The 55,826-nt window shown below is 65.0% G+C and carries 55 protein-coding genes and 1 pseudogene (2 of these 56 only partly in view); 22 read left to right on the top strand and 34 right to left on the bottom strand.

Going from position 1 to position 55,826, the window contains the following annotated elements; genetic code table 11:
• The 3 genes from cas3 to BDD21_RS25360 all read right to left on the bottom strand — a co-directional run.
• A protein-coding gene (gene cas3, locus BDD21_RS25370; RefSeq protein WP_120799532.1) for a CRISPR-associated helicase Cas3' crosses the window boundary here: on the bottom strand, positions 1-183 show its 5' end (the start). It extends 2,571 nt beyond the left edge of the window; the window shows 183 of its 2,754 coding nt (coding positions 1-183); the start codon lies at positions 181-183; its stop codon lies beyond the left edge, outside the window.
• Positions 184-521: 338 nt separating this feature from the next.
• Positions 522-845, bottom strand: coding sequence for a UPF0175 family protein (locus BDD21_RS25365; RefSeq protein ID WP_120799531.1), 324 nt, complete (start codon positions 843-845; stop codon positions 522-524).
• Positions 846-964: 119 nt separating this feature from the next.
• A complete protein-coding gene (locus BDD21_RS25360; protein WP_245969827.1) occupies positions 965-1,306 on the bottom strand; it encodes a DUF4351 domain-containing protein in 342 nt (113 codons plus the stop codon).
• A 27-nt stretch (positions 1,307-1,333) separates the two neighbouring features.
• On the opposite strand from BDD21_RS25360, the gene BDD21_RS25355 reads away from it, so the two are divergent.
• Together BDD21_RS25355 and BDD21_RS25350 are read left to right on the top strand one after the other, a co-directional pair.
• Positions 1,334-1,900, top strand: a complete 567-nt coding sequence (locus tag BDD21_RS25355) for a GNAT family N-acetyltransferase (RefSeq protein WP_120799530.1) — start codon at positions 1,334-1,336, stop codon at positions 1,898-1,900.
• On the top strand, positions 1,897-4,116 hold the full coding sequence (locus tag BDD21_RS25350; protein WP_120799529.1) for a ClcB-like voltage-gated chloride channel protein: 2,220 nt from the start codon (positions 1,897-1,899) through the stop codon (positions 4,114-4,116). The genes BDD21_RS25355 and BDD21_RS25350 overlap by 4 nt, the downstream gene beginning before the upstream one ends.
• A gap of 1,122 nt (positions 4,117-5,238) precedes the next feature.
• Here the strand turns inward: BDD21_RS25350 and BDD21_RS25345 are convergent.
• The 3 genes from BDD21_RS25345 to BDD21_RS25335 form a co-directional block, all read right to left on the bottom strand.
• On the bottom strand, positions 5,239-5,616 hold the full coding sequence (locus tag BDD21_RS25345; RefSeq protein WP_120799528.1) for a hypothetical protein: 378 nt from the start codon (positions 5,614-5,616) through the stop codon (positions 5,239-5,241).
• A gap of 161 nt (positions 5,617-5,777) precedes the next feature.
• Complete coding sequence (locus BDD21_RS25340; protein WP_120799527.1) at positions 5,778-9,167, bottom strand: hypothetical protein; 3,390 nt, start codon at positions 9,165-9,167, stop codon at positions 5,778-5,780.
• Between the two features lie 11 nt (positions 9,168-9,178).
• On the bottom strand, positions 9,179-9,616 hold the full coding sequence (locus BDD21_RS25335) for a DUF29 domain-containing protein (protein ID WP_120799526.1): 438 nt from the start codon (positions 9,614-9,616) through the stop codon (positions 9,179-9,181).
• 259 nt (positions 9,617-9,875) lie between these two features.
• Between BDD21_RS25335 and parA the strand changes: the two genes are divergently transcribed.
• Both parA and BDD21_RS27625 read left to right on the top strand, forming a co-directional pair.
• Positions 9,876-10,535 carry a ParA family partition ATPase gene (parA, locus tag BDD21_RS25330; protein WP_120799525.1) on the top strand — a complete coding sequence of 220 codons (660 nt, stop codon included), beginning with the start codon at positions 9,876-9,878 and terminating at the stop codon, positions 10,533-10,535.
• Positions 10,501-10,800 carry a hypothetical protein gene (locus BDD21_RS27625; protein ID WP_147431225.1) on the top strand — a complete coding sequence of 100 codons (300 nt, stop codon included), beginning with the start codon at positions 10,501-10,503 and terminating at the stop codon, positions 10,798-10,800. The genes parA and BDD21_RS27625 overlap by 35 nt, the downstream gene beginning before the upstream one ends.
• 315 nt (positions 10,801-11,115) lie before the next feature.
• On the opposite strand, the gene BDD21_RS25325 is transcribed toward BDD21_RS27625, so the two are convergent.
• From BDD21_RS25325 to BDD21_RS25280, 9 genes are all read right to left on the bottom strand, one after another.
• A complete protein-coding gene (locus tag BDD21_RS25325; protein WP_120799524.1) occupies positions 11,116-12,561 on the bottom strand; it encodes a nickel-dependent hydrogenase large subunit in 1,446 nt (481 codons plus the stop codon).
• 404 nt (positions 12,562-12,965) lie between these two features.
• Positions 12,966-13,961, bottom strand: a complete 996-nt coding sequence (locus BDD21_RS25315; RefSeq protein ID WP_120799523.1) for an NADH-quinone oxidoreductase subunit B family protein — start codon at positions 13,959-13,961, stop codon at positions 12,966-12,968.
• Between the two features lie 347 nt (positions 13,962-14,308).
• The gene (locus tag BDD21_RS25310) at positions 14,309-15,694 is read right to left on the bottom strand and encodes a sensor histidine kinase (protein ID WP_120799522.1); all 1,386 of its coding nucleotides are present in this window, start codon (positions 15,692-15,694) and stop codon (positions 14,309-14,311) included.
• A gap of 210 nt (positions 15,695-15,904) precedes the next feature.
• Positions 15,905-16,639 carry a precorrin-2 C(20)-methyltransferase gene (cobI, locus tag BDD21_RS25305; RefSeq protein ID WP_120799521.1) on the bottom strand — a complete coding sequence of 245 codons (735 nt, stop codon included), beginning with the start codon at positions 16,637-16,639 and terminating at the stop codon, positions 15,905-15,907.
• A complete protein-coding gene (gene cbiE, locus BDD21_RS25300; RefSeq protein ID WP_120800123.1) occupies positions 16,624-17,952 on the bottom strand; it encodes a precorrin-6y C5,15-methyltransferase (decarboxylating) subunit CbiE in 1,329 nt (442 codons plus the stop codon). Before cbiE ends, cobI begins: the two co-directional genes overlap by 16 nt.
• Positions 17,953-17,997: 45 nt before the next feature.
• A complete protein-coding gene (locus BDD21_RS25295; protein WP_120799520.1) occupies positions 17,998-19,191 on the bottom strand; it encodes a cobalt-precorrin-5B (C(1))-methyltransferase in 1,194 nt (397 codons plus the stop codon).
• Between the two features lie 264 nt (positions 19,192-19,455).
• Positions 19,456-20,139, bottom strand: a complete 684-nt coding sequence (locus tag BDD21_RS25290) for a precorrin-8X methylmutase (RefSeq protein WP_245969825.1) — start codon at positions 20,137-20,139, stop codon at positions 19,456-19,458.
• The gene (locus tag BDD21_RS25285) at positions 20,123-20,995 is read right to left on the bottom strand and encodes a sirohydrochlorin chelatase (protein ID WP_120799519.1); all 873 of its coding nucleotides are present in this window, start codon (positions 20,993-20,995) and stop codon (positions 20,123-20,125) included. The genes BDD21_RS25290 and BDD21_RS25285 overlap by 17 nt, the downstream gene beginning before the upstream one ends.
• Positions 20,996-21,154: 159 nt before the next feature.
• On the bottom strand, positions 21,155-21,544 hold the full coding sequence (locus BDD21_RS25280; protein ID WP_120799518.1) for a hypothetical protein: 390 nt from the start codon (positions 21,542-21,544) through the stop codon (positions 21,155-21,157).
• On the opposite strand from BDD21_RS25280, the gene BDD21_RS25275 reads away from it, so the two are divergent.
• A complete protein-coding gene (locus BDD21_RS25275; RefSeq protein ID WP_120799517.1) occupies positions 21,543-22,025 on the top strand; it encodes a hypothetical protein in 483 nt (160 codons plus the stop codon). The two genes, BDD21_RS25280 and BDD21_RS25275, sit on opposite strands and share 2 nt — an antisense overlap.
• An 18-nt stretch (positions 22,026-22,043) precedes the next feature.
• The gene (locus BDD21_RS25270; protein WP_120799516.1) at positions 22,044-22,967 is read left to right on the top strand and encodes a hypothetical protein; all 924 of its coding nucleotides are present in this window, start codon (positions 22,044-22,046) and stop codon (positions 22,965-22,967) included.
• A 254-nt stretch (positions 22,968-23,221) separates the two neighbouring features.
• Here BDD21_RS25270 and nifS read toward each other — a convergent pair whose 3' ends face one another.
• Positions 23,222-24,448 carry a cysteine desulfurase NifS gene (gene nifS, locus BDD21_RS25265; RefSeq protein WP_120799515.1) on the bottom strand — a complete coding sequence of 409 codons (1,227 nt, stop codon included), beginning with the start codon at positions 24,446-24,448 and terminating at the stop codon, positions 23,222-23,224.
• Positions 24,449-24,671: 223 nt separating this feature from the next.
• A complete protein-coding gene (gene nifU, locus BDD21_RS25260) occupies positions 24,672-25,556 on the bottom strand; it encodes a Fe-S cluster assembly protein NifU (RefSeq protein ID WP_120799514.1) in 885 nt (294 codons plus the stop codon).
• Between the two features lie 248 nt (positions 25,557-25,804).
• Here nifU and BDD21_RS25255 point away from each other — a divergent pair, with 248 nt between their 5' ends.
• The 3 genes from BDD21_RS25255 (at position 25,805) to BDD21_RS25245 (ending at position 28,409) form a co-directional block, all read left to right on the top strand.
• Positions 25,805-26,095, top strand: coding sequence for a nitrogen fixation protein NifZ (locus BDD21_RS25255; protein ID WP_120799513.1), 291 nt, complete (start codon positions 25,805-25,807; stop codon positions 26,093-26,095).
• 98 nt (positions 26,096-26,193) lie between these two features.
• The gene (gene eno / locus BDD21_RS25250; RefSeq protein WP_120799512.1) at positions 26,194-27,459 is read left to right on the top strand and encodes a phosphopyruvate hydratase; all 1,266 of its coding nucleotides are present in this window, start codon (positions 26,194-26,196) and stop codon (positions 27,457-27,459) included.
• Positions 27,460-27,776: 317 nt separating this feature from the next.
• Positions 27,777-28,409 carry a solute carrier family 23 protein gene (locus tag BDD21_RS25245; protein ID WP_120799511.1) on the top strand — a complete coding sequence of 211 codons (633 nt, stop codon included), beginning with the start codon at positions 27,777-27,779 and terminating at the stop codon, positions 28,407-28,409.
• 57 nt (positions 28,410-28,466) lie between these two features.
• On the opposite strand, the gene BDD21_RS25240 is transcribed toward BDD21_RS25245, so the two are convergent.
• From BDD21_RS25240 to BDD21_RS25225, 4 genes are all read right to left on the bottom strand, one after another.
• Positions 28,467-29,441, bottom strand: a complete 975-nt coding sequence (locus BDD21_RS25240) for a universal stress protein (protein WP_120799510.1) — start codon at positions 29,439-29,441, stop codon at positions 28,467-28,469.
• A gap of 227 nt (positions 29,442-29,668) precedes the next feature.
• On the bottom strand, positions 29,669-31,393 hold the full coding sequence (locus BDD21_RS25235) for a potassium/proton antiporter (RefSeq protein WP_120799509.1): 1,725 nt from the start codon (positions 31,391-31,393) through the stop codon (positions 29,669-29,671).
• An 840-nt stretch (positions 31,394-32,233) separates the two neighbouring features.
• Complete coding sequence (locus BDD21_RS25230; RefSeq protein WP_120799508.1) at positions 32,234-32,770, bottom strand: GNAT family N-acetyltransferase; 537 nt, start codon at positions 32,768-32,770, stop codon at positions 32,234-32,236.
• Entirely contained in the window at positions 32,767-33,051 is a 285-nt protein-coding gene (locus BDD21_RS25225) for a type II toxin-antitoxin system TacA family antitoxin (protein WP_120799507.1), read from the bottom strand. The genes BDD21_RS25230 and BDD21_RS25225 overlap by 4 nt, the downstream gene beginning before the upstream one ends.
• Positions 33,052-33,796: 745 nt before the next feature.
• Here BDD21_RS25225 and BDD21_RS25220 point away from each other — a divergent pair.
• On the top strand, positions 33,797-34,165 hold the full coding sequence (locus BDD21_RS25220) for a hypothetical protein (RefSeq protein WP_007191680.1): 369 nt from the start codon (positions 33,797-33,799) through the stop codon (positions 34,163-34,165).
• Positions 34,166-34,194: 29 nt separating this feature from the next.
• Entirely contained in the window at positions 34,195-34,689 is a 495-nt protein-coding gene (locus tag BDD21_RS25215) for an RES family NAD+ phosphorylase (RefSeq protein ID WP_245969823.1), read from the top strand.
• A gap of 358 nt (positions 34,690-35,047) precedes the next feature.
• On the opposite strand, the gene BDD21_RS25205 is transcribed toward BDD21_RS25215, so the two are convergent.
• Complete coding sequence (locus BDD21_RS25205) at positions 35,048-36,142, bottom strand: class I SAM-dependent methyltransferase (protein WP_170164903.1); 1,095 nt, start codon at positions 36,140-36,142, stop codon at positions 35,048-35,050.
• A gap of 209 nt (positions 36,143-36,351) precedes the next feature.
• On the opposite strand from BDD21_RS25205, the gene BDD21_RS25200 reads away from it, so the two are divergent.
• Entirely contained in the window at positions 36,352-36,912 is a 561-nt protein-coding gene (locus BDD21_RS25200) for a hypothetical protein (RefSeq protein WP_120799505.1), read from the top strand.
• Positions 36,913-36,945: 33 nt separating this feature from the next.
• On the opposite strand, the gene glpQ is transcribed toward BDD21_RS25200, so the two are convergent.
• On the bottom strand, positions 36,946-38,007 hold the full coding sequence (gene glpQ / locus BDD21_RS25195) for a glycerophosphodiester phosphodiesterase (protein WP_120799504.1): 1,062 nt from the start codon (positions 38,005-38,007) through the stop codon (positions 36,946-36,948).
• 200 nt (positions 38,008-38,207) lie between these two features.
• Between glpQ and BDD21_RS25190 the strand changes: the two genes are divergently transcribed.
• Both BDD21_RS25190 and BDD21_RS25185 read left to right on the top strand, forming a co-directional pair.
• Complete coding sequence (locus BDD21_RS25190) at positions 38,208-38,909, top strand: MarC family protein (protein ID WP_120799503.1); 702 nt, start codon at positions 38,208-38,210, stop codon at positions 38,907-38,909.
• A 233-nt stretch (positions 38,910-39,142) separates the two neighbouring features.
• Positions 39,143-39,685, top strand: coding sequence for a cation efflux transmembrane domain-containing protein (locus BDD21_RS25185; protein ID WP_245969822.1), 543 nt, complete (start codon positions 39,143-39,145; stop codon positions 39,683-39,685).
• A gap of 26 nt (positions 39,686-39,711) precedes the next feature.
• On the opposite strand, the gene BDD21_RS25180 is transcribed toward BDD21_RS25185, so the two are convergent.
• Positions 39,712-40,236, bottom strand: coding sequence for a GNAT family N-acetyltransferase (locus BDD21_RS25180; RefSeq protein WP_120799501.1), 525 nt, complete (start codon positions 40,234-40,236; stop codon positions 39,712-39,714).
• A complete protein-coding gene (locus BDD21_RS25175) occupies positions 40,233-40,535 on the bottom strand; it encodes a hypothetical protein (protein WP_245969821.1) in 303 nt (100 codons plus the stop codon). Before BDD21_RS25175 ends, BDD21_RS25180 begins: the two co-directional genes overlap by 4 nt.
• A 198-nt stretch (positions 40,536-40,733) precedes the next feature.
• Here BDD21_RS25175 and BDD21_RS25170 point away from each other — a divergent pair.
• Together BDD21_RS25170 and BDD21_RS25165 are read left to right on the top strand one after the other, a co-directional pair.
• Positions 40,734-41,942: pseudogene (locus tag BDD21_RS25170) on the top strand (ISNCY family transposase); the annotation flags it as partial.
• Positions 41,943-42,233: 291 nt separating this feature from the next.
• On the top strand, positions 42,234-43,382 hold the full coding sequence (locus tag BDD21_RS25165; RefSeq protein ID WP_120799499.1) for a hypothetical protein: 1,149 nt from the start codon (positions 42,234-42,236) through the stop codon (positions 43,380-43,382).
• Positions 43,383-43,437: 55 nt separating this feature from the next.
• Here the strand turns inward: BDD21_RS25165 and modC are convergent, their stop codons facing one another.
• The 7 genes from modC to BDD21_RS25130 form a co-directional block, all read right to left on the bottom strand.
• Positions 43,438-44,559, bottom strand: coding sequence for a molybdenum ABC transporter ATP-binding protein (gene modC, locus BDD21_RS25160; RefSeq protein ID WP_245969818.1), 1,122 nt, complete (start codon positions 44,557-44,559; stop codon positions 43,438-43,440).
• On the bottom strand, positions 44,550-45,239 hold the full coding sequence (gene modB / locus BDD21_RS25155; RefSeq protein WP_120799498.1) for a molybdate ABC transporter permease subunit: 690 nt from the start codon (positions 45,237-45,239) through the stop codon (positions 44,550-44,552). Before modB ends, modC begins: the two co-directional genes overlap by 10 nt.
• A 6-nt stretch (positions 45,240-45,245) precedes the next feature.
• Positions 45,246-46,046, bottom strand: a complete 801-nt coding sequence (modA, locus tag BDD21_RS25150; protein WP_120799497.1) for a molybdate ABC transporter substrate-binding protein — start codon at positions 46,044-46,046, stop codon at positions 45,246-45,248.
• A gap of 28 nt (positions 46,047-46,074) precedes the next feature.
• Positions 46,075-46,827 (bottom strand): molybdate ABC transporter substrate-binding protein, encoded by a 753-nt coding sequence (modA, locus tag BDD21_RS25145; RefSeq protein WP_120799496.1) that lies wholly within the window; start codon positions 46,825-46,827, stop codon positions 46,075-46,077.
• Between the two features lie 108 nt (positions 46,828-46,935).
• Positions 46,936-47,748, bottom strand: a complete 813-nt coding sequence (locus tag BDD21_RS25140; RefSeq protein WP_120799495.1) for a TOBE domain-containing protein — start codon at positions 47,746-47,748, stop codon at positions 46,936-46,938.
• A gap of 149 nt (positions 47,749-47,897) precedes the next feature.
• On the bottom strand, positions 47,898-48,302 hold the full coding sequence (locus BDD21_RS25135) for a hypothetical protein (protein ID WP_120799494.1): 405 nt from the start codon (positions 48,300-48,302) through the stop codon (positions 47,898-47,900).
• Between the two features lie 263 nt (positions 48,303-48,565).
• A complete protein-coding gene (locus BDD21_RS25130) occupies positions 48,566-48,982 on the bottom strand; it encodes a hypothetical protein (RefSeq protein ID WP_120799493.1) in 417 nt (138 codons plus the stop codon).
• A 432-nt stretch (positions 48,983-49,414) separates the two neighbouring features.
• Between BDD21_RS25130 and BDD21_RS25125 the strand changes: the two genes are divergently transcribed.
• From BDD21_RS25125 to serS, 5 genes are all read left to right on the top strand, one after another.
• The gene (locus tag BDD21_RS25125) at positions 49,415-50,965 is read left to right on the top strand and encodes a glycosyltransferase family 39 protein (RefSeq protein ID WP_147431223.1); all 1,551 of its coding nucleotides are present in this window, start codon (positions 49,415-49,417) and stop codon (positions 50,963-50,965) included.
• Between the two features lie 193 nt (positions 50,966-51,158).
• A complete protein-coding gene (locus BDD21_RS25120; RefSeq protein WP_120799491.1) occupies positions 51,159-51,737 on the top strand; it encodes a class I SAM-dependent methyltransferase in 579 nt (192 codons plus the stop codon).
• A gap of 7 nt (positions 51,738-51,744) precedes the next feature.
• Positions 51,745-52,119, top strand: coding sequence for a fluoride efflux transporter CrcB (gene crcB / locus BDD21_RS25115; protein WP_120799490.1), 375 nt, complete (start codon positions 51,745-51,747; stop codon positions 52,117-52,119).
• Entirely contained in the window at positions 52,116-52,436 is a 321-nt protein-coding gene (locus BDD21_RS25110) for a DUF190 domain-containing protein (RefSeq protein ID WP_120799489.1), read from the top strand. Before crcB ends, BDD21_RS25110 begins: the two co-directional genes overlap by 4 nt.
• On the top strand, positions 52,430-53,704 hold the full coding sequence (serS, locus tag BDD21_RS25105) for a serine--tRNA ligase (protein WP_120799488.1): 1,275 nt from the start codon (positions 52,430-52,432) through the stop codon (positions 53,702-53,704). Before BDD21_RS25110 ends, serS begins: the two co-directional genes overlap by 7 nt.
• 128 nt (positions 53,705-53,832) lie before the next feature.
• On the opposite strand, the gene BDD21_RS25100 is transcribed toward serS, so the two are convergent.
• Together BDD21_RS25100 and aqpZ are read right to left on the bottom strand one after the other, a co-directional pair.
• Entirely contained in the window at positions 53,833-54,192 is a 360-nt protein-coding gene (locus BDD21_RS25100) for a hypothetical protein (RefSeq protein ID WP_120799487.1), read from the bottom strand.
• 181 nt (positions 54,193-54,373) lie between these two features.
• A complete protein-coding gene (gene aqpZ / locus BDD21_RS25095; protein WP_120799486.1) occupies positions 54,374-55,111 on the bottom strand; it encodes an aquaporin Z in 738 nt (245 codons plus the stop codon).
• A gap of 222 nt (positions 55,112-55,333) precedes the next feature.
• Between aqpZ and BDD21_RS25090 the strand changes: the two genes are divergently transcribed.
• Positions 55,334-55,826 carry the 5' portion of an alpha/beta hydrolase gene (locus BDD21_RS25090; RefSeq protein ID WP_120799485.1) on the top strand. It continues 839 nt past the right edge of the window, so only the first 493 of its 1,332 coding nucleotides appear in the window; the start codon lies at positions 55,334-55,336; its stop codon lies off the right edge, out of view.

Here is a 55,826-nt window from a genome sequence, read left to right as displayed (position 1 = left end):
GCCGGGATCGAGGCCGGACAGGGCGGCCATTTTTTCCAGCCAGGCCGGCTGATGTCGCAGAAGCGCCTCTCCGCAGGCGGCCACGTCCAGGCAGTGGTAGAGCAGGGGATGCCACTTCGGGTCCCCGTCGAAATTCCGGTCCGCTTTCCCCCAATACCGAAAATAGGTGTCTGAGGATTCCATCGGCAGCACTCCCTACTGTTACGCCGGGTCAGATTACCCCTGCACAGGCTCATTTCGTGAGCCTGCCGCGTCAATTTTCCTTGTGTCCGGAACGGTAAGAGGTCTCGGGCAGGGGCGACGTACGACCCCATGTGGGTCGATGTTGTCGAAAGGCCCCGTGCGGTCGGTCTATGGTACCTGACGAAGCCGAGATGGCACATGCAGTTCCGGCTCGGATCTTATCGAAGGCGCCTGACTCAACCGGTGCATCGCGATGACGAGGGATCCGGCGTGCGTCGCCCGGTGGGTCGCCGATGCTGGGCAGGTCGATCAATGGATCGGTATCCGCGACGATCGCTTCAGCCGAATGTTTCAAGCTCTTCCTCCAATTCACCGCGACGTGGACGAGCGACGGGGATCTTCAGGCGGTTCAGGATCTCCATAAACTCGGCGGCATCCATCCCGGCGACCTTCGCCGCTTGCCCGAAGGAGATCGCTTCCTCGTCGAACAGTCGCGTCGCGAGGGTTGTCGCCAGTCCACCGAGGAGGAGGGACTCATCGAAAGGGATCGCAAGAAAGATCAGTTCTCCATCCTTGGTCACCACGGACAGTCGTCCGGACTTGGCTTCGCGGACGAGATCACCGGTATGCTTCCAGAGATCTCGGATCGAAAATGTCTGCATGGCTTATACGGACCCACTATCCGGAGACGATCCGGGTTGCACTCGGACGAACGCGTTCGCGTTGCGATTGCCGCGGCTTTACGACGATCGGGATCGGTGCCGGCACGGCGAGCCGCCGTTCAACAGGCACCATCGAGAACCTCGGCCAGCGTCCGGGCGGTCAGCACCCGCTCCGACCAGCGCAGCAGGGTATCGGCGTCGGCGCTCTCGATGCGTTGCTGCACGGCGTCGGGTAATTCACCGAAACGCAACCGTAGGAGGGACAGGAGCATGCGGGCTTCACCGCGCTGCACGCCTTGCTCGATTCCTTGCTCGATGCCCTTCTCGATACCTTGTTCGATGCCTTGTTCGATGAAGCGCTGGGCAAATCCGCTCATGTCGGCCGCCTCTTGGGGATAGCGTTGGGTGTATAGAGTGCGTTCATTCTCATCCAGAGCGGCGTAGATGTCGATAAAGTCCAAATATTTCACCCGTCCCGGGAGGCATCGATGCTCGAAGCGTTGCTGGAGCCGTTGCGTGGCGAGGGGGTTTGCCTGAGGCCGTTCGTCTCCGCCGACGCCGCGGCATTCGCCGGCGCGGCGCGCGAGTCCGCGAGTTCGGTCGGGCGCTGGATGTCCTGGTGCCACGAGGATTTCAGTGTCGGAGAGGCACGCGCCTGGTTCGCGATCTGCTCAGCGGAGCTTGACGCCTGCTCGGCGGTGGAGTTGGGGATCTTCGCGGCGGAGGGCTGCGAGGTGCTCGGGGGCATCGGTCTGAATCATTTTATCGCCGAGCACAAGCTCTGCAATCTGGGGTATTGGGTGCGCGCGTCGCGGCAGCGGGAAGGGATTGCGACACGCGCCGTGCGCACGATGGCGAGGTTCGGCTTTGCGGATTTGGGGCTGATGCGGATCGAGATCGTCGTTGCCGAGGGGAATGGCCCGAGTGCCGGCGTTGCGCGCAAGGCGGGTGCGCTGTACGAGGGCTTGGCGCGCAACCGGTTGGTTGTCGGCGGTGTCTCGGTTCCGGCCTGGATATTTTCAATGGTGCCGGATTCTGTCGGTCTCTCGCAATGACCGACAGGGTCCGCCGCGCGTCGGTCCTGGTTCTGACGCTCTGGTTGGCCGTCTCGGCATTGCCGGTGCGGTCGGCTCAGGATGTCGTTCCGATCCGTTCGGGCGATAGCCTCTGGGGGGTCGCGGATCGGATCGCGCCCGAGGCGGGGTTCAGTCGGGATCAGGTGATGCTCGCTCTGCTGGAGGCGAACCCGGACGCCTTCTCGCCCGCCTGCAACGTGAACGGGGTTTTGCGTGTCGGTGCGGTGCTGCGGGTGCCGTCCGCCGAACACATGGGTGCCCTGGATGCGGCGACGGCTCGTCGGCGCATCGAGCGTCAGGCGCGTGAGTGGGCGGAGCATCGTCGCAGCGGGCGGGCGTTGGTGTGTCCGGCGGCGGTCGAGCAGCCTGCGTCGGAGTCGCCTGCAACCGCGCCCGTGGATGGTCCGCGACATGGGGAGGTGGCGACGCAGGGGGATACGATCCCAACGCCGGATCGGTCGCCTTCGCGTTTGGCCTCACCGACGGAATCCGAGCGCTCTGCGGCCTTCCCGGACCGAGCACAGGCACCGGAACAACCGCGGGCGACAGACACGATAAGCCAGATCCCGCCGATCGAATCCGGCCAACGCCGCGACGAGATCTGTCCCTGCCCGTCGGATCCGGCCGGAGCCGAGTCGCCGGATGAGGCTGGATCGGCGCCATCGCCGCATGTCGATTCCAGCCGCGTCGTGAGCGGGGAGGCGCCGCCGCACTTGCCGGAGGGGCCGCGGGCGCCGTTCTGGCTACTGATTCCGCTGGTGCTGGGGTTGCTGGCGATATCGCTGATCCGACGGAGGCCGCACGCTGCCGCGCCGCCGTTCGCCCCATCCGGCGAGGCGGCCGTGACGGGAACCGACCCGCCCGGCGACGCAGCGGCTTCGCAGACCCGCCGTCTGCCCTTCCTGCTTGCCTTAAAGGACGGCGATCTCGTCATTCTGGTGCTGGCGGCGCTGGCCGGACTCCTGGGTGCGTTGGTCACGGTGGTGTTTCGCGAGGGGATCCATGGTCTGGAATGGCTGCTCGTCGGTCACAGCGGTAGCCTCGTCGTCATGGCGCTGGGCTTGCCGCCTTGGCAGCGTCTGCTGCTGCCGGCGGTCGGCGGTTTGGTGGCCGGCTTGATCCTGGAGCAGATCGGCGGGCGGTTGCGCGGGCGGACGACGACCGATTATATGGAGGCGGTCGCGGTCGGCGACGGGTGGATCAGTGTCCGCCAGAGCCTGGTGAAGTCGGCCTCCTCGCTCGTGACGGTGGCCTCCGGAGGCTCCATTGGGCGGGAGGGTGCGATGGTGCAGCTCTCCGCGATGGTCGCCTCGACCATCGGCCGGGTTGCCCGCTTTCCGCGCGACCGTCTGCGTTTGCTGGTGGCGGCCGGGGCGGCGGCGGGTCTGGCTGCGGCCTACAACGCACCGATCGCGGCGACCTTGTTCGTCGCGGAGATCGTGCTGGGATCCATCGCAATCCAGCACATCGGCCCGCTGATCGTCGCCGCGGTGATTGCGAGCGTCACCGTCCACGACATCATGGGGTACGCGCCCATCTACGAGATCCCGGCGTTCAGTCTGGTGAGCGATTGGGAGCTCGGCCTCTATGTGCTGCTGGGTCTCGTCGCGGGCCATATGGCGCCGATCTTTCTGGGTTTATTGGGGCATTCCCATCGGGCCTTCGCCCGGCTGCCGATGCCGCTGTCCGCTCGGATGGCGCTCGGCGGGCTCATCGTCGGGGCCATCTCGATGTACGAGCCCGCGGTCTGGGGCAACGGCTACAGCGTCGTCAACACAGTGCTCCACGAGCCCTGGGTCTGGCAGGCGCTGCTGACCGTGATGGTGCTGAAGATGATTGCCACCGCGGCGACGCATGGCTCGGGAGCGGTCGGCGGGGCCTTCACGCCGACACTTTTCGTCGGTGCGCTGCTCGGGGTGCTCTTCGGCACCGCGGTCCACGCGGTCCTGCCGGTCGGCACCGGACCGCCGAGCGCCTACGCGGTGGTCGGCATGGGGGCCATGCTCGCGGCCACGACGCATGCCCCTTTGATGTCGATCCTGATGGTCTTCGAGATGACGATGGACTACGAGATCGTTCTGCCGCTGATGCTCGCCGTGGTGACGGCTCATTACACGGTGCGGCGTTATGTGGATGTGGCACCGATGTATGCTGAGTCGCTGCTGCCGCGCGAGGCGGATGCGGGTGGTCGATAAGGTGTCCGGTGCTGAGGCGATTTCCGGGAATCAACATCCCGATTGAGCAGAGGATCGGCCGGTAGTGACGCCGACGGTCGTGGCGAAGCGGCGACAGCCCCCGGGATAGACGACTTGCAGTCGTCCTCTTCAGCCGGCCCGACGGCCCGCGAGGTTGCTGTCAGCGCGACGCACACGAGAACCGCGCTGAACGCGCTTTGGCATCGGTTTCCGTTTTGCTCATACGTTCGCGATCGTCCTCTCCTTTCAGGTGTTGCCCGACGCGGCGGTCGTGCGCGCGAGGCCCGTGGAAGAGGACGACTGCAAGTCGTCTATCCCGGGGGCACGCCGCTTCGCGACGTTGCTTCCTGCCGATCGGATGTGCAAGGAAGGATCGGTTGGTCCGGAATCCGATGACGACAACGACAACGACAACGACAACGAGGAGACCCTTCGACGACGTACCTTGGGCTCCGGCTCTGTCGGTAGATCGGCCTCGCTCGTAAACCCGCCCGCGTCGCTGATTGCAGCGGTAGGGACAAGCGCTGTAGGGTGGACAAGCGTAGCGCAGTCCACCAGCGTCGGCGCGGGGGTCGGTGGACTTCGCTCTCGCTCGTCCACCCTACCGGCCGAGCTAATGAGCAACGCCGGTAGATCTTCTCCCGGAAATCACCCTATATCCGTAGTCAGTGCTGACGATAGAAAGCTCAACGTCCGCCGGCGGTTTGCTCAAGACTGAGGGCGTTGCACATCCGATCGGCCGGAAGCAACGTTCGTCACGTCGAACGCGACCTTGCGGGCCGTCGATCCGGCTGAAGAGGACAACTGCAAGTCGTCTATCCCGGGGGTGTCGCCGCTTCGCGACGACCGTGCGCGTGACTTCCGACCCATCGTCTGCGCAGTCGGGGTATCGGATTACGCTGCGCTCATCCGACCTACGCACTGGCGGGCACCTCGGCGCGGAGCGCCAATCGATGCGTGACACCGCAGGAGCGGTGTCACGCATATTTTCGTATCACGCGTATTTTCTTAACAAATTGAATTAAATCACCTAAACCGCGTCGACTCCAAGGTTCGTTGATGGGCGCGAGGCCGCTCCGAGCCGCAAACCCGACCTGTAGAAGCCGGACGCGGTTTAGCAGGCTACCACCAAGGCCCCCAACCGCCCCAAGAGTCCCAATCCATCGAGGCCATCTCGTTCTCCTCGGCGATCTCCTGCTGGACCCCGAGTTTTTGATAGCGGTCATAGGCCGCCTGGGTCCCGACATAGAGGCACTGGCAGTCGGTCGCGTCGGCCCAGACGAAGCGCAGCGCGCCGTCCGGACCCGTGGTGCGGGTGAGTTTGCCTTGGGGCAGAGCGGTGATCTTCGCCATCTGAGCCGGCGTCTTGGCAAACTGCATCTGGAAGCCGGCGGCGGCCAGGGTCCGCTCCGTACTCTTGGCCTCCGATTGCTGGATCGCGGCGCAGCCGCCCAGGGTGAGCAGTGCGGAGAGCGCCAGAGCGCCGCCTGTCGCCATCATGCTGGTTCTTCCGAAACCGCTTCTGTATGCGTTCATTCTCGGACCTATGCTCCTTGTCGATGAAACGGTGGAGGTGAACAACGGTCACCTTCGGGCCGCCGATGGTGCTGTCGGAACTGGCTTTGGCAGCGAACCGACGCTAGCCCCGAGGTCACTCTTTGTCAATCTCCGGAGAGCCCCGGCGAGTTGATGAGGTGCAGTTTTGGCTTGCTGTCGGTGAGGCTGATCGAGACGCTGAACGGCTGAATCACCGCGGAGAGCTCGCCGTTGAGAAGGGAGTCCTGCATCTTCAGGTCGGCGAAGAGGACGAGCGGGCCGGCGCTGAGGCGCGCGTTCCAGAGATGGATGCTCTCATCGCGCAGCCGGATTCTGGCCGTGCCCGCGACGTCGGGGACGGTGAGCAGGCGTCCGAGCCAATCGCGCTCGCGCGCTTGGGCGACGAAGAGTCTGGCCAGCAAGCCGGTGTCGCGCATGCCCAGTGCCAGCCGGGATTCGAGTCCGAGCGGCTCGGTCCAGACCAAGCGGGCCTCGTCGAGCCGTAGCTCTGCCCACCAATCGGCGGTTTCGCTGCCGTCGGACTCGGTCAGTGTCATCCCGTCGAGCCGGATGCGCGAGCCGGAGGCATCGAAGGTCATGGACGCGATGTCGCCTTCGCGGAGCCGGGCCTCCAGCACGAGGTTGCCGCCGAGTTCTTGCGTGTCCATGCGGATGCGCGTGTCGTGGCTCGTCAGGTCGATCTCGCCGTCGGCTTTCTGACCGTCGAGATTGAAGAGCATGCTCAGATCCGCGCTGCCGGAGAGCAGTGCGAGGCCGGCGTCTTTCGGGAGGTAACGGTTGTAGACCGATAGATCTGCCAGCTTCGCTTCGGGCAGGCTGATTCGCGTGGTCATGTTGAGGGCCGGGTTGGCGCCGGTCGCCCGCTTCAGGCTGGGTGTACGGGTCTGCAGGCCGAGGTTCCGTCCCTCGATATAGCTCTCCGAGCCATCTTGGCGTCCGAGCGAGAAGCGCGGGAGAGTCAGCTCCAGCGCGGCGCCCGGATCGCGCGCGCGCCCGTCGGTCTCGAGGCTCAGCCGGCCGTCGCCCTGTGCGCGATAATCCAGGAAGTCGACGTGGAGCGGTGTGGCGTCGATCCGCACCCGGCTGCCGGGCGCGAGTGTCTCGTGGCCAAGGATAAGGTCGGCATCGATCCGCCCTTCGCCGCGGACCCGCACGCCGTGCTCGCGCGGCAGAAAGTTGTCCAGAAAGCCGAGTTGGGTGACGCGCCCGTCGAGCGCGATTCGGCCTTGCATGGCACGGTTGGGCTTGTTCGCTGCATCCAGCCAGTCGGTGAAGCGGGCTTCCTTGAGGTTCAGAATGGTGCGCAGTCGCTCGTTGCGGGCATCCCCGGCGGCGTGCAGCTCGACGCTCGTGCCGGAGAGGTCGAGCGCGCTGCCGTCCAGGCGCAGGTTCCGCAGCGCGAGGTCGAGACGCAATCCGCCCTCGACCGCGGTCTCGAAGAGCTCGCCGCCGATGCCCTCGCCCTTGAGCTGCAGCCTGCCGCTGGCCTGCTGTGCGTCGAGTCGGACCAGGCCCTCGCTCAGGGCGCTGCCGTTGCGAAATCGAAAGGGTGCCTGTTCCGGAAGGTAACGGTTGAGCACGCCGACATCCGGCAGTCGGGCACCGTCCCAGCGCAAGGTCACGCGCGCGGCGTCGGTCGAGAAGTCGTCCAAGGCTTGGCCGGACGGCGCGGGTGTTTCGATGTCCAGTGCGATGCCGGCCGAATCGAGTAGCGGCCGGGAATCGTCCCGGTGCCGGAGACTGGCCTCGGTGAAGCGGGCCTCCAGCGTCAGTGTCTCGCCCGCGTCGCCGTCTTGCCAGCGGGCATCGAGTGCGCCGGTGCCGCCGATCTCGAGGTCCAGGAGGCGCGCGCTGAGCGTACCGGCATCGACCGTCAGACGGCTGCCGCTAGCGGGCTTGCTGTCGACGATGTTCAACTCGGTGAGCAGGGTGCCGCGGCCGTCGAGTCGGATGCCGCGGCCACCCAGGGTGTGACCCAGGAAGGCGTCGAAGAAGCCGAGGTGGCTGATCTCGCCGGAGAGTAGGAGGTGTCCGTCGATGGGGAGCGGGTCGGGGCGTTGGTTCATGGCCCGCAACTCCGCGATGGGACGGGTGAGCCTGAACCTGGCATCGTCGAGGCTAAATCGGGTGATCAAGGGGGCGGACTGCTGAGGTTGCGCGTCGGCGACGGCCTCCAGGTGCAGCAGGGTGCCCGAAAGGTCAAGTGTCTGATCGGTCGGGTTCAGGCCGTTGATGCGCAGATCGAGGTTGAGCTTGCCCTCGACGTCGGTCTCCAGCAGGGTGAGTCGGACGTCGTCGCCATGCAGATCGAGCGCGCCGTGCAGCCGGTCGTCCTCCCAGGTGAGGACGGCATCGAGTCCGGCCAGGCCGCCGCGCACGGCCACCGGGCTGCCGGGCGGGAGATAGCGCGAGAAGACGGCAATGTCCGGGACGACGGCCGATGTCCACCTGAGCGTGGTCTGTTCGGGTCGGTCCGGGGGTTGGAGGAGGTTGGCCCCGGCGATGCGCGACTCCAGGCGAAACGCTCGGCTGTCGAGGAATCGCGTGTCCTCGCCTTGGTCGCGCATTTCCACGTCGGTGAGGTCGATGCCGAGGACCGTTTCGGTTCGGCCCTCTCCGTTGGAAACCACCTGAAGCTCGACGCGCCCGGCGCCGGAGAGTCGGTAGAGGCTGGTGTCGCCGATCGGCCGCGGTGCGCCATCGGCACCCGCGCCGGGATTCAGCGTCACGCCGAGCGAGGGCGAGTCGAGACGAAGTCGACTGCCGGGCTCGAGGTGGCCCCGGTCGATCGACAGCGCAGCCGTGAGGTCGCCGTATCCGGACAGGCTCAACCATGGGATCTCTTGCAGATCATCGTTGAAGAGGTCCCAGGCATCCGCGTTTGCCGAGAGGGTCAGATCGCCCGAAATGAACCGCAGGATCTGCGTGCCCGGGTTTTCGGCGAGGGTGAGAGGTGCAAGTTGCAGGTGCGCGGCAATCGCCAGATCGCGCGACAAAACAGCGTCTTCGCGCAGCACGCTGGCCTTGTCCAGGTCGAAACGCAGGCTGTCGACCTGGATGTGATCGCCGCGCAACGCGGCACCTTCGATTGCGAGGTCGCCGTCGCCCTCCAGCCGGTAATCCCCGAAGCGCAGCGAGCGAATGCCCTCCGCGTCGAGCCTCGGGATGCGCAGCTCTCGGTGCAGGAGCGCGGGCAGGTCCAGTTGTACGGACGCCTGATGCAGGGCGAGGGCGAGGGGCCAATCCGGGTCGTCGCGCTCGATGCGCAATGCCTGCAGCCGAAGCTGTCCGCTCGGGCGAAGGCGCGCAGAGTCCCAAGCGATGCTCAGGCCGCTGTGCTCGGAAAGACGCTCCTGAAACCAACGGCTGTTCAGCAGAGGATGGACCGACAGTGTAAGTGCTGCGCTCAGCCCGAGGAGGAACGCCGCGACGAGCAGCGCCCGGCGTCGTCTCGGTCGGGGCGAGCCGACGCGGTGGTCCTTTGATATCGACAAGCGATCAGGGCTCAGGGCTCAGGGAAGAAGGTCTCGTCGAGCATCTGCAAAAGCGTGAACGGGCAATCGGCAGGGAAGCGATCGGGCGGTAGGCCGGTTTCCCGAGCGGCCAGCGCGATGGCCTTCGGATAGGCCCTCTCGGCGGCGTCCGCGAGCATGCCCCGCAACGAGGGGCTGTCTTCGAGCTGCCCGGCGATCTGGAGGCGTTGCTCGGCGATCGATCCGACCCATCCTGAGCTTCGTGCCTCGGGTTGATGCTGCCATTTCAGCAGGTTGGCCATGAGGATGATGAGTCGGTTCGCGAGCTCGCGCTTATCTCGCTGACCCATGCTTTCGAGTTCGTCGATCAGGATGTCGCGATCGATCTCCTGGAAGCGACCCTCGCGCACGAGGTCGGTAGTGTGCTCCAGCCATTGATAGAAGTCCTTCTCGTAGAGTGGCGTCGACATGGGTGGGTCATCGGCAGAACGGGACAGGATCCAAGTGTAAACCAGTCTAAACCGCGCCCGGTGCGATATGCGTAATTTGTTCGAATGGCTTGGCCGCGCCAGCTTCGACGACTGTCGGAGCTGGCGCGGTTTAAGCGCTTGACGCCGCTCGATCACACCGCCTAGCCTTGCTCCAGCTCCACTGCCCGCCGATGGCCGAGGTCGAGACCGTGCCGCTTGTCCACTTTAAACCGCAATACCTCCGAGACGAGGCCGACCGATGAGTATCGTCGCCGTCGTCGGCAACAAGGGAGGTACCGGCAAGACGACCTTGTCCTTGAATCTCGCGGCGGGTTTGGCGCGGCGGGGATCGGTCGTCATCGTCGATGCCGATCCGCAGCAGTCCGCCTATCAATGGCGCCTGATCGGGGACGAGAACGCCGCGCTGCCCGCCGTGGTGGCCGCGGCCTTCGGGCTCGAGAAGACGGTCCAGGCCCTTCGCGATGTCCACGACCATGTCGTCATCGATTGTCCCCCGTCCATCAAGGCACCGCAGACCGAGCACGCTCTGCGCCTGGCCGACCATGCGCTGATCCCGCTCCAGCCCTCGCCGATGGACCTCTGGGCGACGAGCCATCTCGCCCGCATCATCGAGGGGATTCGCCCCGAGAATCGGCGTCTGCGCGTCTTGATCGTGATGAGCCAGATGGAACCGCGCACGACGCTCTCGCGCCTGATGCCCGACGCCGTCGCGGAGCTGGATCTTCCCGTCGCCCGGACCTCGTTGCAGCGCCGCTCCATCCATCGTCTCTGTGTGCTCGAGGGGCGCAGCGTCTTCCAAGCGGGTCGTCGCGGCGCCGCCGCGGCGGCCGAGATCAACGACCTGATCGCGGAGATCTTCGACCATGACAACGCCTCCCAAGAAAACGCCTCCCGGTAGCACGTCCAACAGCACGCGCACGGAACGCCGACTGGTTGCCTCCATCCGCAAGGCCAAAACCGGAGCGGATCAGCCGGGCGATGCCGAGCCGGCCGGCGAGCAAGCGTCGGCGGGTGCGACGGCATCGGCCCCGGCGGTGCGTGCGAAGCCGAGCGGTGCGGGCGCCGCCGCGCGGACCGTTGCGCGGAAACGTCCGGCTTCCGGGGCTGACGCCGGCTCGTCGGTGGAGGGTTATCAGATTCGGCGGAGGGTTTGGCCGGATTGAAGGGAGCGTCTTGCTCGGGCGTCGGCGCGGGGAGGATGGGTTTCGCTGCGCTCTACCCATCCTACGTCCTTGGTGGCTCTGACCCCGTAGATTACGACCGACGTGGCTGGCCGTCGGGACAGGGGAAGAAGACGACTGCAAGTCGTCGATCCCGGGGTGTCGCCGCTTTGCGGCGAGGGCCGGCGGTCGACGAGCAGCTTTCGACTAAAAAACATCCTGAACCGCGTCTCTCCGACGTGACCGGGTGGGTGCGAGGCTTCGCGCAACGCGGGCCGATATACGAACCGCCGAACGCGGTTCAGTGCCGGACGCGGTTCAGTGGACCGTGCAGACCATGCAGGGGTCGAAGGAGCGCACGATGTGCTGCACGGCAACCGGTGTGGTCTCTCCCGGTCGGACCTCGGCCCCGACAAGCGCCTGCTCCAACGCGCCCGGAATGCCCGCGGCATCGCGCGGCGAGAAGTTCCAGGTCGTCGGGGCGATAATCTGATAGTTGAGGATGCGGCCTCGACGGATCGCGAGCCAGTGGCCCAGGCTTCCGCGGGCCGCTTCGACGAGCCCCGTGCCGCTTGCCTCGTCCGGGATCGCGGCCTGCTCGCAGAAGGGCTCGCCCGGCGTGATTGCCTTGACCCAGTCCTCCATTGCGATCAAGACACGCGCCAGCTCGAGCAGCCGCGCGATCACCCGGTTGCGCACATTTCCGCCGGACTGGGCCACCAGATCGCGGATCAGCGGATGTCCGTCGATGAGCTGACGGGCCAGTGCGCCGACCTCGATCACCTCGCCTGCGAGTCGAGGGGCCTTGCACCAGCTATAGGCGTCTGCCTTCTCGGCATCCGGGATGGTGACGCCGTCGGCGGGATGCAGAGGGGCTCCTCCGGTCATCCAACTGTGGCTCAAATCTTCGGTGATCGACGAGAGGTCCAACGGTTGCGGGCCCTTGTCGGCCCAGAGACCCGATCGGAAAAGGCGGGTGGCCTCGCTCGGGTAAGCCCCGTAGCTCATGAAGCGGTCGGTCGCGCGCCCCAGGTGAGCCAAGCCCAGGTCATCCGCGATCTGCAGAAAGCGGCGCAGATCACCTCGGCCCGGGTCGCGTGCTGCCCAGCCGTCGAGTGCGCTGGCGCTGTCCAGCGCGACCAGGGTCTCCAAGGGATCGCCGAAGGTCTCGCGCTCGAGGAAACGCCTGAAGGCACCGAGGATGGCGAGCAGTCGGATGCGCTCCTGCGCCTGCACCGGCTTGGCGGTCCCACCCGGTTGCAAACTCAGGCTGTGTGGCCACTTGCCGGCGAGCAGGCCCATGAGGTGCATGAAGTGCGCGCGTGCCGGCAGGACCGCGCCCGCGGCCGTGCCGCTGAGTGCCCGAAAGCGTGTCTCGGTGTCTACATACCAGGATCGGTCGGCATAGACGGGACGAGCGAAGTCCGGCATGAAGAACAGATAGAAGTGGGTCAGATGATCGGCCAGGTTCTCGCAGGCGAGGACCAGGTTGGTGGCCAGCGCGCCGTTCGGGGGCATGGCCACCCCGGCCGCGTCAGCCAACGCATAGGCGGCCGCCATGGACTGAGAGACCGAGCAGATCCCGCAAATCCGCGGCGCGATCACCAGGGTATCGCGCGGGTCCTTGCCCTGGAGGATCTGCTCGAATCCGCGATAGAGGGGCGAGTTGACGCGGGCCTCGCGCACGCGCCCGTCGGCCACGTCGAGCTGAATCTCCAGGTCGCCCTCGACGCGGTTGAAGGGACCCAAGGTGAGTTTGGTCATTCGGGGGCGTGCCGCCGGGGTCCAGCCGCGGGCCGCCGGCCTCCAGCCTCCAGCTTCCGGCCTCCAGCCTCCAGCTTCCGGCCTCCAGCGTCCGGCCGCTGGCCGGTTGGCCTGAGATGGCTTTGGGAGCGGCAAGGCCGCATAGCGAAAGCGTCTGTTTCGAACATCATGCTGGTTTCTCTCGCGGATGCCTGCCGAGGTGGATCCAAGTTGCGGAGGGTTCTTGTGTCGGTAAAGTCGGCGGCTGGCGGCTGGCGGCTGGCGGCTGGCGGCTGGCGGCTGGCGGCTGGCGGCTGATAGCTGATAGCTCCCTGCGATGCCGGCGCGGGTTGGGCACGCTGCGCTTTGCCCAACCGACCGCAGGCGGCAGGCGGCAGGCGGCGGGCGGGCGGAGGCTCCTCAAATCACCGCACCTTCGTCGGCCGAATCGTCGGCGGCACCGCAACATGATCCGACACCGCGTTCTTGCGCAGTCGCTCCGGTGTCGCGGCCTTGGCCAGTGAAGAGAGCGCGACGAACCATGCCTTGGGCATGTCGGTCGGCAGGCCGATGGGGATGCCGGCGAGGCTGGGTGTTTCCTGGAAGGCATGGCCCGGCTCCTCGAACTCGGGCGAGGTGCAGTTGATACAGGCATAGCCGCCGCGGGTGCAGGAGCCGGAGCCGTTCCAGAGCCGGGTGTTGCAGTCGGCATGGGCTTGGGTGCCGAGACAGCCCAGATGCTCCATGAGACAACCCAGATCCGACGGCGCGCGGGCGCTTGCTTTGTACTCGTAGAACTCGTTGCGCGGACAGCCGTGGTGGACCAGTTGGTCGGCGTACATCCGGGGACGGGCGTAGGCATCCAGGTCTTGGGGTGTCAGTCCTTCCAAGGCAATCGCCATGAGTGTCTCGGTCACCCAGTTCGGATGGGTCGGACATCCGGCGACATTGATCACCGGCAAGCCGGCCCCGGAGCGAAAGTCGGTGCCGAGCAGACCGCCGCGGTAGGTCCCCTCGAACTGGAGTCCGCAGGCGTCCGTGGGATTCGCGCCGCCGGCGGTCACACCCCCGAAGGCGGCACAGGTGCCGATCGCGAGGCAGTAGTGTGCGCGAGCCGCCAGACGACGCACCCAGTCGATCATCGGGGTCCGGGTGCCGGCGAAGCGATGGAAGGCGCCCGTGCCGTTCGGCCCGCGCAGAAGCGCGCCTTCGATGCAGAGCAGGTCCAGCGGCAGGTCGCCCGTTTCGACGCGGGCGAGCAGGTCGAGCACCTCGCCGCCGCTCGCCTCGCTCAGCGAGGGATGCCAGAGGATCCGGATCCCGGCGCCGCCGAGTGTCTCGAAGACATGCGGCGCCTCGGCGCCGAGCAGGGAAAGTGTGCATCCGCCGCAGCCGCCGGATTGGAGCCACAGCAGGTTCATGGTGAACCGCGTCCGGTGTCGCGCATGAAGCCGTAGTGGATTGCGTTGCGTCGCGGACTCGGGATGCCTTGGCGGGGACGCGGTTCAGTGATTCTAGGGGGCATCTTGGTTGGGAAAATGTCAGAAATACGTTGAATACCGAATCCAATCGTTGTCGTTGTCGTTGTCGTTGTCGTGATCGTAATCGACAACGACAACGACAACGACAACGAGAGCGATAACCGCAGCAAAGGTATTCGCCGGTCGAGTTTCACGGGTTGCTGAACCCTTCATTGGGAACTTTTCCGGATCTAAACCGCGTCTCCCCGAGATCGAGGAGATCTCCAAGGCCACACGTAAAATGAAAATTATGCATGTCGCTCCGGACGCGGTTTAGGTTCAAGGCTCAACGGCAGCTCCAGGCGGAATTCGGCGCCGCCATCCGGGTGATTCTCGGCGGTCAGGGTGCCTTGGTGATCGGCGACGATGCCATAGCTGATGGAGAGTCCCAGGCCGGTGCCTTGGCCAACGGGTTTGGTCGTGAAGAATGGGTCGAAGATGCGACCGAGGTCCTGCGCGCCGATGCCGGGACCGTTGTCCCGGACGCTCAGCCAGGCGGTCGTCGCGTCCTGTCCGGCGCTGATCGAGAGTCGTGGTGGCTGGGCGTTGTCGCGCATCGCGTCGAGTGCGTTCTGAACCAGGTTCATGAGCACCTGATGGATCTGTCCCGGATGCCCCTGCACGGTCAGCGTGTCCGGAAGGGCGAGGGTCGTCTCGATCTCCCGGCGTTCGCCCTTGGTCACCCAATGCACCGCCGTGCGGATCAGGTGGACCAGATCGAACCGGGTGGACTCGCCCTGCTGTCCGGAGGAGAAGCAGCGCAGATCCTGCACCAGGTCGCGGACGCGCTCGGCGCCTTCGAGCGTGCCCTTGATCAGCGGGTCGAGATCCGCAAGCAGCCGCTCGATGCGCAGCTCCGCCTTGAGCGCCTGCAGCTCGGCCGAGGGTCCGGAGGCGTCGTCGACCGCCGCGCAATAGCGCAGTAGCCGCTCGCGATAGCGCGAGAGGGCATGCACGTTGCCGTAGACGAAGCTGATGGGGTTGTTCAGCTCATGCGCGACGCCGGCGACGAGCCGGCCGAGCGAGGCCATCTTCTCGGCGTTCACCAGACGGCCTTGGGCGCGCTTGAGGTCGTCGTGCGCCTGGGCGAGATCGCGATAGGCGCGACGCAGCTCGCCGACCGGACGGCCGATCAGGACCATGCCGACCAGCCGCCCGCGGTGGTCGTAGCGCGAGGTGCAGTTCACCGCGAGCGGGATTTCCTCGTCCACGCCCTTGATCGCGAGCTCGCAGTCGTGGATGGCTTCGGCGCGGATCTGTTGCGCGAAGGTGCTGGCCATGGGCAGGCAGTGCTCGGCGAGCAGCGCCAGGAAGGGCCGTCCGCGCAGATCCGCCTCGCTCCAGCCCGTCAAGGTTTCCAGCGCGCGGTTGACCTGCTGGATGCGACCCTGGACATCGCAGACGATCAGGACATCCGTCATGGAGGCCAGCACGCTCGCGATGAAGTGCTGGGCATCCTCCAGTGCGCTGTTCTTCTCTTCGAGCTCGCTTTGATGCCGGACCAGATCCGCGTAGGTCTCGTCCATCTTGCGGATGACGTGGATCCAGGTCGCCTCTGCCGTCGGCTCGGGGCAGTCGCCGTCTTGGAGGACGCCGACGGGGCGAGGGTCGGCTTGGGTGGAGACAGGCGTCATGTCGGGCTGTCCGCTGCGAAGTCGAGGACAAGCATAGGCGATTTCACGCGGCGGATTCCCTGACATGGTTCGGGGTTGAATGCGTCGGGTTGGGGTCAGGGCGTTGGGGCGTGGACCCTAGGGTGGACGAGCGAGAGCGAAGTCCACCGAGCACGGCGCCGGGGCTGGTGGACTGCGCTTCGCTTGTCCAACCAGCCCCGGCGCTTGCCATCAGCTCGGGCCGACACCCAGCCCGCGTCGCCGATCCTGGCGGATCAAGATCAGCGAGAGATAGTGCACGCGCGTGCCGCGAAGGGATGCGATGTCGTGCAGGATCCGCTCCTCGGGCGTGCCGACACGCTCGACGAAGACCGCCCGGTCGAGCAGGTTGCGTTCGGTCAGGGTCTCGATCAATGGGTCCAGCACGGGACGGACCTTGAGCAGGACCAGGGCATCGAAGCGCGCCAGCAGGGCGTCGAGCTGCTTCATCGCTTCGGGTGCCGAGAAGACCGCGAGCGGCTCCTCGCCGTCGACCAGGACCGCGCCCGCGGCGGCGGCCGCGGCATGGTAGGAGGGCACGCCCGGGATGACGCGGACTGCGATCGCCGGATCGAGCGCCTGCACGCCGCGGGCGAGATGGCCGAAGGTCGAGAAGGTCGAGGCGTCACCTTCGACCAAGAAGACCACGTCCTCGCCGTCGTGCAGCCGTGCGAGGACCTGTTCCGCCGCGGCGGACCAATTCAGGGCCAAGGTCTCGGGATCGCGCGTCATGGGAAAGTGCAGCGCGAGCCCGCCGGGCGGCGGTTCCAGGCCGCCGCGCGCGACGATGGACAAGGCATAGCTGGCTCCGTCGCCGGTGACGGGCCAAGCCCAACAGCGCGCGCGCTCCAACGCGGACCAGGCCGCTCGGGTGATGAGGCCGGGATCCCCCGGACCCAGAGAGGCGGCGATCAAGGTTCCGGGCATGGGTCTGTCTCCGAAGGGGTCTGGTCGGCCGGCGGTAGGCTCGGCGCGCGCGTCTGCACCAGCCAGACGGGATTTTCGGCCTGCAGGCGATGCAGGCTCAGGATTGGGCGGCTGCGCGCGGCCTGGATCTGGTTGAGGTCCCAGTGCGCGCCCAGCCGGTCGAGTGTGGCGAGGGCCAGGGTCAAATTCTCCACCGCGACCAGGGCGAGGACCAGACGGCCGTCGGGGCGCAGACGTCGGAGGACCGTCTCCAGCATCTGGGCGAGTCGACCGCTGCTCCCGCCGATGAAGACGGCATCCGGATCGGGCCAATCGGCGCAGTCATCGGGCGCCATGCCGGCGCGCACGCTGTAGTTGGCGACGCCGAGCGCGCGCCGGTTGGCCTCGATCAGCGCGAGGTCGTCCGCGTTCTTCTCGATCGCGTAGACATGGCCGCGGTCGCAGAGTCGGGCGGCTTCGAGACCGACGCTGCCGGATCCGGCGCCGAGATCCCAGACTTGGTCCGTCGGGCGTAGCTCCAGCAGGGCCAGCGCCACCGCACGGACCTCGCGCTTGGTGATGAGCCCGCGCTCCGGGCGACGCTGGCTGTAGGCGTCGTCCGGCAGTCCGAAGCGGGGCAGGGCGCTCGTCGCTCGGCGGCGTCGGAGCAGGACCAGGTTGGGGTCGGCGAAGTCCATGACGGCGATCGCGCTCGCCGGCTCCCCGCCGATCAAGCGCTCCTCGGGCATCAGCAGACGCTCGGCGACATGCAGATCGAAGTCCTCGCCGAGCCCTTCGGCGAGCAGCAGCCGGGCGATGCGTGCGGGGCCATTGGCCGGGTTGGTCAAGACGGCGAGCAGGGTCTCTCGGCGCAACGCCTGCGCCAGCGGGTAGAGGCCATGATCCGGCGTTGCGCCGGGTGTCCAGTCGCCGCTGTCGCGATGGTGCACCGAGAGCCAGCGTGCGTCCTCCCAGGGGATGCGGAAGCGTGCGCAGGCGAGCTGCAGGGTCGAGCGATTCGGCAGGATGTGGAGCTTGGCCGGGTCGAGCCGGCGCGCGAGCAGACCGCCGATCCCGAAACAGAGCGGATCCCCGGTGGCGAGCACGACGACGGGATCGCCGACGGCGATCGACGCCTCGATCCAGCCGGGGACGTCGGCGATGCGCCCGGTCAGCTCCAAAGGCTCCGCGTCCGGTGCCATCAGGTCCGCGCAGCCGTCGAGCATGCGCCGTGCGCCGATGACGCGTTTCGCTGCGCCGATGCGCGCGACGGCCTCGGCGGTGAGCCCGGCCGGACCGTCGTCCAAGACCCCGATGACCGAGCAGTCAGACACGTGGATGACACCGATTGAGTAATAGAGCAAGCATTCGACCGATCTTCAAAAAACACCGCGGTTGGGTGTACCGAACGAGAGCGAGGCACAACGTTTGGGAACGGTCTGTTCCGCCAGCAGCTCGCCCTCCGGTCCCCAGGCCAGAACCTCGACGAGGGTTCCCTCGGCGAGTCCTTTCGCGACCACTGCGGCCACCGCACGCGTCAGGGCATCATGGAAGGCGTCCGTGAGCCCCGCGTCGGCGACCAGCTCCGCGGCCCAGCGGGCGGTGTCGCCTTCGAGCACGCGGGCGCAGAGTGCGGGATCGCCCCCGGCGTCGGCAACCAACCGCGCGAGCAGGTGCATGTCGACCTCGGCCTTGCGGGCATGGGTGATCTTGAGCCCTTGGGCGATCTTGGTCAGCTTGCCGACCATGGCCCCGATGACGACGCGCTTCAGCCCGGCCTCGCGCGCGGCGTCGAGTGCCGCCCCGACGAAGTCGCCCATCTGCACGAAGCAGACCTCGGCAAGCGCGGGGTAGCGGGTCATGCAATGACGCTCCGTGCGTCGCCCGGTCGTCAAGACCACCGTGTCCTGACCCTGCGCCAGTGCGACCTGAATCCCCTGTCTGATCGTCGCCTTGAAGGAGGCGGTCGAGTAGGGGTAGACGACGCCGGTGGTGCCCAGGATGGAGATGCCGCCCAGGATCCCGAGCCGTGCATTGAGCGTACGCTTGGCGATCCGCTCCCCGTCGGGGACCGAGATGGTGACCTCGAGTCCTTCGCGGCTCAGGCGTGTCGGCGCCGCCGTGCGCACGTTGTCCGTGATATAGCCGCGCGGTCCCGGATTGATGGCCGCCTCGCCGACGGTGAGCCCGAGCCCGGCGCGTGTGACGCGACCGACCCCCTCGCCGCCGAGCAGACGCACCTCGCCCGGAGCGTCCGGAAGGCGCATGACCGTCGCGACGATGCGCGCGCCGTGCGTCGCGTCGGGGTCGTCCCCGGCGTCCTTGATCACAGCCGCCAGTGCGCCCGACCCGACCTCTTCGCCCGACCGGATCAAGCGCCCTTCGACGATCTCGAAGCTCGGGCGCCGGCCTTCTGGCAACAGGATCTCGATCGTCTCCGGCACCGCGCCGGCCTCGAGACCGCGCGCCGCCGCCGCCGCTGCCGCCGCTGCACAGGCCCCGGTCGACCAGCCGGTGCGATTGCCCCGCTTGCGTCGACCACCGCCACCCGAATCAAGCACGACCCCGGACATCAGCTGCCTCTCATCATCTGTTCTCGATGGCCTCGTCCACCAACGGGCCGAGAGGTGACGTGGCGCGGAGCGCCAAAAGACGCGTGACACCGCCGGAGCGGTGTCACGCGCGCCCTGATGGGTCGGGTGGCCAGAGTGATGAACAAAGCGCGACGGGCGGGTAATCTTAAAGTTTTCATTTTCCTAAACCGCGTCCCGCCGAGATCATTCACTGCAGAGAGCTCGATCACGCCTTCAAGCCAAGCCTGTTGCCGAAGACGCGGTTTAGCTCAGGATCATGAGTGCATTCAACGCCGCAACCACCAGCGTCGACCCGCCCTTGCGGCCCTGCACGGCAATCCAAGGCACCGTCTCGACCCGCATCAGGAGATCCTTCGACTCGGCCGCGGCAACGAATCCGACCGGCATCCCGATGACGAGCGCCGGGCGGACGCCCTCGGACTCGATCAGCCGAATGACCTCCAAGAGGGCGGTCGGGGCGTTGCCGATGCCGACGACGGCACCGTCCAACAAACCCTCGCGTGCGGCCCGACGCATGGCCTGCGTGGCGCGCGTTGTATCCTCGGCACGGGCGCGCGCGATCACCTCGGGGTCATCGATGAACTGATTCATCCGCACGCCGAGCGGCGCCATGCGCGCCTTCGAGACCCCGGCGCGGATCATCTCGACATCGCAGACGATGGGTGCGCCGCGTTTCAAGGCCGCGCAGCCGGCGGTGATCGCGTCGGGATGGAAACGCGTCAGCCCGTTGAAGTCGAAATCGCCGCTCGCGTGGATGAGGCGTCTGACGAGTGTCCATTGCGCCGAATCATAGTCGTGGCTCCCGGCCTCCGCATCGATGATGGCGAAGGATCCTTCCTCGATCCGTGCACCTGCCGCGGTCAAGAGGGCGCCGCCGGTCTCGGCGGCGCCGGGCGCCGGCGTGCTCGGGTCAGTGCTCATGGTCATGGTGTGCCGCCAGCGCGTAAGCGCAACCGTCGCAGGGGAGGAGTGCAGTGCCGTCGCGGCATTGCGTCAGGCGCAGATCCAGCAGGTCCATCAGTTGCTCGTGCGGGCCGATATAGCCGGCTTGGGCGAACACGCGCGTCGGGTACTGTTGGCGCAATCGCCCGACCTGGCGGCTGATGCGCTGGATGAGTCGCCCGGTGAAGAGATAGTAGGGCAGGACGATGATCTGGGTGGCGCCGCGCAGGTCGAGCCGCTGCACCGCCTGCTCGAGCCGCGGAAAGCTGATGCCGGTAAAGGCGATCTCGATGCGGTCGTGCTCGGTCGTCTCGTAGAGCCAATGGGCCATCTTGGCCACCTCGCCGGTGGACTCGATATCCGAGGCCCCGCGCGCCAGCAAGACCACGCCCGTGGTGCGCGGGTCCGGCATGTCGAGCTCGGTCATCGCCTGGTGCAGACGGTGGCGCAGGGCCTTCAGCAACTGATCCGAGGTCCCGAGCGCATGCCCGTAGCGGAATTCCACCCGCGGATGGCGCCGGCGTGCCGCGGCGATCGCCTGCGGGATATCGCCCTTGACGTGTCCCGCGGCGTTGAGGATCAAGGGCAGGACCAGCACTCGCCCGTCGCCTGACCCAGTGCCTGACCCAGTGCCCGAGCCAGTGCCCGAGCCGGCTGCGGTGGCGGCGCGATCCAAGCCTGCGTCGAGCAGGACATGAGCATGCTCGATCCAGCAAACCTGAATCTCGACCTCGGGATGACGTGCCCGCCAAGCCTCGGTGAATGCCTCTACCTCGGCGTTGCCCTCGTTCCCCGGGTCACGTGCACCATGGCCGACGAGCAGTACAACCTCGTGTGTCATTGTCTTGCGGATCCTGTGTGAGTCGTCGAGTGCGCATGGTGCCAGAGCCGACACGGTCGCGCAGCTTCGTTGTCCGCATCCGTGCCGAAACCCGTGGCCGGAGTATGTCCGGGCTGTGCAGCGTCGTCGGACGGTTTCTGACGAAATCCGTCGGGTTTGCTATCTTATCGTGCGAGCGGCCCTGCCCGGGTAGATTCCGCCGCCGGGGCCGCCCCGGAGTACGTGCACCCGTGCATGGAGCTTGACTCGCGCAACGCGTTCGATTCCCGGACCCGAAAGGGGGATTTCGACATGCGAAGGCTCGTGCAGTACCGGGTCGCGGCGACCCTTTTGACGCTCCTCGTCCTGACCGGCGGGACGGGTATCAGGACACCGGCCATTGCCGCCGACCCCGACTTCAGCAACGTCTCCGACATCCTTCAGGGTCACCGAATCCTGCTCCCGGTCGACGATCTGGTGATCACCGCGCCGTCGAGTATCGTCGGTCCCGGGGTGACCAACCTGGTCCTGCAGACCGATCGCGACACTCAACTCGACCGAGGCGACCATGGACGAGTCGACCGGGGTCGGCATCCCAACGGCGCAGACCTTTTTGGACCCCCCGAGCTACCAGTATGGGATCGACTCCCTGATCTCGGGACAAGAGGATCCAGCCGGCACCTTGCAGACGATCGATATCGACCTCGAGCCGAAACCGACCCAGCAGTCTAGGGGAATCCTCCGTGCGGCCTTCATCGCGGACCCGACGGATACGGCGGCCGGTCCCTGGTGGAGGAACACCTACACCTTGCCGGATCTTGCCCTGAATCATCCCGCGCGCTGGATCCGCAGCACCGAGACGAGCGCACCGAATTCGCCCCCGCCGTCGAACTGTCTGCGCGTTCAGCCGGGGAGCTCGAGCATGGATTGCCTCGCGTTTCGTGCCCCCGATCCGGAGGACGTGACCGGCAGTGGCTTCTACTGGATCAAGGGTCTGCTCGTGACCCCGGCCGATGCCGCTGCCGACCAGCCCGGACCCCAAGTCGTGTAAGCGACGGTCGGCGACCCGTTGCGGCTGCAGGTGCGGGTGTACAACTCGGCCAACGCAGACGCCGAGGCATCGAACTGGATCCTCGCCGAAACAACGTTCAATACTACCGACTACGGCGATCGGTATCTGATGTTCTGGGTCGTCGTCTGGGGTGAAGAGGGCTCGGCGTTGATGCCCGAGATGCCCGACCATGGCTTGACGGTCATCCCGGCGGCGGATCTGACCGATCTCGCCGATGTGGCGATCGAGGACCACAGCAACAATCTCGGCTTCTATCGGCAGCCTATCTTCATCGCCCCGCAAACGAGCCAGGACGACGTCGAAGCGGTCACGACCGCAAACGAGGCCGATCTGATCGTGGAGACGGTCGACCTCATGCCGAGCCTGGTCGATCAGCACCGGGAGGTCAAGATCGCGGTCACCCTGCGCAACGGGGAACGCCCGCTCGATTCGATTTCGGTGTATTTCTACGACGATGACCCCTTGGTGGGCGGCAAGGCGATCGATCACGAGCTGATCCCGCACATCCGCGCCCATGACATCGTCGCCTTGGAGGTCCCGTACCAGCCGCGGACCTGTGGTTGGCGCCCCGTCTATGTCGTCGCGCAGTCCCCGGGTGTGGCGTCGGCGCAGGGGATGGCCGTTCTGGATGTGCGCTGCTCGATCCCGACGGTCCACTTCCCGAGCGGACCGGGTGTCGTCCTGAGGACCGGCGAGCCTGTGACGGCCTCCTGGCAGGGTTTCAGCGGGCCTTGGGTGAAGGTCGATCTCTACGACGGCGGCGCTCTTGTCGGGCCCGTCGGCTTTTCGGGCATCGTCCGCAATACCGGCTCCTACACGAGGGTCGTTCCGCACAACCTGCGGGCCGGTGATGATTATCGGATCAAGATCAGCTCGCTGCGTGATCGCTCGCAAGTCGTTTGGTGCATCCATGGCCGTTAGCGGGGACGCGGTTTAAAATTTTAGAATGTTTGATCTCTTAAACCGCGCCGTCTCCAGCGGTCGTCAAATCCGCCGGGGCCGATCCCATCCAAAAATATCGCATACCGCACCGGGCGCGGTTTAGGCGATGCCGAGGATCGGGCCTCCGCGTCGGAATCCGGCACGTGGCGCAGAGCGCCACGGGGCATGCGTGACACCGCAGAGCGGATGTCACGAGCTACTGAAGTTCTGCCGGTTTTATGAGCGAGTCCTGCTCAGGCGTAGGCCGGTGCGAAGGCAGCGGCCGGATCGGATACCGGGCCGGTCTCGGACCAATAGGGCGAGAGCTTGCGCAGCTTGGCGACGATCGGCGGTACGGCCTCGATCACGCGGTCGATCTCCTCCATGCGGTTGTAGCGCGAGAGCGAGAAGCGCGTGGTGCCGTGGGCCGCGGTGAAGGGGATGCCCATGGCGCGCATCACGTGGGAGGGTTCGAGCGAGCCGGAGGTGCAGGCGGAGCCGCTCGAGGCGGCGATCCCGAGCTTGTTGAGCAGCAGCAGGATGGCCTCGCCCTCGATGTATTCGAAGGCGATGTTGCTGGTGTTGGGCAGTCGGTTGTTCGGATCGCCCGTCACGAAGCAGTTGGGCACTGCGGCGAGGATGCCCTGTTCGAGCCGATCGCGCATGGCCCGCACCTTGGTCTTCTCGTCGTCGATGTGCTCCATCGCCATCTCGCACGCCTTGCCGAGCCCGACGATGGAGGCACTGTTCTCGGTGCCGGCACGCCGGCCGCGCTCTTGGTGCCCGCCGCGCAGCAAGGGGCGAAAGCGCGTGTTGCGCCGCAGATAGAGCACACCGATCCCCTTAGGTGCGTGCAGCTTGTGTCCGGACACCGAGAGCATGTCGATCGCGGTGTCTTTGAGATCGATGGGGAGCTTGCCGACGGCCTGGACCGCATCCGTATGGAAGAGCACCCCGGCCGATTTCGCCAGCTCGGCCATCTCCTGGACCGGGAAGAGCGTGCCGGATTCATTGTTGGCCCACATGACCGAGACGATCGCGACGCGGTCTGAAAGCAGGTCCATGTATTGCTGGATATCGAGGCGGCCTTTGCCGTCGACCGTGAGGTAATGGACCTTGTAGCCCTCGGTTTCCAAGTGCTGACAGAGCGAGAGGATCGCCGGATGCTCGACCACCGTGGTGATGATCTCCTTGCGCTCCGGCTGGGCCTTGATGGCCGAGAGGATGGCGGTAGAGTCCGACTCGGTCCCGCAGGAGGTGAAGACGATCTCCGAGTCCTGCGCGGCCCCGAGCAACGCCTGGACCTGCTGGCGCGCCTGCTTGAGTGCGTGGCCGACGCGGTTGCCGTAGGCATGGATGGAGGAGGCGTTGCCGAACTGCTCTGTGAAGAAGGGCAGCATGGCCTCGACCACCTCGGGCGCGACCATGGTGGTGGCGTTGTTGTCGAGATAGATGCCTTGGGTGTCGGGTGGAGTGGTCATGGGGTGATGGCCTCGTGAGATTTGGGGTTCGAGCTTCCAGCTTCCAGCCTCCAGCCTTCAGCCTTCAGCCGTCAGCCTTCAGCCGTCAGCCTCCAGCTTTCAGCCTCCAGCTTTCAGCCTCGGGCGATAGGTCGTGCTTTCGCGCTCCACTGTCCTTCGGCTATTGGCTATCCTTTTGCTGGCGGCTGGCGGCTGGCGGCTGGCGGCTGGCGGCTGGCGGCTCCTACGCGCTCTTGCGCATCGCTTTCGCCGGCAGCACCCGCACGAACTCGCCGAGGTCCTCGACGATGCGCTGTTGGATCCCGTCGAGCGTCGTCGAGGCCATCTGGCAACCCACGCAGGCGCCGGTCATGTTCACGTAGACGTTCTTGCCGTCGACGTCGATCAGCTCCACGTCGCCGTGGTCGCGCTGCAGGTTCGGGCGGATCGCCTCGATGGAGCGCTCGATGCGGCGGATGCGTTCCAGGTTGCCGAGCTTGCGCCCGCCGGTCGACGGTGCCGCTTCGGGCGCTCTGGCATAGGGGTCGAACGCCTTGCCCTGCTCGGCGAGGACGCGGCTCAGGATGGCCTCGACCCCTTCGTGACAGGCCGAGCAGCCGCCGCCGGCCTTGGTGTAGTTGGCGACCTCTTCGACCGTGGAGAGACCGTTGGAGCGGATGGTGTTCTCGATCAGGACCGAATCCACCGCGAAGCACTTGCACACCAGTGCGCCTTCCTCGTGGTCGTCCTTCCATTCCTCGCCGCGATAGTTGGCGATCGCCGCTTGCAGCGCCTCGCGACCCATGACCGAGCAATGCATCTTCTCGGCCGGCAGTCCGTCGAGATAGTCGGCGATGTCCTGATTGGTGACCTCGAGTGCCTCGTTGAGCGTCATGCCTTTGATGATCTCGGTCAGCGCCGAGCTGGAGGCGATGGCCGAGCCGCAGCCGAAGGTCTGAAAGCCGGCATCGAGGATCACCTCGCTCGCCGGGTCGACCTTGAGGGTCAGGCGTAATGCATCGCCGCAGGACAGGGATCCCACGTCACCCGTCGCATTGGCATCCGTGACCGCTCCCGCGTTGCGGGGATTGAAGAAGTGCTCCTGGACCTTTTCCGAGTAATCCCACATGGCGTGTCTCCGGTTAGCGTTGCGATGAGCGAGTGAGTCGGGACGGACCGTCAAACCGTGGCTTGAGTTTTGCGTCAATGTTGGCGACTCAGTCAGCAAACCGTGTGCCACGCCGGAGGATTCGTTCATCTCATTGATTTTTATGAGGTCGAAAGCCTTCCTTTGGTCGTGGATGTCGGCTCTCGAACGACAGCCCGCTTGCGTCGGGTCGTGAATCCCACAACACATCTCAACAACAGGAGTCTTTGATGGATCTCAGTGAACTGGAGCGTGCTCAGTTGGGCCCGGGCGATCTGGTCTACGCCGCCGCGGACATCTACAACGACGGCGGTATCCCGGATCTCCCCGAGGATGCCTTGATCGCGGCGGCCGGAACCCGCGGCGTTATCCTCAACATCGGACATCTCGAAGAGGACCCCGAACGGGAGCTTTACCTGGTGCGGTTCGAAGGGGAGGGCGCCGAGCTCGGGCCGCCCGCGGGCTGTTGGCCGGAGGAACTCGGCACCGCGCCGAATCAAGCGCCCGCAGAGGTGGGCTAGGCCCAGGTCCTCTCGTCACTCCGAGGTCAAGTCCGCGGCCTAAACTCGCCGCTTTTCCAACCCACCGACATCGCGCCGACAAAGCGACAGGAAACCACATGACCCCACGCATTCAATCCATCGACGCACTGGAAATCCTCGACTCGCGCGGAAACCCGACCGTGCGCGTGAATGTCCGGCTCGACAACGGCATCCTCGGCACCTCCTCGGTCCCGTCCGGGGCCTCGACCGGCGAGAACGAGGCCGTCGAGTTGCGCGACGGCGACCCGGATCGCTACGGCGGAAAGGGCGTTCGCAAGGCCGTGGCCAACGTCAACGATCTGATTGCCCCGGCCCTGATCGGCGCCGATCCGCGCGAGCAGGCGAAGATCGACCATGCGATGCTCGCGCTCGACGGGACCGAGAACAAGGCCAAGCTCGGCGCCAACGCCATCCTCGGTGTCTCCCAGGCGGTTGCCCGCGTCGCCGCCGCGGCCTGCAATCTCCCGCTTTACGCCTACCTGGGCGGTGCAGGCGCGGTGCGTCTTCCCGTCCCCATGATGAACGTGCTCAACGGCGGCAAACACGCCGACTCCGGCATGGATTTCCAGGAGTTCATGGTCTTTCCGATCGGCGCGCCGACCTTCGCCGAGGCGCTGCGCTACGGCACCGAGACCTTTCACGCCTTGCATCGACTGCTGGCCTCCAAGGGCTATGCCACCAGCGTCGGGGACGAGGGCGGATTTGCACCCAAGCTGAAGAGCAACGAAGAGGCCTGCGACCTGATCGTCAAGGCCATCCTTGCCGCGGGTTACGAGCCCGGCGAGGACATCGCGATCGCCTTGGACCCCGCCGCCAGCTCCTTCTATGAAGACGGCAAGTACCGGCTCAGCCGCAGCGGGCAGGGAGAGAAAACCGCCGCGGAGATGACCGCGCTCTTCAAGGATTGGGTGACCGAGTACCCCATCGTCTCGATCGAGGACAGTCACGACGAGAACGACTGGAACGGCTTCAAGGGCATCACGGCCGCACTCGGCGACAAGGTCCAGATCGTCGGCGACGATCTGCTCGTGACCAACACCAAGTTCATCGCCCGCGCCGTCGAAGAGCAGGCCTGCAACGCCGTGCTCATCAAGCTCAACCAGATCGGTACGGTCACCGAGACGATCGCCGCCATCGACCTCTGCCGCAAGGCCGGCTGGGGCTATGTCATCTCCCATCGTTCCGGCGAGACCGAGGACAGCTTCATGGCCGACTTCGCGGTCGCCATGGGTGGCGGCCAGATCAAAACCGGCTCGGCTTGCCGCTCGGAGCGTATCGCCAAGTACAACCGGCTGCTCGAGATCGAGCGCGAGCTAGGGGCGGCAGCGGTGCTCGGTCGCTGACGGCGGCCGGGTCACCGCGGTAGCCGGACGGCGAGCCGGCTCTGGCGCGCTTGCCAGATGGGTCTCGAGCGTCTTTACTTGAAATCCATGACTTGCCTCGCTGCCGATACCTATTCGAGAACCGGGCCTCGTCCCCCTGCCGCCGCCGATCCAGGCCGCGGGGCGATGGGTCCGGATGTCTTGCGGCGGCATCGAGACCCGCAACACCCAGCCGTCGCCGAGGGTCAGGCCACCGGCGGACGACCGAGCGACACGGATCTCGGCTTCGATCCGCAGCTCGGTATCGCACGCGTGCCGAGTCGGTGCGACGATTCGATATGCTCCGTGCCGGATCGAGGGGTCGAGCATGGTCCTTCGGGCGTGCGGGCTTCCTAACGGCCGAGCGTCCGCCCGATTTGATCTACGGGATCGACGAGCGGCCGCCATGGCTGAAAGCGCTCTTGGTCGCCGTCCAGCACGCCGCGATCATTTGTCCCACGCTGGTGCTGGTTGCGATCGTCGTTCATGCTGCGGGCGGCTCCGCGATCGATTCACAACAGGCGATGGCGCGCGGTCTCGTCGCTATCGCGATCATGACCGCCTTGCAGGCGATCCGGCTTCCCGGCATCGGCTCCGGCTTCTTTCTGCCGCCGGTCGTAACCGCGACCTATCTGCCTGCGAGCCTGGCCGCGGTGGCGGCCGGCGGACTTCCGTTGGTGTTCGGCATGACCCTGGTGGCCGGCGCCTTCCAGGTGTTCTTCTCGCGGACGATCGGGCTGCTGCGCAAGGTGTTTCCGGCCGTGGTCTCCGGCGTGATCCTGATGGCGGTCGGGATGGAGCTCTGTCGTAGAGGAACAGAGCTTTGCCGCCGGACTCTCGGGCTATCTCTCGAGCGTCGAGGCGGATCGAATCGACGCCCGGGCGACGGGCGAACGCTGCGAGGTGTCGCTCGTGTTCAGGGTGTGACTTGAGTGGCATCGATGCCGATTGCCGCCATCGTGCCGGGCACTCGGGGATGTTTCGCATGCTCAGCCGTCCAGCTCAACCGCTGTGACGAATCCCGGCGGCTTGATTGCAAGCACGGAACAATCCACCTGCTGCAGGATGGCCTCGGCCGTGTTGCCCATCAACAAGCCGGGGATCCCGCCACGACCGACCGTGCCCATCACGACAAGGTCGGCACCGAGTTTGCGCGCGAGCGCCGGGATCTTTTTTCTGGCTTCTCCGCGCATGAGGTGCGTTTTCGGTTTCAGAAAGTCCAACGCATCCTCTCCCAAGATGCCGGTGACCTCCTTCAGCAATGCCGCAAGATACGCCGCATGGCGCTCGCGGACCTGGTCGACATAGGCAGTGACCTCCGCTTCCGGGGTACTCACGACGGTCCCGCGAAGGAGCATCTCGCCGATCGCGTCCCAGATATGAACGACATGCAGATCGGCAAATTCCGACAGTGCCAGAGACCCCGCGATCTCCAGAATCCGTAGGTTCATCGCATGCCGGGTTTCCTCCGGCCGGAGGCTGTCGTCGACATCCACCGCCGCCAGGATCCGTCGAAAGGACCCTGATCCCTTGCACTTGATGGCCCAAACCGGACAGGGGCATTGGCGCAGCAGGTTCATGTCGTCGCTGCCCAACAAGCGGCCGAACCAACCCGCATCCTCCGGAGGGCGCATCACCAGGTCATGTGTGCTGCGCAGGACTTCGCGAATGATCTCGAGGTAGGGCGTTCCAGTCAGGACCTTGACCCGGATGTCGAGTCGCGGCTCGTAGGGTTTGATCAAAGACTCCAATCGGCGCAGGCGCTGTTCGGTCGCTGCAGCCTGCAAGTCCTCTGCAGTTGTGCCGCCGCCGCGAAGGCGGAATCCGGCGCTTACGCGGGGAATTACATCGACTAAAGTGAACTCGGCCTGATTGTTCTCGGCCAGCAGGACCGCGCGCTCGAAGGCGGACCTGCAGCCTTTCTCGGGATCCGCGACGAAGAGGATGTTCCTGAACCGTTTCATATCGGACTCCTGTTCGGCTCATGGTGCGGGGCGGCACCTTAAACCGCGCCCAGCGCGGTATGCGATGGTTTTGGATGGGGTTGGCCCCCGCAGACGTCACGACCGTTGGAGCCGGCGCGGTTTGAAGTATTAAAAAGACTAAATTTCAAACCGCGTCTCGCCAAGATCGAGGAAGCCTCCGACGCTGAACACAACGTGAAAATGACGCATTTCGCTCTGGGCGCGGTTTACAGGTGAGTCGGAATGCGCAGACCGACCTGAGTGATCTTGTCACCCCGAATGTCGCGGATGACGAGCTCGAGCTTCCCCAAACGAACCCGGTCCCCGACGACCGGCACTTCGTCGAGCTTGGCACACATGAATTGCTCCAAGGTCATGCCTGCCATCCCGTCCTGGACGGGCTGACCATATTGCGCCGCGACCGCACCGAGAGGCGCATTGCCCTTGAGGATGAAATCACCGAAAAACACCCGCTCGTCGAGGAATTCGGGTGCTTCCCGAGACACCAGCAGATCGCCGAGTGTTGCGGTGTCGGCGTCTTTGGCAACCAGATAGAGCCAGTCACCCGGGGCCAGGGGACCCGCGGCCTCCGGCATGAGTGTGCGGCCGTCGCGCAGCACCGCCACGGCCCAGGCGTCGCCGGAATTGCGCAGATCGCTCGCGCGACGTCCGAGCGCGCGTGTGCTCGTACCCAGATGGTAGCCCAGGATGGCGTGGCCGTCCGCCGGTCGAGGCGTCAGCTCCAGGCGTTCGTTCGGCCCCGGTTTCGCCGGGACCTCGAGCCTGAGCCGCCGCGCCAGGCGGGGAATCGTCCAACCCTGCACGGTGAGCGAGATGAGCACGACGAAAAAGGCTAAATCCAGGATCAGCTCGGCTTGCCCGATGCCCGCCAACAGAGGGAAGAGGGCCAAGATGATCGGCACGGCCCCGCGCAGTCCGACCCAGGCGATAAAGAGTTGCTCGCGCCAAGGAAACCGAAAGGGGATCAGGCACACGGCAACCGCGATGGGTCGGGCGACGAACATCAAGACCAAGGCGATCGCGAAGGCGGCCGGCGCATCCGCGATCAGGCCGGTCGGGGTCGCCAGGAGACCGAGCATCAGAAACATGCCGATCTGTGCCAGCCAGGCAAAACCGTTGTGCACTTGAAGGATGTTGTGTGATTCACGCGGCGAGTGGTGACTGAGGACGACCCCGGTCAGATAGATCGCCAGAAAGCCACTGCCCCCCAGCACCGTGGTCGAACCATAGATTGCGAGCCCTCCCGCGAGCACCAGGAGCGGGTACATCCCCCGTTCGAGCGACAGCCGGTTGGTCAGCCAAACCAGCAAATAGCCTCCGCCGATGCCGGCGACGAGCCCCATGCCCATCTGTTGCACGAACAGCGGCAGGATGTCCAGATTCGGAGCCCGATGCTCGGCAACCAACAGCTCGATGAAGGCAATCGTCAGGAAGATCGCCATAGGGTCGTTGCTGCCGGATTCCATTTCGAGCGTGGCCGCGACCCGTTCCTTGAGCTGCAAACCTCGTGCGCGCAGCAATGCAAACACCGCGGCGGCATCGGTGGAGCCCACCACCGCGCCCACCAGCAAGCCCTCAACCACCCCGAGATCCAACAACCAAGCGGTAAACAGGCCCAAGACCACGCAGGTGATCAACACGCCCAGGGTCGCCAGGACGAACGCTGGGCGCAGGCTTGTGCGGAAGGTGTCCGAACGGGTGTTGAGACCGCCGTTGAGTAGAATCACCGCCAGTGTCACGCTCCCCACCGCGTAGGCGATGTCGATATCGTTGAAGACGATGCCGCCGGGTCCGTCTTCACCCGCCAGCATGCCGACCGCCAGGAAGACCAGGAGCAAGGGCATGCCGATTCGATACGACAGCGCACTGGCGAGGATCGCCACCAGCAAAAGGGCTGCACCAATCAGGACAAAGTGGTCGATGTTGCTCATGTTTGATTGTGCCGGTCTAAACCGCGCCCGGCACGGGTATGCCATGTTTTTGGATGGGATCAGCCGTGGCGGATTTGACGACCGCGCATCAGCCGGATTCGGGTGATCCGGCAATGAATGAAGTGAAGACGAGGCGGCATGCGTCGGGCGCCGTCACCCGCGGCACCTCATCTTTCACGCCATCCAGCATGCTTCAGTGTCGACGCCGCGGAGGCTCGCCCATGGATCATAACCCGGAAGGAGACGAGCGCATGCCGCATCGGCGCTTCGGCACGCGTGCGACCCGAGCAGGCTTGGGCGCTGCCGCTAAGAAAGCCTCTCGCTCGCCGAGTGTGCGCCGAGAGAGACCTTGAACGCCGTCCTGCAGCGCCAGGCCAGCGCCTGGAAGCCCCCGAAGGTCGAGGCGAATCGGATCGACACCCGAGCGACGGGCGAACGCTGCGAGGTGTCGCTTTTGTTCTGGGTGTAAGGATTCGGTCCAGGCGTCCGAGCCCTCGGGCGCAAGGCATGCAAGGAGCGCCGCATGGCCCCGACCGGCCCGATGCCGATGCGCCGCCTGTCGTTGTCAAGTCTCTTCGGTTCCGGTTTCGGTTTTTGGCTGGGGGAAACAGGCGACAGTCTGGATTCCGCCGGAAGCGGCACCGAACCGAGCCGCTCCAGCGGCAGAAAAAACGCGTTGCGGACGCTGTCGGTCACGCTCCGGACACCTGTTTACGACCCGGATCTACCCGTCACGCAAGCCACGCGAGCGCCCGCTGTGGTGAGGTTAGCAGACGGCCGTCTCGGTTCGTTTGGTCCTACGGGCAAAAAGTAAAGACCGACCCAGCGACCCCTCGATGTTTAGGATCGGTTGCTCTGATCGAGCGCGTCCAAGCGGGGAAAGAGTTTCCGCAATACCCTCTCCGGCAATAGGAGTCGGTCGGATCGGCCCGGAAGGGCCGTAAAGCCGAAGTGCCGATAGAATGCCGCCGCCGATGGATCCTTGGCGTCGACCAACAGCGCAGCAACCGCCAGAACACGACTGGCTTGAATGACCTTTTTGCAGGCATCGGACAGCATGATCGAACCGAGTCCTCGGCCCTTGAAGGTCTCGTCGACGGCTAAGCGCCCGAGCAACGCCACTGGCACCGGATAGCGGGGAAGCTTGCGTGCCAACTCCAAGGGTAAGTCCTCCACACTCACGCTTCCTGCGCTCAAGGAGAAGAATCCTGCCGGCCGGCGTGTTTCATCCCGAGACGTGGCGACAAACACCCGCGCCACACCTCGGCGCACATCCTGCGACGCATAACGCCGCAAATAGACGTCTAGATCCTGTTGACCGCAGTGAAAGGCGTCCTTCTCGACCGCGTCATCGAGCGGCCGGATGAGATAGCTCACGAACGCTCGACCTGTTCGGCATGACGTTCCACGGCACGCTGCAAGGCGGTATTGGGTCCGTCGGGGGCATCGAGCGCGGCTAAGAACGCCTGGAAGTCCTCGACTCGTAGGGTTATCGATTCCTGCTGCTGCACGATTCGCTCGGCCGCCGCAATGGCCCGGGAGAGGACGAACTCGGACAGGTTGACTTGAGCGTAGCCAGCCGCTTTGTCAAGCAGCTGTCGGGTACGCTCGTCGCAGCGAATATGCAGGCGGCTGTCTTTGTTGGCGGTCTGGCTCATTGTGGACTCCGGAGTCGGAAGGCAGCAAAGTGTGCGCCGTACGTACGCACATGGCAAGCCGGCGGCGTGCATCGTCATTGCGCTGATCGGGATGGGGATCGCAAGAGGTTCTCCGGCGAAGACGCGAAGACACGACGTGCTCCTCTAGCCCGATCAGCGGTCACGGGGCTCAGGTATCGCGACGGCGCGGAATCTAGCCGAAGCTGACGCCCCGCCGACGCGCTCCTACGGCAGCAAAACGCGCTTTGCAGACTCCCCCGGCTGTTTAAGCCACCAATCAATTCACACCGGGAGCTGTCACTCGCGGCACTGACCTACAGCGTGCGCAAACGCCCCGGAGCGGTTGGTCAGCGGGAAAGGTTACGGGACTGCAGTCGCCGTGCAGCTGACCCACGAAGGCCGCCTGGACGTGCCGGAACGGCTGTGGTTCCATGTCGCGCAGCTCGCCGGTGAGATGGGGCTGGGCCGGGTGCGTCGATCCGAGCGACGGCATCGTAAACACGGTAACCACCACCATTCCCCGCAACGTCATGCGGCGAGTCGGGAAACCGTGCTGGCGCATCGGGCGCGGCAGCGATCAATCTTGTGCAGCTCATGACCTCACTCTGTTTGGAGATATCCCTCGGGGTAGCTGGAGCAGGCGACTGACCCGTCGCGACAGGCCGCGGGACGGGCTGGAACTTGAGCCGTGCTTGTACTGTGCGTAGAATGTGCATTTCATAAATGCCCCTTTCGGTGCAAAGCCATGGCCGCCATCTTCGCAGACGTGCTCGAATCCACGCGTGAACCCGGGACGTCGCGGTTCTCTGCATCGGGCGTCGCCGACATTCTAGGTATGCAACAGCAGGATCTGGCCGAGCTGGCGGGGGTCCATCGCAACACCTTGCGCACCCACCCGGAATCGCCAAGACTGCAATCCGCACTGCGTGACCTGATGCGCGTGTTGTCGGCCGCCGCTGCGGTGCAGCCGGACCCGCAACGCGCCATCTTTCTGGTCAAGAACGAGCCCATTCCTGCGTTCCGTCACAAGACCCTGTTGCAGTTGGTACAGGAAGGCCGGACCGAGGATGCGATCGGCTACCTGGAGTCCATCAGCACCGGGTTCGTCGGTTGATCCTCGCCGATCTTCCACCCGGCACCACGTTGTTCCGGGCGCATACCCCGCAGTGGGCCAGCCGGCCCACCAGCGGCGCAGGCGCCGCAGCCCGAGGGGGGCGGTTCAACCGAGAAGGCGTCGAGGCGCTGTACCTGTCGTTGGATGAGGTAACCGCCTTGCGCGAGTACCAGCAGACCTCACCCTTCCTTCCACCCTGCACGATGTGCTCGTACACCGCGGCGCTGCGAGACCTGGTCGACCTGCGCCAGCTCCACCACGGGGCGCCCTGGGACGAGCTATGGCACGACTGGCGCGAGGACTGGCGCCACCTGAAGTTCGAGCTGCATATCGAACCCCCGACTTGGGTTCTCGCCGATATGGTGCTGGCCGATGGCTACACCGGCATCCTCTTTCCGAGTCAGGCGCACGAGGGCGGAACCAACGCCGTGGTGTATTCAGACCGGCTCACGGATGGCAACTCGGTCACCGTCAACGACCCCGACGGGCGACTCCCCCGCGACATGTCCAGCTGGGCGCGATGATCCCCTCAGGTTGCCAGCTCCCAGCTCCCAGCTCGCTGTGAACGACGGGGGAGTTGCCAATGTCCGGTTCTGGGCGAGAGTCGGCGCTGAGCCGGTTCGCCCCGACCGACCGCTCTGCGTCCAGAACGGGCGCTCAGAGCGACGCAACGAGCGGCAGGTCTGGGTCGAAAACAGCTCGCCAACAGTCCGAGGATGTGCTCGGGAACGGGTCCCACTTCGTGTCGACAGGCCGACAAGGCCGACGAGCGGCCGGCTGATGCCCAGACCAAGACTTCATGAATCGGGCTCGGGATGGAGCCAAGTTTTGCCATCCGCCCCGTGTCGCTTCGCCGCTTGATTGCCGGGCAGCGAGCGCGGCTCATGCCGAGCGGCGGATCCGCAGTGTCGCGACGCGCCAATGGCAGGTTGCCGCGAGCGGGTCCGCGGCGATGCGGGCCTGAAGGTCTCGATAGAAATCGCCGACGATCCCGTCGCGCTCGCTCGGCGGGCGGTCGTTGCGGAGCCAACGGAAGAAGGAGGGCTCGGTGACGGCGCGGGCGAAGGCGGTGTAGGCGGCGGCGAAGGTCTCGGCGTCGCCGTCGACGGCAAACTGCGGATAGGCGCGTGCGTCGTCAGTGATGTCGAACCTGTGCTCGACGACCTTGAGTGCGCCGGACAGCGCACCGCCGGGCTGGAAGGGTGCGAGAAACTCGGCGAGGGTCCGATTCCAGGTCGGGTAGAAGATCGCCTCGTATTCGTCGGGGTCGAGCCTGCCGGATTCGACCAGGGTGCGAAGCGCGTCGTCCATCATCCGGAACAACTCTTCGGCACCGCTGCGTCCGTCGTCCGTGGATGCGCCGCCGACCACGATGATCTCGCCGCCCGGGATGAGCTCGCGGTGACGCTCCATGAGGAACCTCTCCCAATCGAGGCGGGATTGCTCGCGAAGGTCGTCCGCCGATTCCGGTTCGATCAAGGAAGCGAAGATCCCCTCCGGGATGCGGCGCGGCAGCCGCGAGAGCCAGTGCACCGTGATGGCGGTCCAGCCGACGGTGAGCGTGGCGTCGGGCATCAGCGGACCATAGAGCGTGCGACCGGCGACCAGAGGGTAGAGCGGCTCGCGACCGGTCGTGTAGGAGCGGGCAGGATCGGCGAGCAAGGCGAACAAGGACCCGAAGTCGTTCTCGGGCAAGTCGGTATGGAGCACGTTGATCGGGGTGTTTGGCCGGCGCGCCCTGAGACCGTCGAGCAGGATCTCCATGGGGCGCACCTCGTTGGTGCCGCCCGCGCAACCGTAGTCGGCGATCGTGATCGGCGCGGAGCGCTCTGCCGGCAACGGCACGGCCGCGGCGGCTGCGGCGAGGTAGCCGAACCCGGGCGCCGCTGCCGCGCCTTGGGATTCCGAATGCCGTGAATAGTAGCCTCGGCCGGCCATCACGCTGGCTTTGGGCGGAGTGGGCTCGGTATTCCCCATCGTGGTTCCTCCCGTGTTGAAACAGGTTTCGCGTGCGGCGACGACAATCGCCTACCCCGGACTCTAGTCGATGGAATGCGCCGTCGCGAGGGTCTCGGCGCGAGGAACCAGGCGCGAGGCCCCTGCACGGCGACATCGGATCGGGATAGGATGCGCGACTCGGCACAACCCCGAGCAGCATCGCTCCAACACCTTTGGTCTGCGCGCCCATGAAACCCCTACGAGACGACATCGTCCTGCGGTTTGACGTCCACTCGGTCGATCGGTTGCTCGATCGCGACGGTTCCCCGTTGGTCGGCCCGCGGATCCACCCCGAGGTCGCCCGTGCGATTCGGGCAGACGCGGCCGGGCATCCGAAGGGCTCGCGATTCCGAATCACGGCCGGCGTGCCGAGCGGCGACCTGGGTCGACTCGGTGAGGTGCGCGTGGCAATCCAAAGCCATTTTCGCGAGGAGTGCGTGGATGCGGAGGAGGAGATCCGCGCGCTGGCTCACAAGGGCCGCTGGACCTTTCTGGTCGCGTTCCTGGTCGTCGGACTCGTGATCCTGGCCAACGAGGCGATCGTGTACTGGTTCGATGGACGTTTCATTACGGTGCTGAGCGAGAGTCTCATCATCGTGGCATGGGTGACTCTGTGGGGTCCGGCCGAGACCCTGTTGTTCTCCCATTTTCCCGTCAGACGGGCGCGCGATTTGGCGCGCTCGCTCGCGTCGGCCGTAGTGACCTTAGAGGCAACGGAGATGGATCCGGATCCTCCGCGCACGTCCTGAAAAGAACGATCCTCGGTCCAAGCCGAGGGAGTTCTACTTCGGTTGGTCGTCGCCGATGAGCCCTCTTCTGAAGCGAACGGCGAGGTCCGGATGATCGGTGAAGATCCCCTCGACTCGCTGATCGACGAGGAAGAACCGCAGGAGCGCGTCGAAGTCTTCGAAGCCCTCGGGGAGTGCGTCGCGCCGAAAGGTGTAGGGGTGGACGAGGAGTCCCGCGGCATGGGCGTCGGCGACCAAGCGCGTGGTGCGATGGGCGCCGGTGTCGTCCAGGCCCTCATGGATCTGGCCGATCCAGGGGCCGATTCCGTGGGCATACTCGGCGACGGCGGCCAGACCCTCGCGAGTGCGCATCCGCTCGAAATCGACCGACAGGTCGGGCGACCAAGCGTTCTCGCCGATCAGTTGGATCAGGGGGATGCGCGTGCCGATCTCCTCGTGCAGACGCTTGAGCGTGTCGGGCTCGAAGCACTGGATGTAGACGTGATCCTCCAGGCCGCGATAGCCGGCTCGATCCAGCTCCCGCATGACGATCGGCACCGGATCCAGGCCCTCGGCGATATGCCATGCCGGGTGTTTCAACTCCACATAGATCCCCGCGGTACGTCCGGTCGATCGGTTCAGGCCGCGGATCAGGCTCAGCTCGTCTTCAAGGGTGTGGATTCGGAACAGGTCGGCCTCGGCCGGAAACCGTTCGGGAAAGATCGGTTGGCCGGTGGCGGGATTCCTCCGTTCGTGCAGACGCAGCGTGCGGATCTCGGACAGGCTGAAATCGATCGCATACCAGCGCCCGTCAGCGCGCGCGCGGTCGGGGAAGCGCCGAGCGACATCGGTGAGACCCTCCAGATAGAGATCGTGAAGGACGATCGCCTGACCGTCTCGTGTCAGAACGACATCCTGCTCCAGAAAGTCCGCACCCATCGCATGAGCCATCGCCTTGGCCGCCAGGGTGTGCTCGGGAAGGTATGCGGAGGCGCCGCGGTGGGCGATGACGATCGGGGCTCCGGCCGCGTCGGGCGCGGTATTGGACGTGGCGGCTGGTGTCGGTGTCATCGTGATGGCCATCGGCAAGAGGAAACGGAGGATTCGGCGCAGCATCGAGTGGTTCTCCAACAGAGAGGCGTGACGGGACGCGACTCGGCGTCTTGACCGTCGCGGAAGGTCCCAGCTAACCTCGTTTCGGCTGATCCGCGGCCGCTGTACCGGGTTGGCCGGATCCTTGTACGATCTCGCGCAGAAACGAGAACCGAGCATGTCATGCCGGATGCCGTCGACCCCAAGAACATGGATACATCGGTATGACACCCTCACGGATCGCTGTTTTGATCATTCTGCTCCTGTTGCCGTCCATCGCGCTGGCAGCGGACGAGGGGGGCTACCGGCTGGGCTTTCTCCAGATCATCGGGCTCTTTATGGTGACGCTCGGGCCGCTGAAGATGATTGCGCCGTTCGGGCGCGTCACGTCAAGGTTGACGTCGGCCGAGCTGCATCGCCTCGCGTTCGCGAGCGTGCTGATCGGAACCGCCGCCGTTGTTTTGGGCGGCGGTCTCGGCAGTCTTCTCGCAGCCAACTGGGGCGTCTCCACGCCGATCCTGACGATCTGCACCGGCCTGATCTTCTTTTTGATCGCCCTCCGCACGGTTCTCGCGCAGTACGAGCCGGCGTTGCCTGCAACACTCGCGGACGACACGGTACCTTCGCCGTTCAGGATCGCCTTTCCGATGGTCGTCACGCCCTATGGGATCGCCGCTGTGGTGGCCTTGCTCTCGCTGTTCCAGGACGACTTGACCCGGATGCTTCAGGTCTTCGCCGCACTGATTGTCGTGATGGCGATCAACCTCATCACGATGCTCTACGTACGGACCATCCTGAGCCCCTTGCCGGCGGCCCTGCTGCAGCTGCTCGGTGCCGTTCTCGGTGTCCTGCAGGTGGCGTTGGCGCTGCGCATCCTGTTGATTGGGTTGCGGGATCTGGGGCTTGCGGTCAATCTGCACGGATGATACTGGTGGTCCGGCGATCGGGGCGGCTCGATGAATCCATCGGGCTCCCCTTAAACCGCGCCCAGTGCGGTATGCGTCGTGTGTTGGATTGGCTTGGCCGCGCCGGCTCCGACGGCCGCCGGAGCCGGCGCGGTTTAAGATTCTGCCAAGAGGCTTCCGCAATGAGTGGTTGTTGCGACAACGAGTGTTCCATCGATGCCCTGCGTGAACGGCAACGCGGGACGCTATACAGCGTGCTCGGCATCAATGCCGTCATGTTCCTGGTGATCGCGACAGGCGCGTTCTACGGAAACTCGACGGCGCTGCTGGCCGACAGTCTCGATAACCTCGGCGACGCTTTGACGTACGGGCTCAGCCTGTACGCCGTGTCCAGAGGCGCCGTCGTCAAGGCGAAGGTCGCGCTCTTCAAGGGCGCTCTGATCTTCCTGGCGGCGTGCGCAGTGGCGGCCCAGATTGCCTACAAGCTGGTGGTGCCCAGCGTCCCCCTCTTCGAGGTCATGGGCCTGTTCAGCCTTCTCGGTCTTGCCGCAAACTCGCTGTGTCTCTACTTGCTTTGGCGGCATCGTCACGACGACGTGAACATGAGCTCGGTATGGGAGTGTTCGCGAAACGACATCGCATCGAATCTGTCGGTGTTTGTCGCGGCTGGAGTGGTCTGGCTCACCGGGTCGGGCTGGGCGGACATCCTGGTGGCAATCGGTCTCGTATGGCTGTTGCTGCGCTCTGCGATGCGCGTCATTTCGTCGGCCATGGCGGAGCTGCGTGCTGCGGCATGAGGCGACGTCCGTTGGGCGGAAGCCCGTCAGCGGTCGGTCGTGCAGGGAATCGCCGAGATGGGGAGGAACATCGGGATGGGTTCCGGCCGATGAAGCAACCCACCCTCGATGACCGCAAGCGGCTCAAAGCCATAGCGCCGATAGAAAGCCGTAGCCTCTGGTTTGGCGTCGACCACCACGCCGACGCAGCCAATCTCGTCGGCGGTCCGACAGGCGAGCGCCAAGCCGAAGCGCAGCAATGCGTTTCCGACCCCGCCGCCTTGCGCCTGTTTAGCGACCGCGAGCCGCGCCAGCCGGAGCACGGGCAAGGGATAACGCGGGAGTTGACGGCGGCGATCGACGGGGAAGCTGTCGATCTCGATCTCAGACGGCGCGACCGTAATAAAGCCCGAGATGTCATCGGCTTCAACCGCGATGTAGGTCACGCCAAGATGGTGACGAAACTGATTCTGTCCCGCGAAACGCTGAAAGAAACGATCGAGATCCGGATTTCCGCTGGTGAAACGGCGGCGATCATCGCCTGGCTCCAGGCGCCGGATCCGAAGACTCATGCCGGGTCGCCGGGCGCGGGATCCAGGGTCTCGTCGAACAGCGCCTGCATGGCCTGATTTGGTTGCTCCTTGGCATCCAGTCTCTCCAGAACCCGCTGTCCCGAGTCGCTGGTGATGATGAGTCGCGGCGGGACAAGCGTATCCTCGGGGAGCTCCGCGATGGCCTGCAAGTGATGCAAGAGCGCCTGTTCGATCACGAATCCCTTCTTCAAGCCCCGCGCGCGGACATAACGTTCGAGACGGTCACGGGTTTCGGAGGAAATATTCGCGGAAATCTGGGTCACTTTTCGTTGGCTCATATTATTTTCTACAGAACTGTAGAGGAGTCTAGCACGGCACGGAGGGCATGATGGCTGTGGGTGGAGATCGTCAGCAGTTCTAAATTTAAGACCATTATGTTATGAGGGACTCCTAAGAAGCTACTGGAGAGTCCTTTGGTCCTCAAGCCTGCCGTTGCCCAGAGTGATCCTGCGCCGGACGTGTTCTCGGTCACCGGCTTGGTGAAGCGGATTCGCGAGGCCTTGTTTGATTTGCCTGATCACCGTAAGGGCGGCAACAACCAGTCTTATGCCATCGGCGACGCTGCGCTGAGTGCCTTCTCGGCGTTTTTCCTGCAGAGTCCGTCGTTTCTGGATTACCAGCGGCGCATGCAGAAAGAGCACGGGGAGAACAACGCCAGCTCGCTGTTCGGAGTGCATCAGATCCCGAGCACGCAGCAGATCGGCAATCTGCTCGACCCGGTCTCGGCGGATCATCTCGCGCCGGTGTTCTTCGAACTCATCGAGGCGCTGCATCGGCACGGCGCCTTGGCATCGCACCGCGGCGTCGACGCACGCCTGCTGATTGCGCTCGACGGGACTCAGTACCACTGTTCCGAGTCGATCCACTGCGAGCACTGCTCTACGCGCACGCTGAGTAACGGCAAGACTCAGTATTACCATGTTGCCGTCACACCGGTGATCGTCGCCCCGGGGCAAGCGCAGGTCTTTGCCTTGCCACCGGCATTCGTGCGCCCGCAAGACGGGCAGGCCAAGCAGGACTGCGAGCTCAATGCTGCAACGCGGTGGCTGCTGCAGTGGGGTGCACGTATCGCGCCGTGGCGCACCACAATGCTGGGCGACGATCTGTACTGTCATCAGCCGTTCTGCGAGCAGGTGCTCGCGCTGGGCTGTGCGTTTTTGTTCGTCTGCCTGCCACCGTCGCACACGCTGCTGTATGAATGGGTTGCGGACTTCGAGCGCATCGGCGCGGTGCCGACCCTGGTGAACACATGCTGGACGGGCAAGCAGCGCCTCACCGAGACCTATCGCTGGCTCAATGATCTGCCGCTGCGCGACGGTGATGATGCCCTGAAGGTCGGTTGGTGCGAGCTGACGACCACCGATGCCGCGGGCAATGTGCTCTACCGCAACGCCTGGGCCAGCTCCGTGCCGGTCACCCGGGAGAACGTCGTCGAACTCGTCGCCGACGGGCGCAGCCGCTGGAAGATCGAGAACGAGAACAACAATACCCTCAAGACCAAGGGCTACAACTTCGAGCACAACTACAGCCACGGCAAACAGCACCTGTCCTCGCTGCTGGCAAGCCTGATGCTGCTGGCCTTCCTCACCCACAGCGTGCTCGATCTGCTCGACCAACGCTATCGCGCAATCCGCCGGAACCTACCCTCGCGGCGCACCTTCTTCGAACATCTGCGCGCGCTCACCTTGTACATGCCCTTTACCTCCTGGGATCACCTCTTCGACTTCATGCTGGAGGCCCTGCAGCCCGCGAGGCCGCCACCCAAGCGTCGATCGCCCGGACAACGGCGGCAAATTTAGAATTGCTGGGAGATCGTGGTGGCGCGATGCCTGCCGAGCGCTCGCATGCGGTCGACGCATGGGGCTTGCGGCCCTGTTTGACCGATGCGGCGAGGTCATGCCTTCGCGGCCCGGTGCTCGACTCGACCGGATCGCCATGGCAGGATCACCGCCTCTTCGACCTGACTCCTCGGTGCAATGAGCGAATACCAGTACTTCGAATTTCAGGCGATCGATCACCCTTTGACCCGCGAGCAGATGGCCGAGCTGCGGCGCTGGTCGTCGCGTGCAGAGATCACGGCGACCCGCTTCGTGAACGAGTATCAATGGGGTAATTTCAAAGGGAATCCCAACCGCTGGATGGAGGACTATTTCGACGCCTTCATGCACGTCGCGAACTGGGGCACGCACTGGCTCATGCTGCGTGTGCCGGCGACGCTGCTGAGCCCGGATGACGTCTCCGATTATCGCACCGAGGATGGGCTGGAGGTCTGGCGCACGCGCGACCAAACCATCCTGTCTTTTCGCTCCGAAACCGAGGATGCCGAGTGGGAGGGAGGCGATGGCTGGCTTTCGTCGCTGATCACCTTGCGTGCCAGTCTGATGCGCGGCGACCACCGCAGTCTCTATCTGGGTTGGCTCGCCGCCGCCTGGTCCACGGACTTGGCCGAAGACACACCCGAGCCGGCCGTTCCGCCGGGTTTGTCCACGCTGGATGCGCCCCACCGGAGTTTGGCGGAATTTCTGCGAATCCCTTCCGAGTTGATCGCTGTGGCCGCCGAGCGCAGCGTTGCGCTTCCAACGCAGCTGCCGGAGCGCGCAGCGATCGCCGGCTGGGTTGAGGCCCTGCCTGTCGTCGAGAAGGATGCGCTGTTGACCGAGCTGTTGCTCTCGGAGGCCATGCACCCTCTCCTCGCGTTGAGGCAGCGTGCCGACCGTGAGTTGAACGCCGTCACGGCGACCATTGGGGTTGGTAAGCAACGGACGGCTGGTGAACTCGTTCAGTGCACCCGGGCTCTGATCCGGGAGCACGAGGCGCGCCGGGCGGCTGAGCGTGCTGCCGAGAAGACCCGTCAGGCATCCGACGCCGCCGCGCGCCGCAAGTGCTATCTCGCCACGCTGCGCGGTCGCGAAGAAGAGTTATGGCAGAATATCGATCGACTGATCGACACCCGTCAGGCCGCGGGCTATAAACAGGCCGTCGATCTTCTCAACGACCTGCGTGAGCTTGCAGACACCACGGGGGCGGCGGAGATCTTCGGCGCACGCCTGCGGCGGTTGCGCGACCTGCACAGCCGCAAGCCGGCACTGATCCGGCGGCTTGACGAGGCCAGGCTCGTCGACTGAGGTCAGCCGGAGTGGAGCCATCCCCGCGCGGTCGGGCAAGCCATCAAGATGCGGTTTAATCGCCCAAGAGCGCCACGGCCTTGATCTGCGCCCACATCGCCTTGCCGCGGGCCACGCCGAGATGGTCCAGCGAGCGACGGGTAATGCGGGCGATCAGCGGGGTGCCGCCGGCATCCAGTCGCACCAGGCAATGCGCCGGGGTGTCGGCGTCGGCGATCTCCACGACGGTGGCGGGCAGCAGGTTGGCGATGCTGGTCCCGGTGGCGCGCTCCAGGGCCAGGCTGACGTCGCGGGCATGGACGCGGACGCGCAGGCGGTGACCGATCGGCTCCTTGCGTTGGGCGACGACGACGTTGCCGCCGGGGAAATCCAGACGCGAGAGATGATAGTTGTCGTCGTGCGACGCGACGACGGCCTCGATGACGACACCGGCATCCTCGGAGAAGGCGGTCGGCAGGTCCAGACGCGCCAGGGTCTCTTGAAGTCCACCCTCGGCGACGACGCGGCCCTCGGAGAGCAACACGACATAGTCGGCCAGGCGCGCGACCTCGTCGGGCGAGTGGCTGACATAGAAGACCGGGATCTCCAGCTCGTCGTGCAGGCGTTCCAGATAGGGCAGGATCTCGCCCTTGCGTTTAAGGTCCAGCGCGGCGAGCGGTTCGTCCATCAGCAGAAGGCGTGGACTGGTGGCCAGCGCTCGGGCGATGGCCACCCTTTGCCGTTCGCCGCCCGAGAGACGATCGGGCATGCGATCGAGCAGGTGCCCGATACCGAGCAGATCGATGGCCTGTTCGAGCGAGACCCGGTGCGCGCCGCCCACCCGCTTGCGGCCGTAGATCAGATTCTTGTGCACCGACAGATGCGGGAAGAGGCTGGCCTCCTGAAAGACATAACCCAGGGGGCGTTGATGGGTCGGGACGAAGCTGTTCCGTGCGCTGTCCTGCCAGACCTCGCCCTTGAAACTCAGATGCCCCTGACCCTGCCGCTCCAACCCTGCGATGCAGCGCAACAGTGTGGTCTTGCCGGACCCTGAATGGCCAAACAGCGCGGTGACCCCGCGCCCCGGCAGGCTCAGGTCCACATCGAGTAAAAAACCCGGCCATTGCACCCGAAAACGGGCCTCGACGGTTGGCGCGGCGGTCTCGTTCATCGCTTGGGGTGCGCCGTTCATTTCCATACGCTGGTCTTCCGAGAGTAGAGCGCCAACAGCACCAGGAAGCTGAAGATCAGCATGCCGGCGGCCAGGACATGGGCTTCAGCGTATTCCAACGCCTCGACATGGTCGTAGATGGCCACCGAGACGACGCGGGTCTTTTCCGGGATATTGCCGCCGATCATCAGAACCACGCCGAACTCGCCGACGGTATGGGCGAAGCCGAGGATTGCGGCGGTGATGAAGCCGGGCTTGGCCAAGGGCAGCATGACGGTGAAAAAGCTGTCCCAAGGATTCGCCCGCAGCGTCGCGGCGACCTCCAAGGGTCGCTCGCCGATGGCCTCGAAGGCGTTCTGGATCGGCTGCACGACAAAGGGCAGCGAATAGAACACCGAGCCGACCACAAGGCCCGCGAACGTGAAGGGCAGCAGCCCGATGCCGAGCCACTGCGTGAACTGTCCGACAGGTCCGTACGGACCCATCGCCACCAGCAGATAGAATCCGAGCACGGTCGGCGGCAACACCAACGGCAACGCAACCAAGGCGCCGACTGGCCCCTTCCATTTCGATCGGGTGCGGGCGAGCCACCACGCGATCGGCGTGCCGACCAGCATCAGGATGATCGTGACCACGCTCGCGAGCTTGAAGGTCAGCCAGACCGCTGCCCAGTCCGCATTGGTCAGTGCCGGATGAATGTCACCCATGCCCCGTCACTCCTCGATCTGCTCGCCGGGCAGCACGAAGCCGTAGTGTGCCATGATGGCGCGGGTCTCCGGGCTGGTCATAAAGTCTGCGAAGTCATGGGCCAGTGTGTTGCCCTTGGCGCGCAGCGTGACGATGAACCCTTGTTCCAGCGGCTCATGCAGCCTGTCGTCGATCAGGTGATAGCCGCCGGCCTCCACCAGCGTCGGATTCAGCGCCAGGGCCAGTGCGATGACGCCGACCTCGGCGTTGCCGGTCTGCACGAACTGGGCCGTCTGCGCGATGTTCTCACCCATGACGAGCTTGCCCTGCAGCGCGTCCCAGATGCCGGCCGAACGCAGTGCCTCCTCGGCACGCATGCCGTAGGGCGCATGCCGCGGATTGGCGATCGCGATCTTGCGGATCTTCGGGTCCGTCAGGTCGTTCAGCGTCATCGTTGTCGCGTTCAGCACCGGGCTCCAGAGCACGATGCGCCCGAAGGCATAGGGCCGCGTCGGGCCGGCGGACAGACCTTTTTCTTCGAGTCCGCGCGGGAAGGCGATGTCCGCTGAGAAGTACAGGTCGAAGGGTGCACCCTGTTGGATCTGGGTGTGGAACTTGCCCGAGGAGCCATAGATCACGTCGACCTTGGCATCCGGATGGGCGACTCGAAAGGCATCCACGATCTCGTCCATCGCGAACTTGAGATCCGATGCGGCCGCGATGGTGATGGCGCCGGCGGTGTCGGACGTTTGGGCAAGCACCGGAGCGGTCAAGCCCAGGGCCACCGTGGCGGTGATGGCGGTCAGTAGCGTGCGGATCGGATACATAGCGCGGCTCCGGTCAGAGGGTTGTGGTTTAAAGGTCATACCCGTACTCGGCGATGATGGCGCGGGCCTTCTCGCCCTTGAGATAGTCGAACAGCGCCTGCGTGGCGGGATTGTCGGCGCCGCGCGCGAGGATCACGGCATCCTGCCGGATCGGTTGATGCCGCTCGGCAGGGACCTCCCAGACCGAGCCCGCGATGCGCTCCCCGTCTTTGATGAGCTGAGAGAGTGCGAGGAATCCGAGCTCGGCATTGCCGCTCACGACGAACTGGAACGCCTGCGGCAGGTTCTCGCCCAAGACGAACTTGGGTTGCGCGGTTTCCAGCACGCCCATGCCGGTCATGACCTCGACGGCCGCCGCGCCGTAGGGCGCCAGCTTGGGGTTGGGAAGTGCGAGGTGACGGAAGTCGCCGACATAGAGGACGCGACCTTGATCGTCGACATAGCCGGGCTGCGGCGACCAGAGCACCAGCTTGCCGATCGCGTAGGTGAAGCGGCTGCCCGGTGCCGCCTGACCCGCCTGCTCCAGCTTCTCGGGCGTGGCTTCATCGGCTGACAGCAAGGCGTCATAGGGCGCCCCGTTGGTGATCTGAGCGTAGAACTTGCCGCTCGAGCCGAACGACAGGATGGCGCGATGACCGGTCTCGGCCTGGAACGCCTCGGCGATCTTCTGCATGGGGGCGGTGAAGTTGGCGGCGACGGCGACTTGGGTCTCGGCGGCCAGGACGGTGCCGGCCTGCGCTGCGAGCGCAAGGGTGATCAGCATAGAGCGAAAGGGGGTCATCGGGTTCGACCTCGGTGAAAGATGTGCGGTTTGTTCCATTGAGCGGGTCGCGTTATATCCATGTCGACATAACGCGACCCGCGAACATGCCTCGGAGATGGGATGGCCTCAGTCCGATACCGCCAGGATGACGTGCGGCGCCTTGATCAGCGCGCAGGCCCGCCCGCCTTCGGTGATCCCTAGGTCCTTGGTACTCTCCATCGTGATGATTGCGGCCAGTCGCGCGCCGCCATCGAGCGCCAAAACCACCTCGGTGTTGACTGCTCCCTCGGTGATCCGCTCGACCGTCCCGCACAGTCGATTCCGCGCCGAGGTTTTGAGCCCGCCATCCTCGGTCGCCAGGATGACGAACGACGCCTTGATCAAGGCGTAGGCTTCGACGCCCGGCTCAAGCCCGAGCGACTGGACGCTCTCGTTGGTGACAATAGCGACCAGCGGCGTGCCGCCGACATCGAGCGTGACCTCGGCGTTGACGGCGCCCGGTTTGATGGAAGCGACCACTCCGCGCAGATTGTTTCTGGCACTGACCTTCATATTCAAAGCTCCGATCAAGGTGTGGAAGCGATCGAAATCGCAGATGCCCTCGCGCAGTCGCGCAAGAAATTTTCTGTGCTCCCGCTCGGCGGTTTCGTAGACGGTGATCAAGCGTCGTCCCTCCTCCGTGAGCTCCGTTCCCCCACCATGGCGCCCGCCGGTGCGTCGCTGCACCAACGGCTGCGGGGACAGGTTGTTCATTGCATCGACTGCGTCCCAGGCGTGCTTGTAAGACATGCCCATCGCCTTGGCCGCTTGCGAGATCGACCCGGTTGCACCGATTCTGCGCAGCAGCTCGATGCGTCCCCGCCCGACGAATCCCTGTTCGTTGCGGTCGAGCCAGAGCGAGGCGGCGGTGTCGATGCTGTCGTCGGGCGTGTCGGTCATGGTCGGTGTCGAAGACTCCGGTGATGTCGTTATGTTTACGAAGATATAACGCATGACAAAAAAGCACGAAACATGCCGATATTGTGCGGCATCGGCGTGCGCAGTCGCCCGTGTCGCCACTTTGTATTCGAGCACGGCTCGCCGTCAGATCAACGCGGCATCCGCTCGTCGATGCTCATCGCGGTGGTCGCGGCGTCTTCATCGCCGAGCAACTCGATCCGGCGGTGAACCAGCCAGCGTCCGTCGTGCAGGCGCCAGGCGCTGACGGACTCGCTGTAGGACACGGCGAGGTAATACTCCTCGTCGTCGTCGGAGCGGACATCAAGCCGCCGGTAGTCATAGGCTTGGAAGCAGGGGATGTCGTTCCCGTCATGACCGACGACCCTCCGAGCGGCGACATCATGATCACGGAACACCCGGAACGAGCAGGGCGGTACGACGAGATCGATCCAGATCGGGCACAGATCCTCACGCCACGATGGTCGACAGGCCTGCCGGAAACCGCGCCTCCCGGGCGCGGGTCGGTGTCCATAAAGACATGGCACGTTCGTCATCGTCCTGGCTCCTGCCGTTCCCATCCAAAAACATCGCATACCGCGCTCGGCGCGGTTTAAACGGGTATCATCGCCGGAATCCTCGCAGGCATTCTCGAGGGTCGGATCTGTCGGTCTTGCAACAATCAGCCCGTCCTGAGCGGAAACCCAACAATACAAATGGAATTGCGGTGCGACCGACCCGGGCGCGATGCGGGACGATCGGCCGCTCCGACTCGAAACGCGCGATAGCGTTCCAGACCCGCCGAGCGGGGCATCCTCGATCAGCCCAGGATCCGTTCATAGCTGCGCCGCAGCAGATCCAGCTCGACGGGCGGAAGACCTCGCGCTTGGGTCAGATCGATGAAGCTGCTGCCGTGTGCCTGCGCCGTCTCGAAGGGCGGATCGATACTCGTGAAGCGCGCGAGGAAGACCTCGGTGCGCTCCTCGCCTGCGGCGATCTCGCAACGAAACCCCGGCTCCATCTCCAGGCTGCCGCTCGGCAGGCCGAGACGGACCTCGGCGTCGCGCAGAACCCGCGCGGGGTGGGTCACGACCTTCGGCGAGCCACCGCCGCGCTCGTCGATGGCGGCCTCCTCAGGCAGGGCTGCGAAGCCGCAGACGCCGCCGTAGGGCAGCCTCAAGAACCGGGTGCGGGCACTGGTCGACTGCTTGTGGTACATGATCAGGCGCGGAGCCATCGGCGAATCCCCTTCGGAGTTGAGCCCGGCGAAACGCCGGTGTGAGGTCGTGCAACGGGTTTCGATGCTGAGGAACGGTTCAGAAACAAGTAAAACAACTCGACGATAGAAGACCTTTCTTCCACAGTTGTCGTTGTCGTTGTCGTATTCGACAACGACAACGATCAGCTTCGGTGCTCAAGTTATTTCTGACACGTCACCTAGCAAACCTCGCGCCGAACGTCCGATGGACGGGTGCTCGTCAAGCGTCATCGGTTGCCCTGCCGCGCTCTGAGCCTCCGGCGCCGCTGTCGGTCAGGCTCTTGTCACGATTCCTTCATCAAGCCAAGCGCTCGGGTGTCGCATACTCACGGCCCACGCCCGTACCTCCCCCAATCAATCCGGTCTTGCGATCTCGTGTTCTCCGCTCCTCGCCGCTCGCGTTTATCGTCCGTGTCCCTGAGTCCCGTCCAGGCTCGGTTCTGGACGCTCGGGGTCGTGATCCTTCTCATGCTCGTGACCGGGTTCCGGCTGATCGGCCTCGACCATCTCCCGGTGTGGCACGATGAGGTCTTCACGCTGGTCCGCGTCTTCGGCCACCCGGCGGATCTCTGGGAGATGCTCTTCAGCGGCCGGTTGCTCACACCCGACGAGATCCTGGTCTTTCAGCGACCAGACCCTTCGAAGGGCTGGGACGAGACGTTGCGTGCGCTGGTCGAGCATCCGGAGCATGCGCCGCTCTACTACCTGGTGGGACGATGGGCGGCCATGCTGCCGCTTGATCCGGTGACGGCCCTGCGCGGGACCTCCGCTGCGTTCGGGCTCCTGCTGCCGCTCGCTGCATTCTGGCTGATGCGCGAGCTGTTCGGGCGTGGCCCGGTGCCCTGGGTGGCGGCCGCCGTGGTCGCCTTCTCGCCGTTGCATCTTCTCTATGCCCAAGAGGCGCGCCAATACGCGCTCTGGACGCTCTTGGTCCTGGCCTCCAGTGCAGCCCTGCAGCGTGCTTTGGACCGAAACCGACCGCGCGACTGGTGGCTCTACGGGCTCATGATGGCGCTTGGTCTCTACAGTCATCTCTTGTTCGCCCTCATGGTGCCCGTCCATGCCGCCTATATCGTGCTCGGGGCGATGCAGGGCTCCGCGTGTCGGTCGCGCCTGCGGGATCTTCCGGTCCGTTCATGGCTTTTGGCCGTCATCGCGGCCGGGGTCCTCTTTCTGCCCTGGATCTTTGCGCTGGTTTCGGGATTCGGGGACGCGGTCAATCACACGCAGTGGATGGAGCGGGCCGTCGGCGCGCAGCGCAATCTGCTGGCTTGGGGCGGGCACATCACGCGAGCCTTCCTGGATGTCAGCCCGCATGCGGACCCCCCGACCCTCTCGCTGCTTCTGCTCGCTCCGATCGCTGTCGGCTTGAGTCTCTACCTGTCGCGCGCGCCTCGCCCGCGCATGTGGCTGCTGGTGCTGATTGCCCTGGTCTATCTCGGCGTGGTGCTCGGTCCCGACCTGCTGCTCGGCGGAAGCCGATCGCAGCATGTGCGCTATGGCTTGCCGGCCGTTCTGGCGTTGCAGCTGATGGTGGCCTGGGGCATCGGCTCGGCACTGGTCCGCAGCGACGGGATACGCGTCCTCGCCGCCGCCGCGTTGGCGCTGATCATGGTCTTCGGGGCGCTCTCTCAGTGGCGTATCCTGCAGGCCGAGACCTGGTGGACGAAGCATTTCAGCGCGTCGAATCCCGAGGTCGCTCGGCTGGTCAATGCACTCGATCGCCCTTTGGTCGCCGTCAGCCCAAGCGGTGTCGCCGTCGGCGAGCTGGTGTCCTTGGCCTATCATCTCGACGACCGAGTCCGGATCTGGGGGCATGGCGACCCGGGCGCACCCGTGACGCTGCCGGGCGGCTTCGGCAGCCTGGTCTTGCTGCTCCCGAGCGCAGAGTTCCTCGCCGCGATCGGCCCGGAACGTGTGGCGGAGCCGATTGCCGGGACCTGGCAGTGGTTTCTCGAATGAGCCCGCCGCTGCCTCCGGGCTGATCGGACAGCGCGCGAATGTCCTGAACGTGCCGGCCCGAGGCCAGCATGCCCTCGATACCCTGTCCCTGCAGCCGCCTCAGCACCGCCCCGGGGTCGTGTGATGTAAGATTACGGGCGATTGCCCGTCACGAACCGTCGTCGCTGCCTTTTTACGCTGATCGATTCAAACAATGCCGAGACTTGACAACACCAGTTTTTATTTGGACTCGCTGACCTCGCATGGCGAGACTGCCAAGGGCGTGCAGTGGCAGTCGACTCAAAGCCAAGAGCTGCGCTTCAAGGTGCTGCGTCGGCTCCTGCCCGAGGATCTGTCGGAGTTGACCTTGGTCGATGCGGGTTGCGGATTCGGCGATCTCCATCGCTATCTCGACCGCTGCAACAGCCTGCCCGGACGCTACATCGGGTTGGACGTGATGGAGCCGATGGCGGAGGTCGCGCGTCGTCGCACCGGATGCGAGATCCGCATCTGCAACGTGCTGGAGGATCGGCTCCCGAGCGCCGACTACTATCTCTGCAGCGGTGCCATGAATAACCTGACCCGCGAGGAGACCTGGGAGTTTATCCGCCGTTGCTTCGCGGCGTCCCGGCACGGCTTCATCTTCAATCTGTTGAAGGGAACCGACGGTCCGGGCAGCTACAACTATCAGCAGCCGCGCGATCTTCTTGCGCTGGCCCGAGAGTTGGGTGCGGAGCCGCGTTTGGAGGAAGGCTATCTGAGCGGTGACTTCACCATGGCCTTGCTGAAGTAGGCATCGGATGCTTCAGCTCATCGCGATCGCAGCCGGCGGCGCGCTCGGCTCATTGGCGCGCTTCGGGATGTCGAGCGCCGTTTACGCGTGGCTCGGAAGGGGCTTCCCTTGGGGGACTTTGGCGGTCAACCTGCTCGGCTCCTTCCTGATGGGGCTCTTGTTCGTGCTTCTGATCGAGCGGTTGAGTTGGGCGCCGGAATGGCGCGGGGCGATCCTGATCGGCTTTCTCGGCGCCTTCACCACCTTTTCCACCTTTTCGATCGAGACGCTGAATCTTTTGGAAGAAGGGGCCATGATGGCGGCCTTTCTCAACATGGTGCTCAGCGTCTGGCTCTGTGTTCTGGTCTGTTGGGCCGGGATTATCCTCGGGAGGTCACTATGAGTCGGATCGAGGCGCTCATGGTTCGGGTCTATCTGTCCGAATCCGATCATGCGTTGAAGGCCATGCTTGCCTGTCTGCACGACGATCTCGGCGTTCGAGGCGTCACCGTCATGCGCGGGATCGAAGGGTATGGGGTGTCCGGGAAACGGCACGGTGCGTCCCTGATCGATCTCTCGCTCGATCTGCCCTTGGTGGTGGAGTTTTTTGATCGGCCCGAGAAGGCCGCGTCCGCTATCACGCGCATCGAGCGCTTCGTTCGGCCGGGTCATATCGTATCCTGGCCGATTACTGTCGAATTCGAGGAATCCGAATGTTAGATCCACGCCTGCTGCGGACCCAGTTGGACGAGGTTGCCGCGCACCTGTCACGTCGCGGTCTGGTCCTGGATACCGCGCGCATCGAGTCGTTGGAGACCGAGCGCAAGGCCTTGCAGGTCGAGGTCCAGTCGCTGCAGAACGAGCGCAACACCCACTCGAAGGCGATCGGGAAGGCCAAGGCGTCCGGTGCGGACATTGCGCCCTTGCTGGCCGAGGTCTCCGACCTGGGCGAGCGTCTGAAGGCATCCGAGGTGCGGCTCGAGGAGATCCAGGCGGCGGTGGAGGAGATCGCCCTGGGTCTGCCCAACCTGCCGGATGAGAGCGTGCCGGACGGGCGAGACGAGCGCGAGAATCGCGAGGAGCGTCGCTGGGGCGAGCCGCCGAGCTTCGGTTTTACGCCGCGGGACCACGTCGACCTCGGCGCATTCAGCGGCTGGATGGATTTCGACCTCGCTGCCAAGATTGTGGGCTCGCGTTTCGTAGTCTTGTCCGGTCCTCTCGCACGCCTGCATCGGGCGCTGATCCAGTTCATGCTCGACATCCATACCGGCGAGCACGGCTACACCGAGGTCTATGTCCCCTATCTGGTGAACGCGGAGAGCCTCTACGGGACCGGCCAGCTCCCCAAGTTCGAGCAGGACCTTTTCAAGGTGCCGGGCGAGCGCGATCTCTATCTGATCCCGACCGCCGAGGTGCCGGTGACCAATCTGGTCCGTAACCTGATCCTCGATGCCGGCGAGCTGCCGCGCAAATGGGTCGCCCACACACCCTGTTTTCGCAGCGAGGCCGGCTCCTACGGCAAGGACACCCGCGGGATGATTCGCCAACATCAGTTCGAGAAGGTCGAGCTGGTGCAGGCCGTGCGCCCCGAAGAGTCGCTCCAGGCACTGGAAGACCTGACCCGGCATGCCGAGTCCATCCTTCAGCGTCTCGGACTCGCCTATCGCGTGGTGTCGCTCTGCTGCGGTGATCTCGGTTTCTCCTCGCGCAAGACCTACGATCTGGAGGTCTGGCTACCGGCTCAGGAAACCTATCGCGAGATCTCCTCCTGCAGCAACTTCGGCGACTTTCAGGCCCGCCGACTTCAAGCCCGCTGGCGCAATCCCGAGACCGGCAAACCGGAGCTGCTGCATACGCTCAACGGCTCCGGCCTTGCCGTCGGGCGCACGCTCGTTGCCCTGTTGGAAAACTATCAGAAGGCGGACGGGCGTATCGTCATCCCGGAGGTGCTGCGGCCTTACATGGGCGGCCAGGACGTACTGGGGTAAGGTCCGCGATGAGACACGAGGCTCGGCGACGGGATCGATGCAGCCGCTGAGAGAATGGAAGATCCTCGTCCGGGACATGCTGCCTTGATGATCGCGGCCATGACAGGCATTGATCATCGTTTGGTCCACTACAGAGATTTCGCGTTCGGCGGCGCGAAGGGCGTGAGGTGGCCGTCCGTATCCAGGGTCCAACGTGTCCCGTCGGTGGCAGGGATCCCGGTCTCCAGGCGCCAGCGTTCGGGCAGAGGGCGGGGCAGGGCGAGCATGCCGCCGGCCGGGGTGTCCATCAGAGTGAACTCCAGTCGTGCGTTGATCGGGTCCTTGATCTCCACCCGCACCCGCCAGCAGCCGTTCCACTCGCGATAAAAATCAAACGCCAGCTCGACGGGGCCGACGAGCTCCGTCAATAGGGTACGAATCAGATTGCGGGCGACATTCACACGCCGGCGAAGGTCGGTCAGGGGGATCGGAAGCGGATCTTGCGGCATCTTGTATCTCGGCCATCGAAGGTCGAGTCATCCTACAGTCGGTTGTCGAAGCCGCAAAGGAGTGGTCGAGGCGGGACACGCGGTGGCGGCTCGGGGTGGATCGACGACGTGCGTTCTTCGGTGAACGGTCACTTGGGGCCGCAGCCAATGCGGCGTCGGCCCCGAGAGGCTCCTGTGCTCGTCAAGCTGTATGCTTTTGCTCGAACAGGCGATACACCACCCCTGCAATCGCTGCACCGATCAGCGGTCCGACCCAGAACAGCCAGAGCTGGCCCGCCGCCTGACCTTGTCCGCCGGTGAGCAGCGCCAAAGCGGGTCCGGTGCTGCGCGCCGGGTTGACCGAGGTGTTGGTGATCGGGATCGAGATCAGATGGATCAGCGTGAGCGCCAGGCCAATGGCGAGACCCGCATGGGTACCAATGCCGCGTTTGTCAGTCGCGCCGAGGATAATGAAGAGGAACATGGCGGTCATGACGATCTCGGTCACCAACCCGGCGAACAAGCCGTAACCCTGCGGTGAGAGGCTGTCGTAACCGTTGACGGCCAAGCTGTTGGCGGCGAGCGTGAAGGTCGCTTGCCCCTCTTTGTGAACGCCCATGTCCGAGGCGATGAACCAGATCAGGAAGGCGGCGACGATGGCGCCGAGGACCTGGGCGACGACATAGACCGGAACATCGGCGAAGGGGAAGCGACCGCCTACGGCGAGTCCCAGCGAGACGGCGGGGTTCAAGTGACAGCCGGAGATATGACCGATGGCATAGGCCATCGTCAATACGGTTAAACCAAAGGCGAACGAAACGCCCAGATAGCCGATTCCGACGTCCGGAACGCCTGCTGCAAAGACGGCGGCTCCGCAGCCGCCAAGGACAAGCCAGAAGGTTCCGATCAGCTCGGCGAGCGCGCGTGTCATGAGTGGCATCGCAATGTCCTCCGGTAAGTTGAAGCATGAAATGGCGCCGTATAATAATCCCTGTTTCGGTTGCACACTATCTGTTTCTTTGTCTTGATCTCGGCTCTTTCCTTAAACCGATGCGCCGAGTGAAATGCCTTCTTTCTTAATGGAATTTCCGCAAGCCACCATCGGTTTGATTCCGCGTTCGTTTCGGCAGCGATTAACCTTTTTTGGATAGGTATAAGGCGAATGAATCGGACCTTCGCGTGCGTATCGGCCGTCATGCTGACGGTTGCGGTTATATCCGGCTGTGCGACCAAGCCGCGGCAGCTGATGCCGACGCCGTTGGTCTATCAGGAGCCGAACGGGCAGGTGCTCTTCGAGAAGATCGCAGCATCGCAGCAACGCCCCGAAGTCGATCTGCTCTTCATCACCAATCGTGCTGCGCAGGATGATCCCGAAAGCCGTCTCCCCTATGGGCAGACGCGCCGTAAAGGGATGGTGTTCGGCTCGGCCGAGGTGCGCATGGTCCCCGCGATCGATTGGGAGACTCTGAAGGCCCAAAGTCGGCTTGCCGAGCGGACATCCGAGGTCGCCCTGGAGCTTGGGACAGTCAAGGAATTTGCGGCATTTCCGCAAGAGCCTTACCGGATTATTCGGGCGGGCGAAAACACGCTGAGTCGGGATCCGATCGAAATGCGAGAGTTCGACGCGACCAAGGCGGCCTTTCAGGAGGAGATCC

This window comes from Thiocapsa rosea, assembly GCF_003634315.1.
Lineage (GTDB): Bacteria > Pseudomonadota > Gammaproteobacteria > Chromatiales > Chromatiaceae > Thiocapsa > Thiocapsa rosea.
The sequence above is the reverse complement of the archived record's forward strand: the minus strand, read 5'-3'. Positions and strand labels throughout refer to the sequence as shown.

What these genes read in the sequence shown, in the direction of transcription:
- BDD21_RS25235 (WP_120799509.1), bottom strand. Translation starts at nt 31,393, where the DNA reads ATGAGCAACATCGACCACTTTGTCCTGATTGGTGCAGCCCTTTTGCTG.
- BDD21_RS25315 (WP_120799523.1), bottom strand. Translation starts at nt 13,961, where the DNA reads ATGAACCTGCTGTGGCTCCAATCCGGCGGCTGCGGCGGATGCACACTT.
- BDD21_RS25310 (WP_120799522.1), bottom strand. Translation starts at nt 15,694, where the DNA reads ATGACGCCTGTCTCCACCCAAGCCGACCCTCGCCCCGTCGGCGTCCTC.
- BDD21_RS25295 (WP_120799520.1), bottom strand. Translation starts at nt 19,191, where the DNA reads ATGTCCGGGGTCGTGCTTGATTCGGGTGGCGGTGGTCGACGCAAGCGG.
- modB (WP_120799498.1), bottom strand. Translation starts at nt 45,239, where the DNA reads ATGGGTGACATTCATCCGGCACTGACCAATGCGGACTGGGCAGCGGTC.
- glpQ (WP_120799504.1), bottom strand. Translation starts at nt 38,007, where the DNA reads ATGCTGCGCCGAATCCTCCGTTTCCTCTTGCCGATGGCCATCACGATG.
- modA (WP_120799497.1), bottom strand. Translation starts at nt 46,046, where the DNA reads ATGTATCCGATCCGCACGCTACTGACCGCCATCACCGCCACGGTGGCC.
- BDD21_RS25175 (WP_245969821.1), bottom strand. Translation starts at nt 40,535, where the DNA reads ATGAGCCAACGAAAAGTGACCCAGATTTCCGCGAATATTTCCTCCGAA.
- parA (WP_120799525.1), top strand. Translation starts at nt 9,876, where the DNA reads ATGAGTATCGTCGCCGTCGTCGGCAACAAGGGAGGTACCGGCAAGACG.
- nifS (WP_120799515.1), bottom strand. Translation starts at nt 24,448, where the DNA reads ATGACCACTCCACCCGACACCCAAGGCATCTATCTCGACAACAACGCC.
- BDD21_RS25220 (WP_007191680.1), top strand. Translation starts at nt 33,797, where the DNA reads ATGGCCGCCATCTTCGCAGACGTGCTCGAATCCACGCGTGAACCCGGG.
- nifU (WP_120799514.1), bottom strand. Translation starts at nt 25,556, where the DNA reads ATGTGGGATTACTCGGAAAAGGTCCAGGAGCACTTCTTCAATCCCCGC.
- BDD21_RS25190 (WP_120799503.1), top strand. Translation starts at nt 38,208, where the DNA reads ATGACACCCTCACGGATCGCTGTTTTGATCATTCTGCTCCTGTTGCCG.
- BDD21_RS25325 (WP_120799524.1), bottom strand. Translation starts at nt 12,561, where the DNA reads ATGACCAAACTCACCTTGGGTCCCTTCAACCGCGTCGAGGGCGACCTG.
- BDD21_RS25140 (WP_120799495.1), bottom strand. Translation starts at nt 47,748, where the DNA reads ATGACCGACACGCCCGACGACAGCATCGACACCGCCGCCTCGCTCTGG.
- BDD21_RS27625 (WP_147431225.1), top strand. Translation starts at nt 10,501, where the DNA reads ATGACAACGCCTCCCAAGAAAACGCCTCCCGGTAGCACGTCCAACAGC.
- BDD21_RS25135 (WP_120799494.1), bottom strand. Translation starts at nt 48,302, where the DNA reads ATGACGAACGTGCCATGTCTTTATGGACACCGACCCGCGCCCGGGAGG.
- serS (WP_120799488.1), top strand. Translation starts at nt 52,430, where the DNA reads ATGTTAGATCCACGCCTGCTGCGGACCCAGTTGGACGAGGTTGCCGCG.
- BDD21_RS25225 (WP_120799507.1), bottom strand. Translation starts at nt 33,051, where the DNA reads ATGAGCCAGACCGCCAACAAAGACAGCCGCCTGCATATTCGCTGCGAC.
- BDD21_RS25245 (WP_120799511.1), top strand. Translation starts at nt 27,777, where the DNA reads ATGCTCCGTGCCGGATCGAGGGGTCGAGCATGGTCCTTCGGGCGTGCG.
- BDD21_RS25180 (WP_120799501.1), bottom strand. Translation starts at nt 40,236, where the DNA reads ATGAGTCTTCGGATCCGGCGCCTGGAGCCAGGCGATGATCGCCGCCGT.
- BDD21_RS25200 (WP_120799505.1), top strand. Translation starts at nt 36,352, where the DNA reads ATGAAACCCCTACGAGACGACATCGTCCTGCGGTTTGACGTCCACTCG.
- aqpZ (WP_120799486.1), bottom strand. Translation starts at nt 55,111, where the DNA reads ATGCCACTCATGACACGCGCGCTCGCCGAGCTGATCGGAACCTTCTGG.
- BDD21_RS25165 (WP_120799499.1), top strand. Translation starts at nt 42,234, where the DNA reads ATGAGCGAATACCAGTACTTCGAATTTCAGGCGATCGATCACCCTTTG.
- BDD21_RS25255 (WP_120799513.1), top strand. Translation starts at nt 25,805, where the DNA reads ATGGATCTCAGTGAACTGGAGCGTGCTCAGTTGGGCCCGGGCGATCTG.
- BDD21_RS25365 (WP_120799531.1), bottom strand. Translation starts at nt 845, where the DNA reads ATGCAGACATTTTCGATCCGAGATCTCTGGAAGCATACCGGTGATCTC.
- modA (WP_120799496.1), bottom strand. Translation starts at nt 46,827, where the DNA reads ATGACCCCCTTTCGCTCTATGCTGATCACCCTTGCGCTCGCAGCGCAG.
- BDD21_RS25240 (WP_120799510.1), bottom strand. Translation starts at nt 29,441, where the DNA reads ATGAAACGGTTCAGGAACATCCTCTTCGTCGCGGATCCCGAGAAAGGC.
- BDD21_RS25110 (WP_120799489.1), top strand. Translation starts at nt 52,116, where the DNA reads ATGAGTCGGATCGAGGCGCTCATGGTTCGGGTCTATCTGTCCGAATCC.
- BDD21_RS25120 (WP_120799491.1), top strand. Translation starts at nt 51,159, where the DNA reads ATGCCGAGACTTGACAACACCAGTTTTTATTTGGACTCGCTGACCTCG.
- BDD21_RS25280 (WP_120799518.1), bottom strand. Translation starts at nt 21,544, where the DNA reads ATGGTCGCCTCGGTCGAGTTGAGTGTCGCGATCGGTCTGCAGGACCAG.
- crcB (WP_120799490.1), top strand. Translation starts at nt 51,745, where the DNA reads ATGCTTCAGCTCATCGCGATCGCAGCCGGCGGCGCGCTCGGCTCATTG.
- BDD21_RS25355 (WP_120799530.1), top strand. Translation starts at nt 1,334, where the DNA reads ATGCTCGAAGCGTTGCTGGAGCCGTTGCGTGGCGAGGGGGTTTGCCTG.
- BDD21_RS25350 (WP_120799529.1), top strand. Translation starts at nt 1,897, where the DNA reads ATGACCGACAGGGTCCGCCGCGCGTCGGTCCTGGTTCTGACGCTCTGG.
- BDD21_RS25205 (WP_170164903.1), bottom strand. Translation starts at nt 36,142, where the DNA reads ATGGGGAATACCGAGCCCACTCCGCCCAAAGCCAGCGTGATGGCCGGC.
- BDD21_RS25285 (WP_120799519.1), bottom strand. Translation starts at nt 20,995, where the DNA reads ATGACACACGAGGTTGTACTGCTCGTCGGCCATGGTGCACGTGACCCG.
- BDD21_RS25345 (WP_120799528.1), bottom strand. Translation starts at nt 5,616, where the DNA reads ATGATGGCGACAGGCGGCGCTCTGGCGCTCTCCGCACTGCTCACCCTG.
- BDD21_RS25100 (WP_120799487.1), bottom strand. Translation starts at nt 54,192, where the DNA reads ATGCCGCAAGATCCGCTTCCGATCCCCCTGACCGACCTTCGCCGGCGT.
- BDD21_RS25130 (WP_120799493.1), bottom strand. Translation starts at nt 48,982, where the DNA reads ATGGCTCCGCGCCTGATCATGTACCACAAGCAGTCGACCAGTGCCCGC.
- eno (WP_120799512.1), top strand. Translation starts at nt 26,194, where the DNA reads ATGACCCCACGCATTCAATCCATCGACGCACTGGAAATCCTCGACTCG.
- modC (WP_245969818.1), bottom strand. Translation starts at nt 44,559, where the DNA reads ATGGAAATGAACGGCGCACCCCAAGCGATGAACGAGACCGCCGCGCCA.
- BDD21_RS25335 (WP_120799526.1), bottom strand. Translation starts at nt 9,616, where the DNA reads ATGTCGACGCCACTCTACGAGAAGGACTTCTATCAATGGCTGGAGCAC.
- BDD21_RS25275 (WP_120799517.1), top strand. Translation starts at nt 21,543, where the DNA reads ATGGACGAGTCGACCGGGGTCGGCATCCCAACGGCGCAGACCTTTTTG.
- cobI (WP_120799521.1), bottom strand. Translation starts at nt 16,639, where the DNA reads ATGCCCGGAACCTTGATCGCCGCCTCTCTGGGTCCGGGGGATCCCGGC.
- BDD21_RS25290 (WP_245969825.1), bottom strand. Translation starts at nt 20,139, where the DNA reads ATGACCATGAGCACTGACCCGAGCACGCCGGCGCCCGGCGCCGCCGAG.